The organism is Prolixibacter sp. SD074, assembly GCF_009617895.1.
Lineage (GTDB): Bacteria > Bacteroidota > Bacteroidia > Bacteroidales > Prolixibacteraceae > Prolixibacter.
This window is the reverse complement of the sequence record NZ_BLAW01000001.1, coordinates 2,594,872-2,652,542: the sequence shown is the minus strand read 5'-3', so window position 1 is coordinate 2,652,542 and position 57,671 is coordinate 2,594,872. Positions and strand designations below refer to the sequence as shown.

43 protein-coding genes and 2 rRNA genes (2 of these 45 only partly in view) are annotated in these 57,671 nt (G+C 46.1%); 30 read left to right on the top strand and 15 right to left on the bottom strand.

Annotation, left to right across the window (positions count from 1 at the left end):
* The 4 genes from GJU82_RS11450 to GJU82_RS11435 form a co-directional block, all read left to right on the top strand.
* A 23S ribosomal RNA gene (locus tag GJU82_RS11450) occupies positions 1–2,192 on the top strand; it begins 711 nt to the left of the window's first position.
* A gap of 185 nt (positions 2,193–2,377) precedes the next feature.
* Positions 2,378–2,488, top strand: a 5S ribosomal RNA gene (gene rrf, locus GJU82_RS11445).
* 244 nt (positions 2,489–2,732) lie between these two features.
* Positions 2,733–4,754 (top strand): putative porin, encoded by a 2,022-nt coding sequence (locus GJU82_RS11440; protein ID WP_153632260.1) that lies wholly within the window; start codon positions 2,733–2,735, stop codon positions 4,752–4,754.
* A 48-nt stretch (positions 4,755–4,802) separates the two neighbouring features.
* The gene (locus GJU82_RS11435; protein WP_153632259.1) at positions 4,803–6,245 is read left to right on the top strand and encodes a transporter substrate-binding domain-containing protein; all 1,443 of its coding nucleotides are present in this window, start codon (positions 4,803–4,805) and stop codon (positions 6,243–6,245) included.
* Here GJU82_RS11435 and GJU82_RS11430 read toward each other — a convergent pair.
* Genes GJU82_RS11430 through GJU82_RS11420 form a run of 3 tightly spaced genes read right to left on the bottom strand, consistent with a single transcriptional unit; the run spans position 6,232 to position 9,212 of the window.
* Positions 6,232–6,873 carry a CoA pyrophosphatase gene (locus tag GJU82_RS11430; protein ID WP_153632258.1) on the bottom strand — a complete coding sequence of 214 codons (642 nt, stop codon included), beginning with the start codon at positions 6,871–6,873 and terminating at the stop codon, positions 6,232–6,234. The genes GJU82_RS11435 and GJU82_RS11430 overlap by 14 nt on opposite strands.
* A 43-nt stretch (positions 6,874–6,916) precedes the next feature.
* Positions 6,917–8,182 (bottom strand): ABC transporter permease, encoded by a 1,266-nt coding sequence (locus GJU82_RS11425; RefSeq protein WP_228488679.1) that lies wholly within the window; start codon positions 8,180–8,182, stop codon positions 6,917–6,919.
* A gap of 43 nt (positions 8,183–8,225) precedes the next feature.
* The gene (locus GJU82_RS11420) at positions 8,226–9,212 is read right to left on the bottom strand and encodes a lysylphosphatidylglycerol synthase transmembrane domain-containing protein (RefSeq protein WP_153632257.1); all 987 of its coding nucleotides are present in this window, start codon (positions 9,210–9,212) and stop codon (positions 8,226–8,228) included.
* A 163-nt stretch (positions 9,213–9,375) separates the two neighbouring features.
* Here GJU82_RS11420 and rsmA point away from each other — a divergent pair, with 163 nt between their 5' ends.
* Positions 9,376–10,155 carry a 16S rRNA (adenine(1518)-N(6)/adenine(1519)-N(6))-dimethyltransferase RsmA gene (gene rsmA / locus GJU82_RS11415; protein WP_153632256.1) on the top strand — a complete coding sequence of 260 codons (780 nt, stop codon included), beginning with the start codon at positions 9,376–9,378 and terminating at the stop codon, positions 10,153–10,155.
* A 3-nt stretch (positions 10,156–10,158) separates the two neighbouring features.
* Here the strand turns inward: rsmA and GJU82_RS11410 are convergent, their stop codons facing one another.
* A complete protein-coding gene (locus GJU82_RS11410) occupies positions 10,159–11,409 on the bottom strand; it encodes an ABC transporter permease (protein WP_153632255.1) in 1,251 nt (416 codons plus the stop codon).
* A 155-nt stretch (positions 11,410–11,564) separates the two neighbouring features.
* Between GJU82_RS11410 and purH the strand changes: the two genes are divergently transcribed.
* From purH to GJU82_RS17510, 7 genes are read left to right on the top strand one after another with little or no spacing between them, the layout of a single operon-like run.
* Positions 11,565–13,088, top strand: a complete 1,524-nt coding sequence (gene purH, locus GJU82_RS11405; protein ID WP_153632254.1) for a bifunctional phosphoribosylaminoimidazolecarboxamide formyltransferase/IMP cyclohydrolase — start codon at positions 11,565–11,567, stop codon at positions 13,086–13,088.
* A 32-nt stretch (positions 13,089–13,120) separates the two neighbouring features.
* Positions 13,121–14,143, top strand: coding sequence for a rod shape-determining protein (locus GJU82_RS11400; RefSeq protein ID WP_153632253.1), 1,023 nt, complete (start codon positions 13,121–13,123; stop codon positions 14,141–14,143).
* A gap of 55 nt (positions 14,144–14,198) precedes the next feature.
* Positions 14,199–15,032 carry a rod shape-determining protein MreC gene (gene mreC / locus GJU82_RS11395; protein ID WP_153632252.1) on the top strand — a complete coding sequence of 278 codons (834 nt, stop codon included), beginning with the start codon at positions 14,199–14,201 and terminating at the stop codon, positions 15,030–15,032.
* Positions 15,022–15,528 carry a rod shape-determining protein MreD gene (mreD, locus tag GJU82_RS11390; protein WP_153632251.1) on the top strand — a complete coding sequence of 169 codons (507 nt, stop codon included), beginning with the start codon at positions 15,022–15,024 and terminating at the stop codon, positions 15,526–15,528. Before mreC ends, mreD begins: the two co-directional genes overlap by 11 nt.
* Before the next feature lie 21 nt (positions 15,529–15,549).
* Positions 15,550–17,493 (top strand): penicillin-binding protein 2, encoded by a 1,944-nt coding sequence (mrdA, locus tag GJU82_RS11385; RefSeq protein ID WP_228488678.1) that lies wholly within the window; start codon positions 15,550–15,552, stop codon positions 17,491–17,493.
* Positions 17,490–18,914, top strand: coding sequence for a rod shape-determining protein RodA (gene rodA / locus GJU82_RS11380; RefSeq protein WP_153632249.1), 1,425 nt, complete (start codon positions 17,490–17,492; stop codon positions 18,912–18,914). The genes mrdA and rodA overlap by 4 nt, the downstream gene beginning before the upstream one ends.
* A 52-nt stretch (positions 18,915–18,966) precedes the next feature.
* Entirely contained in the window at positions 18,967–19,401 is a 435-nt protein-coding gene (locus GJU82_RS17510) for a hypothetical protein (protein ID WP_228488677.1), read from the top strand.
* Positions 19,402–19,404: 3 nt separating this feature from the next.
* On the opposite strand, the gene GJU82_RS11370 is transcribed toward GJU82_RS17510, so the two are convergent.
* Positions 19,405–19,968 carry an ACP phosphodiesterase gene (locus GJU82_RS11370; protein ID WP_194831039.1) on the bottom strand — a complete coding sequence of 188 codons (564 nt, stop codon included), beginning with the start codon at positions 19,966–19,968 and terminating at the stop codon, positions 19,405–19,407.
* 210 nt (positions 19,969–20,178) lie between these two features.
* Here GJU82_RS11370 and GJU82_RS11365 point away from each other — a divergent pair, with 210 nt between their 5' ends.
* Both GJU82_RS11365 and GJU82_RS11360 read left to right on the top strand, forming a co-directional pair.
* Positions 20,179–21,528 carry a cyclic 2,3-diphosphoglycerate synthase gene (locus tag GJU82_RS11365; RefSeq protein ID WP_194831038.1) on the top strand — a complete coding sequence of 450 codons (1,350 nt, stop codon included), beginning with the start codon at positions 20,179–20,181 and terminating at the stop codon, positions 21,526–21,528.
* A 104-nt stretch (positions 21,529–21,632) separates the two neighbouring features.
* On the top strand, positions 21,633–22,535 hold the full coding sequence (locus GJU82_RS11360) for a carbohydrate kinase (protein WP_153632246.1): 903 nt from the start codon (positions 21,633–21,635) through the stop codon (positions 22,533–22,535).
* 144 nt (positions 22,536–22,679) lie between these two features.
* Here GJU82_RS11360 and GJU82_RS11355 read toward each other — a convergent pair whose 3' ends face one another.
* On the bottom strand, positions 22,680–23,693 hold the full coding sequence (locus tag GJU82_RS11355; protein ID WP_194831037.1) for a DMT family transporter: 1,014 nt from the start codon (positions 23,691–23,693) through the stop codon (positions 22,680–22,682).
* Positions 23,694–24,205: 512 nt separating this feature from the next.
* Between GJU82_RS11355 and GJU82_RS11350 the strand changes: the two genes are divergently transcribed.
* Positions 24,206–24,847, top strand: coding sequence for a hypothetical protein (locus tag GJU82_RS11350; protein WP_153632244.1), 642 nt, complete (start codon positions 24,206–24,208; stop codon positions 24,845–24,847).
* A 501-nt stretch (positions 24,848–25,348) separates the two neighbouring features.
* On the opposite strand, the gene GJU82_RS11345 is transcribed toward GJU82_RS11350, so the two are convergent.
* The 5 genes from GJU82_RS11345 to GJU82_RS11325 all read right to left on the bottom strand — a co-directional run bounded on the left by GJU82_RS11345 (position 25,349) and on the right by GJU82_RS11325 (position 29,002).
* Positions 25,349–25,726 carry a protein-export chaperone SecB gene (locus GJU82_RS11345; RefSeq protein ID WP_153632243.1) on the bottom strand — a complete coding sequence of 126 codons (378 nt, stop codon included), beginning with the start codon at positions 25,724–25,726 and terminating at the stop codon, positions 25,349–25,351.
* 1 nt (position 25,727) lies between these two features.
* Positions 25,728–25,961 carry a hypothetical protein gene (locus tag GJU82_RS11340; protein WP_153632242.1) on the bottom strand — a complete coding sequence of 78 codons (234 nt, stop codon included), beginning with the start codon at positions 25,959–25,961 and terminating at the stop codon, positions 25,728–25,730.
* 333 nt (positions 25,962–26,294) lie between these two features.
* Positions 26,295–26,519: a hypothetical protein gene (locus GJU82_RS17505; protein WP_228488676.1), complete on the bottom strand. Its 225-nt coding sequence runs from the start codon at positions 26,517–26,519 to the stop codon at positions 26,295–26,297.
* Between the two features lie 414 nt (positions 26,520–26,933).
* Positions 26,934–28,142 carry an IS91 family transposase gene (locus GJU82_RS11330; RefSeq protein WP_153630599.1) on the bottom strand — a complete coding sequence of 403 codons (1,209 nt, stop codon included), beginning with the start codon at positions 28,140–28,142 and terminating at the stop codon, positions 26,934–26,936.
* The gene (locus tag GJU82_RS11325; RefSeq protein ID WP_228488755.1) at positions 28,127–29,002 is read right to left on the bottom strand and encodes a site-specific integrase; all 876 of its coding nucleotides are present in this window, start codon (positions 29,000–29,002) and stop codon (positions 28,127–28,129) included. Before GJU82_RS11325 ends, GJU82_RS11330 begins: the two co-directional genes overlap by 16 nt.
* Positions 29,003–29,306: 304 nt before the next feature.
* Here GJU82_RS11325 and GJU82_RS11320 point away from each other — a divergent pair, with 304 nt between their 5' ends.
* Genes GJU82_RS11320 through GJU82_RS11310 form a run of 3 tightly spaced genes read left to right on the top strand, consistent with a single transcriptional unit; the run spans position 29,307 to position 34,371 of the window.
* Positions 29,307–31,148 (top strand): DNA topoisomerase IV subunit B, encoded by a 1,842-nt coding sequence (locus tag GJU82_RS11320; protein ID WP_153632241.1) that lies wholly within the window; start codon positions 29,307–29,309, stop codon positions 31,146–31,148.
* Positions 31,149–31,199: 51 nt separating this feature from the next.
* Entirely contained in the window at positions 31,200–33,836 is a 2,637-nt protein-coding gene (locus GJU82_RS11315) for a DNA gyrase/topoisomerase IV subunit A (protein WP_153632240.1), read from the top strand.
* A 25-nt stretch (positions 33,837–33,861) separates the two neighbouring features.
* The gene (locus GJU82_RS11310; RefSeq protein WP_228488675.1) at positions 33,862–34,371 is read left to right on the top strand and encodes a shikimate kinase; all 510 of its coding nucleotides are present in this window, start codon (positions 33,862–33,864) and stop codon (positions 34,369–34,371) included.
* Between the two features lie 46 nt (positions 34,372–34,417).
* On the opposite strand, the gene GJU82_RS11305 is transcribed toward GJU82_RS11310, so the two are convergent.
* Positions 34,418–35,692, bottom strand: a complete 1,275-nt coding sequence (locus GJU82_RS11305; protein WP_153632239.1) for a uracil-xanthine permease family protein — start codon at positions 35,690–35,692, stop codon at positions 34,418–34,420.
* A 45-nt stretch (positions 35,693–35,737) separates the two neighbouring features.
* Entirely contained in the window at positions 35,738–37,426 is a 1,689-nt protein-coding gene (recJ, locus tag GJU82_RS11300) for a single-stranded-DNA-specific exonuclease RecJ (protein WP_228488674.1), read from the bottom strand.
* Positions 37,427–37,795: 369 nt separating this feature from the next.
* Here recJ and lysS point away from each other — a divergent pair, with 369 nt between their 5' ends.
* From lysS to GJU82_RS11275, 5 genes are all read left to right on the top strand, one after another.
* Positions 37,796–39,517, top strand: coding sequence for a lysine--tRNA ligase (gene lysS / locus GJU82_RS11295; RefSeq protein WP_153632237.1), 1,722 nt, complete (start codon positions 37,796–37,798; stop codon positions 39,515–39,517).
* 11 nt (positions 39,518–39,528) lie between these two features.
* Positions 39,529–40,533 (top strand): NAD(P)H-dependent glycerol-3-phosphate dehydrogenase, encoded by a 1,005-nt coding sequence (locus tag GJU82_RS11290; RefSeq protein WP_153632236.1) that lies wholly within the window; start codon positions 39,529–39,531, stop codon positions 40,531–40,533.
* Positions 40,534–40,554: 21 nt separating this feature from the next.
* The gene (locus GJU82_RS11285; RefSeq protein ID WP_153632235.1) at positions 40,555–41,898 is read left to right on the top strand and encodes a glucose-6-phosphate isomerase; all 1,344 of its coding nucleotides are present in this window, start codon (positions 40,555–40,557) and stop codon (positions 41,896–41,898) included.
* Between the two features lie 177 nt (positions 41,899–42,075).
* Positions 42,076–43,467 (top strand): dihydrolipoyl dehydrogenase, encoded by a 1,392-nt coding sequence (gene lpdA / locus GJU82_RS11280; RefSeq protein WP_153632234.1) that lies wholly within the window; start codon positions 42,076–42,078, stop codon positions 43,465–43,467.
* A 629-nt stretch (positions 43,468–44,096) separates the two neighbouring features.
* Positions 44,097–45,482: an aminopeptidase C gene (locus tag GJU82_RS11275; protein ID WP_228488673.1), complete on the top strand. Its 1,386-nt coding sequence runs from the start codon at positions 44,097–44,099 to the stop codon at positions 45,480–45,482.
* Between the two features lie 259 nt (positions 45,483–45,741).
* On the opposite strand, the gene GJU82_RS11270 is transcribed toward GJU82_RS11275, so the two are convergent.
* On the bottom strand, positions 45,742–46,986 hold the full coding sequence (locus tag GJU82_RS11270) for a serpin family protein (RefSeq protein WP_153632233.1): 1,245 nt from the start codon (positions 46,984–46,986) through the stop codon (positions 45,742–45,744).
* A gap of 300 nt (positions 46,987–47,286) precedes the next feature.
* Between GJU82_RS11270 and GJU82_RS11265 the strand changes: the two genes are divergently transcribed.
* The 5 genes from GJU82_RS11265 to GJU82_RS11245 all read left to right on the top strand — a co-directional run bounded on the left by GJU82_RS11265 (position 47,287) and on the right by GJU82_RS11245 (position 55,032).
* Positions 47,287–47,850 (top strand): RNA polymerase sigma factor, encoded by a 564-nt coding sequence (locus GJU82_RS11265; protein WP_153632232.1) that lies wholly within the window; start codon positions 47,287–47,289, stop codon positions 47,848–47,850.
* Positions 47,844–49,325, top strand: a complete 1,482-nt coding sequence (locus tag GJU82_RS11260; RefSeq protein ID WP_153632231.1) for an outer membrane beta-barrel protein — start codon at positions 47,844–47,846, stop codon at positions 49,323–49,325. Before GJU82_RS11265 ends, GJU82_RS11260 begins: the two co-directional genes overlap by 7 nt.
* 77 nt (positions 49,326–49,402) lie before the next feature.
* A complete protein-coding gene (locus tag GJU82_RS11255; protein WP_228488672.1) occupies positions 49,403–50,428 on the top strand; it encodes a lytic transglycosylase domain-containing protein in 1,026 nt (341 codons plus the stop codon).
* Positions 50,429–50,437: 9 nt separating this feature from the next.
* Entirely contained in the window at positions 50,438–53,266 is a 2,829-nt protein-coding gene (uvrA, locus tag GJU82_RS11250) for an excinuclease ABC subunit UvrA (protein ID WP_153632230.1), read from the top strand.
* A 98-nt stretch (positions 53,267–53,364) separates the two neighbouring features.
* On the top strand, positions 53,365–55,032 hold the full coding sequence (locus GJU82_RS11245) for a nucleoside kinase (protein WP_153632229.1): 1,668 nt from the start codon (positions 53,365–53,367) through the stop codon (positions 55,030–55,032).
* Positions 55,033–55,084: 52 nt separating this feature from the next.
* On the opposite strand, the gene GJU82_RS11240 is transcribed toward GJU82_RS11245, so the two are convergent.
* Positions 55,085–56,386 (bottom strand): MATE family efflux transporter, encoded by a 1,302-nt coding sequence (locus tag GJU82_RS11240; RefSeq protein ID WP_153632228.1) that lies wholly within the window; start codon positions 56,384–56,386, stop codon positions 55,085–55,087.
* Between the two features lie 149 nt (positions 56,387–56,535).
* Here GJU82_RS11240 and GJU82_RS11235 point away from each other — a divergent pair, with 149 nt between their 5' ends.
* Both GJU82_RS11235 and mqnE read left to right on the top strand, forming a co-directional pair.
* A complete protein-coding gene (locus tag GJU82_RS11235) occupies positions 56,536–57,135 on the top strand; it encodes a superoxide dismutase (RefSeq protein ID WP_153632227.1) in 600 nt (199 codons plus the stop codon).
* A 477-nt stretch (positions 57,136–57,612) separates the two neighbouring features.
* Positions 57,613–57,671, top strand: partial view of an aminofutalosine synthase MqnE gene (mqnE, locus tag GJU82_RS11230; protein WP_153632226.1) — the 5' end (the start) only. It continues 1,072 nt past the right edge of the window; the window shows 59 of its 1,131 coding nt (coding positions 1–59); the start codon lies at positions 57,613–57,615; its stop codon lies beyond the right edge, outside the window.

The following is a 57,671-nucleotide window of genomic DNA, read 5'->3' as shown; positions in this document are numbered from 1 at the left end:
AACCATGTGATCTACCCATGGCCAGGTTGAAGTCCCGGTAACACGGGATGGAGGACCGAACCAGGAGACGTTGAAAAGTCTTTGGATGAGTTGTGGGTAGGGGTGAAAGGCCAATCAAACTTGGAAATAGCTCGTACTCCCCGAAATGCATTTAGGTGCAGCCTTGGTTACGAGTCTTGCAGAGGTAGAGCTACTGATTGGATGCGAGGGCTTCACCGCCTATCAACTCCAGACAAACTCCGAATGCTGCAAGATGCTTACCAGGAGTGAGGGCGCGGGTGCTAAGGTCCGTGTCCGAGAGGGAAAGAACCCGGACCATCAGCTAAGGTCCCCAAGTGTATGTTAAGTTGGTTTAACGAAGTCTGATTGCATAGACAGCTAGGATGTTGGCTTGGAAGCAGCCATTCATTAAAAGAGTGCGTAACAGCTCACTAGTCGAGCGGTCGGGCGTGGATAATAATCGGGCATAAAACATACCACCGAAGCTATGGATTGTAAATTTATTTACAGTGGTAGGGGAGCATTCCGGTCAGCGCCGAAGGTGTACTGCGAGGTATGCTGGAGCGACCGGAAAAGCAAATGTAGGCATAAGTAACGATAAGGCAGGTGGGAAACCTGCCCGCCGATAGACTAAGGTTTCCTGATCAACGCTAATCGGATCAGGGTTAGTCGGGGCCTAAGGCAAAGCCGAACGGCGAAGCCGATGGACCATCGGTTAATATTCCGATACTTCTCTTGACTGCGATGGGGCGACGAAGTGATGAAAGGCCCGCGTACTGACGGAATAGTACGTTAAAAGGCGTAAGTAATGAGACTCACAGGCAAATCCGTGAGTTGAGCTGAAACCTGACAGTACCGGGAGCCTTCGGGCAACCGGACAGTGGCCCTAAGGGCTTCCGAGAAAACCCTCTAAGCACCAGGTCAAGAGGACCCGTACCGCAAACCGACACAGGTAGTCAAGGAGAGAATCCTGAGGCGCTCGAGTGATTCGTGGCTAAGGAACTAGGCAAAATGGCCCCGTAACTTCGGGAGAAGGGGCGCTGGCGCAAGTCAGCCGCAGTGAAAAGGCCCAGGCGACTGTTTATCAAAAACACAGGGCTATGCCAAATCGCAAGATGAAGTATATGGCCTGACACCTGCCCGGTGCCGGAAGGTTAAGAGGGGATGTCATCGCGGCGTATGCCGGGAGAAGCATTGAATCGAAGCCCCGGTAAACGGCGGCCGTAACTATAACGGTCCTAAGGTAGCGAAATTCCTTGTCGGGTAAGTTCCGACCTGCACGAATGGTGCAACGATCTGGGCACTGTCTCAGCCACGAGCTCGGTGAAATTGTAGTAGCGGTGAAGATGCCGCTTACCCGCAACGGGACGGAAAGACCCCGTGAACCTTTACTGCAACTTCACATTGGTTCCGGGTAAGTGATGTGTAGGATAGGACGGAGGCATTGAAGCGGGTTCGCCAGGATTCGTGGAGCCATCCTTGAAATACGTCCCTTTGCTTGCCTGGGGCCTAATCCCTACGTACGTCGGGAGACAGTGTGTGGTGGGTAGTTTGACTGGGGTGGTCGCCTCCAAAAGAGTAACGGAGGCTTCTAAAGGTGCGCTCATGGCGATTGGTAACCGCCAGCAGAGCATAATGGTATAAGCGCGCTTGACTGTGAGACCCACAAGTCGATCAGGTAGGAAACTAGGGCATAGTGATCCGGTGGTTCCGTATGGAAGGGCCATCGCTCAAAGGATAAAAGGTACTCCGGGGATAACAGGCTGATCGCTCCCAAGAGCTCATATCGACGGAGCGGTTTGGCACCTCGATGTCGGCTCGTCACATCCTGGGGCTGGAGAAGGTCCCAAGGGTTGGGCTGTTCGCCCATTAAAGTGGCACGCGAGCTGGGTTCAGAACGTCGTGAGACAGTTCGGTCCCTATCTGTTGTGGGCGTAGGAGACTTGAGAGGGCCTGACGTTAGTACGAGAGGACCGCGTTGGACAGACCACTGGTTTACCAGTTGTTCCGCCAGGGGCACCGCTGGGTAGCTATGTCTGGAAGAGATAAGCGCTGAAAGCATCTAAGCGCGAAGCCCGCCTCAAGATGAGGTCTCCTTAGAGGGCCGTTGGAGACGACGACGTAGATAGGCCGCAGGTGTAAAGACGGTGACGTCAAAGCCGAGCGGTACTAATAGCCCGAAACTTTCCATGCCGGTTTTAGAAATTGGTGTTTTTGTTGTAATGAAGTGTTTTCTTCCAGGGTTCATGTCAGTAAAATAAGTGAGGAGTAAAAAGGCAAAAGTGAGGAGTAAGCATAACTATTTCACACATAAAAGCTAACACTTACCACTGTTTTACAAAACGATATTGTATAGCTGAAAAGCAAGCTGAAAAGTTTAGGTGGCTATAGCGACGGGGCCCCACCTCTTCCCATACCGAACAGAGAAGTTAAGCCCGCCAGCGCCGATGGTACTGCAGAGATGTGGGAGAGTAGGCCGCCGCTTATTTTAAACGTAAAGCCCGGTTCCTTGATTGGAGCCGGGCTTTTATTTTTGTCTGATAAAGGCACCAGATAGTAGACATAAAATGCCTGTTAGTTACTAAGATGCTGGTTTAACGATAGTTTAATAAAACAGCAAGAACTTATATTAACTGGGATTACAGGATGTTTTATGCTTGGCAGACCATATAACATATGATAAAATGGTCACGAAGTAACGTCACGACGCCGAAATAGCTATCTTTGCGCAGATGAATTTTCAGAAGCAAATAGGATTCTTATTGTTCCTGCTGCTCATGGCCGGTACAGCGAAAGCTCAGCGCGGGATGCCCGAAAACGTAGGGAAAGAACGTCTGTCTGCTGCCAGTAAACAGAAAAAGGATTCCATTGTATCGATTATTCATGTTTATAATTTGGTAGACGGCTTATCCCGCCCCCAGCAGGTACAGCTTGATACAGCATTGGCCGATTTCCAGGAGTACAACCCCACCTACGAGAATAACATTTCAGTACAGAATCTGGGTAACCTCGGAACAGCTTATCAAAGCAATCAATTCTTTAATCGTATTAATTATTCTGATTTCATTTTTTTGAATAATCATGGAGCCTACGGCGTTTGGCCGAAAACCAACGAATATTATAATACCACTACTCCGTATACGCTATTGCAGTATGGACAATGGTTTAGCAACCGCCCCAACGGGGAAACCTGGTTGGATGTCTTGCACACGCAGAATGTCACGCCTGAATTCAACTTTGGCATTCACTATGGTTCGATTGGATCGCAAGGAAAATATTTGAACGCCGAGGCTAAGAATAATAATCTTAGTATGTTTCTCAGTTATAATGGCCCTAAATACGACTTGTGGTTCACGATAGGACATAACTCTTTCAAAAACCAGGAGAGCGGTGGATTACTTCGTCCCACCGATATTGCCAATCCTGATTTGAAGCCTGAAAATATGCCGGTGTGGCTTGATGGGGCTAACAGTAAAATGCAGAATCTTTATGCCAGCCTGTCACACCAGTTCAAGGTCGGGAGCTGGAAGGAAGTGAAAGAAGGTGATGAGATGTTCCAAAAATTCATCCCTCGTGTAGCTTTTATGCATACCATCGATTTTGCCGACAGTAAGCGAACGTTCACGGAAACCGATCCCAACCCGTTTTTTGTATTTCGTAATCCGGTCGACACGGTTTATTTCTACGGAAGTGACCATCAGCCGTTGATTAATTCGAAGCAAGGTTCAACCTCTGCATATGCAACTAACGATATTGCCGGAGAAACTCGTGTTACCAATACTTTCCGTGTGAAAGTGCTGGAATCGGCCGGCCGGAAATATTCATTCGGGGAACAAGCTTTCATCGGTAACGACTTGATTAAAGTTTATTACCCCAGAAAAGGGGCTGACAACACCGTGGGTTTAACCCAATCGCATAACCTCACGAATACTTATATCGGTGGTGCGTTATACCGTACCGAAGGAACGTTCTGGAGTTGGAACGCTTTTGGAAAATATTACATCCAAGGATATAAATTCGGTGATTTTGAGATCACCGGTTATGTCGAAAAGCCCATTCGCACCAAGCGTGATACATCGGTGGTCCATATTTACGGAAGAATGCAAAATACGACGCCCGATTATTTCTTGCAGCATTACTTCTCGAATCATTATGAATGGGACAATAATTTCGACAGAACCTACAACTTATCAGTGGGCGGATATTATGACAATCCGCATTGGCGGCTGACCACTGGTGCTGACTATCGTATCGTTAATAATTACGTTTATTTTAACGAAAACGCAGTTCCCGGGCAGGCAAGCTCGGAGTTCTCGGTCATGCAGGCTTATCTGGCCAAGGAATTTGTGGCAGGAGGATTGCATTTTTATAACAAGCTTGTTTATCAATGGACTACTACTGATAAATATCTTCATCTCCCGGAGATGATGTTCCGGAACCGTACATATTATCAAACGCTGGTTTTGCAGGTTCTGCACGTTCAAATCGGGTTTGATTTTCATTATGAAACCAGCTATTATGCTGATAATTACAATCCGGCTACTGGTAGGTTTTATATTCAGAATACCGAAAAAATCGGTAACTACCCATGGCTCGATGCCTTTATCAACCTTAAACTGAAACGTACCCGGTTCTATCTAAAATATTCGAACCTGGGTGAAATGTTTATGAATGGGGGCTATTTCAGAACCCCGACTTATCCTGAACAGATTGCAACTATGTCCTTTGGCGTTGCCTGGTCGTTCTACAACTAGACTTCCCGCTATTTGGCACGTTTGCAATTATTCCCTTACATTTAGCTTATGAGAATCAGAAGATACATATTTCTTCTCTTTGTTGTTTTCTCTCTGTTGGTCATTTCATGTGAACAGGCTACGGCCCCTACACGTGTAGATGATGATCATATCCCGCAAAAAACAAATGAACTGGACAGGGTCCTGCGAGATGGGAAACTGAAAGCAGTTGTAGATTACAATTCAACAAATTATTTCGTGTACCGTGGTCGTCCGATGGGTTTTCAGTACGAATTGCTGAAAGCTCTGGCTAAGAATATGGGCGTGACTTTGGAGATTAATGTGCGAAATAACCTGGAAGAGACATTTAACGATCTGAATGCCGGTCGTGTGGATCTCGTTGCCAAAAATTTGACGATTACAAAAGAACGGAATCAAATCGTTTCGTTCACTTATCCCCTGGGACAAACGCGTCAGGTGTTGGTTCAGCGCAAACCCAAGGACTGGAGACGGATGACTGAAGAGCAGATCGGCCAACATTTGATCAGAAATCAATTGGACCTTGCCGGGAAAACGGTTTATGTACAGCAAAATACCGCGTATGCTGAGCGGATGCGCAGTCTTTCAGATGAAATTGGTGCTGAAATCAATTTAAAAGAGGACTCTGTGTACGGCGTAGAACAATTAGTTGCCATGGTGGCTAAAGGAAAAATCGATTATACGGTTTGTGACGAAAACGTTGGAAAAGTAAACGAAGGCTACTATCCTAATCTCGACGTGAAGACACCGGTCAGTTTTCCACAGTATCTCGCTTGGGCGGTTCGTAAGAATGCTCCGTCGCTGAAAAAATACATTGATATATGGATAAAGAATTTCCGGAAAACCGATGATTACCAGAAATTGTACAATAAGTATTTCCGCAACCCTCGCACGGCATCTATCGTGCAGAGTAATTATTACTCACTTAACGGGAACGAGCTTTCCCGGTACGATTCCATCATTAAGGTTGACAGCCGGAAAATTCATTGGGACTGGCGTTTGGTAGCGTCAATCATTTACCAGGAATCACGCTTCGACCCGCATGCCGAATCATGGGCCGGTGCTGTTGGCTTGATGCAGTTGATGCCTGAAACAGCCGAGTGGTTCAATGTAGATGACAGGATGGATCCGAAACAGAATATCTACGGAGGAACACAAATGCTTTCGTGGCTCGACCATTATTTTTCCGATGATATTCCTGATAAGACCGAACGGTTGAAATTTGTACTGGCTTCCTACAATGTTGGATTGGGGCACGTGCTCGATGCCCGTCGTTTGGCACGGAAATATGGGAAGGACTCGAATATTTGGGACGGCAATGTCGACTATTTCCTGTTGCATAAATCGGTAGCCAAATATTACAAAGACCCGCTTGTTAAATGGGGATATTGCCGGGGAGAAGAACCGTATAACTACGTAAAAGAGGTTTGGGAACGGTACCTGCATTACCGGAACCTGGTTAAGGCATCCTGACAGGCATCTGTTTAAGCACCTCCCGGAATTCGGAGAAAATCATAGCGGTAGCGCCCCAAATGATGTTTCCGTTAAAACGGAAACAGGGAACTTCCCTGGAGCCACTCCGGGTTTCAATTTGGGTTGTTTGAATGGCGTCGGGAGCCAGCAGTTTCTTTACGGGAACCAGTATCAAATCATCTACTTCGGGTCGATTGATCCTGAAATTCGGTTTCGAATCGCTCCAGCCAACTACCGGCGAAATAAAGAAATTGCTGACCGGCACATACAACGGACTTAGTCGTCCCAGAATATCAATATCAGATGGCATCACTCCAACTTCCTCCTGCGATTCCCGGAGGGCTGTGGCAATCAAATCGGGATCCTGATCTTCTTGTTTCCCTCCGGGGAAGGAGATCTGACCGGCATGATTTTTCATGGTTTCCGGTCGCCGGATGAAGCAGGTGTAAAGATGTCCGTTATCGGGGAATAACGTCAGCAAAACGCCACTTTGGTTAACAGACAAATCACTGGTGACAGGCTTTAACTTTCGCCCGGACGGAAGCAGCAACCGATGTGCTTTTTCTCCCGGAAGGGAATGCGAAAGCGCAAAACGTAGATAAGATTGTATGTAAATAAAGTCTGTCATAATACGCCGCTGAATTTACGAACTTCCTGCCGGAAGTTGCTTTTCAATCGAAACGAATGGCTTTATCGGGAGTAATTCGGGAAATGTACCACGAGGGGATGACCAGCATCGACATGGTAATGACCAGTGTTCCGATATTCAGTAAAACAAAATGAAGCAGCTTTAAGTTGATGGGGACCGTGTTAACATAGTAGGACGTTGGGTCGAGCTTGATGATACCAAACTGTGCCTGCAGAAAACAAATCAGCAAGCCAATAATGTTTCCCCATAGCATTCCTTTCCCGATAAGGAAAGTTGAGAGGTAAAGAAATACTTTCCGAACACTCATATTCTCGGTTCCCAAAGCTTTCATAACACCAATCATATTGGTCCGTTCCAGAATGAGGATCAGCAGGCCGGACACCATATTAAAACCGGCGACAATTAAAATCAATCCCAAAATCACCCAAACGTTCATGTCAAGAAGGTTCAACCAGTCGAAAATCTGGGGATATTTTAATTTGATACTTACCGTGCGTAAAACCGGCAGATTTTTCTGATCCTCGTATCTCAACGTCAGGTTGCGGACTTCCTGTGTCATCCGGTCAATTTGATCGAAATTCTTCAGCGAAACTTCAAAACCACTTACCTCGTCACCCGTCCAGTTGTTTAAACGTTGAATGTGTTTAATATCAGCCAGGATAAACAGCCGGTCAAACTCTTCGAGGCTGGTTTTGTAAATGCCCGTAATTTTGAAACGCCGCATTCGTGGAGCACTCGAAACGTCGTTCAGAAAATACATGAATAGCGGATCGCCCAGCTTGAGTTTTAGTAAGTCGGCAAGCTGTTCTGAAATAATAACATTGTCGGTACGAACCGAATCGTTAACATGAAATATTTTTCCTTTCACCATGTTCTGGCGGAAGAAACCCCAGTCAAAATCGGGACCGACTCCTTTCAGCACCACGCCCTGAATTTCATTTTTTGTTTTGATGATACCCGGTTTGGTGGCAAACATTTGTATATGCCTTACATCGGGCATGCCCCGTAACGAGTCGAGCCAGAGCTGCTGTTTGGGAACGGGCTTGGTTTCATATGACGAATTGGAATCGAAGTTTACGACTTGAATATCCGAACCAAAACCGATGACCTTACGGCGAATTTGGGATTTGAAACCAGTGACAATAGCAACGGAAAGAATCATCAAAATTAGTCCCAATGCTATACCAATAATCGCAAATGAGACAATGGCCCGCGAAAATCGTTTTTTCCCTTCGCGGGCCGAAAAAATCCGTCGTGCTATAAAAAGTTCTGTGTTGATTCTGGACACGGGGCAATGATTTTGCGTAAAGGTAGCGAAAAATTCTCCGGTGCTACGCGCGGTGGCGGTTAATGAACGGCAATGCCCAAAGGGAAATCAGGCCAATAACCAGTATCATGGAGGTTTGGGCCGCATGTACCAGAAAGGCAAAAATAACCCCGTTGCTTTTCGCCACTCCGTAAAGGGCTAACCCTTCGATGGTCATTACGTGCCAGGCGCCAATCCCACCCTGAACAGGGGCAACCATACCATAACTTCCTAACACAAATACAGTCATTCCCGCCAGGATTGGAAGATCGCGGGTAAATTCAAAACTTTGGAACGAAACATAGCTCATCAAAAAATACATCAACCAGATAAAAATAGAATGGAAAATAAACGTTCCTTTTTTATCCATGCTTTTGAATGAGCGGAATCCTTCACCAAAACTGCTGAGGACATCGTTGAATTTCTTCGCTGCCGGAAGGTGCCCGTATTTCTTCCGGAAGATGACGACGGCCGCAATTCCAAAAATAACTGCTCCAATCAATATCGGCGACGTTAACACCGAAACAATTTTATCTTCCACTTCCGGATTGTTGCGGAGGAAAAGCAGCATTTTATCGAACTGGGTAATAAATACAAACAACGTGAGCAGCAAAAGCATGATAACATCCACGAACCTTTCGAGGACCACTGTTCCCAGTAATTTCGGCATGGAAATCTTTTCATATTTCGACAGCGCACCACAACGTGAAACCTCTCCCAGACGCGGAAGGGCCAGGTTCATCAGGTAACCAGTCATCACCGAGAAAAAGGTATTCAGGAAACCTGGTTTTTTCCCCAGCGGTTTAATTAAAATGACCCAACGCAGGGTTCGGCTGATGTGGCTCAAAAGCCCCAGGAACAGCGAAAGCCATATCCAGTTATAATTTACGTTATTTTTCAGCACCGATTTGATGCGGTCGATATCCTGGCCACGATATATCAGCCAGAAAAGAAACAAGCCTAATGCCAGAAAAATAAGTGCCTTGGCTATATCGAATAATTTTTTTTTCAACGCGAATCGGGTTTTATGAAGGGCAAATTACTCCGGTAATCTACCATCTACTTCGGGCGAAAGCCACTGAATTTTTGTACTTTTGGACTTCTTTTTAAGTTGAGCAAATTTAGTTTTTTTCGGGAAACAGAACGCATTCAGCCTAAGTCTTGATAAAACGAATATGACAGTAAGGGCAAAGAAGAACCTGGGACAGCATTTCCTTACGGACAAAAATATTGCCCATAAGATCGTGAGCAGCCTGCAGAATAAGGATATTAAACAAGTGCTGGAGGTAGGGCCGGGCATGGGCGTATTAACGCAGTTTTTGCTGGAAGATAAAGGCTTGCAGACTTTTGTGGTAGAGATTGATCGCGAGTCGGTTGCCTACCTTCATGAGCATTATCCGGAACTCGGTGACCGTGTGATTTCAGGCGATTTTCTGAAAATGAATTTAATGGAATATCTTCATGGGCCTTTTTCCCTTATTGGAAATTTCCCGTATAATATTTCATCCCAGATTTTTTTCAGGGTACTGGAATACCGTAACCAGGTTCCTGAGGTGGTGGGGATGTTACAAAAAGAGGTGGCCGAACGGATTACAGCCGGACCAGGAAGTAAAACCTACGGAATATTAAGTGTATTGCTTCAGGCCTGGTACGATATCGAGTATCTTTTTACGGTGCATGAAAATGTATTTTCACCGCCGCCAAAAGTAAAATCGGCTGTTATCCGGTTAACCCGGAATAAAGTCGAATCGCTCGGGTGTGATGAGAAGTTGCTGTTCACTATCGTGAAGCAGTCATTTAATCAGCGACGGAAAATGCTGCGAAACAGTTTGAAGGGACTGGTCCCGGAAATTGATAAGGTGGATAAAAGCTGGTTGTCGAGGCGGCCCGAACAACTCTCTGTTCAGGAATTCGTTGCCTTGGCCCGTGAAATAGAAAAGGTACTTCACGCTTAATAATTAAACGGTATTGATGGCTTCCACCGGGTCGAGACTGGAAGCTTTTCTTGCTGGCAGCATACCTGCTACCACTCCGATGGTTGCCGAAATAAATATCCCGGTGAAGATGTTCCCCAGGGTCAGCGAGAGATTAAAGGTGGACATTTGGCTGACGAGCACCGACCCGACATAGACGAGCAGAAGGCCGATTGCCCCTCCCATGACAGAAAGAACCACCGATTCAAACAAGAACTCCAGCATGATGAAATAATTCTTCGCACCCAGTGATTTTTGAATGCCAATGATTTTGGTGCGCTCTCTCACCGAAACAAACATGATGTTGGCAATGCCGAAACCTCCTACCAGGATAGCGAATCCGCCAATGATCCAGCCAGCAAGGTTGAATACCTTGAAGAAATTATCGAGCTGCCCGGAAATCAGGCTGACTTCATTCAAGGCAAAATCATTCTCTTCGCCGGGTTTGAGCCGCCGTATGGAACGCATCACTCCCTCCAGATTGTCGCGAAGCCATTGCGCTGAAACACCTTCCCTCCCTTTTACAACAATGCTTTGTCCCATGTCGCGATGAATATCGACCATGCGCGCCGCAAATTTGATCGGAAGCAGTACCCGTTTATCCATGCTGGTGCCAAACATGTCTTCTCCCATCTTGGTAAAAACCCCGATGATGAAAATTTTGTACCCCTGTATTTTGATGGTTTTCCCAATCGGGTTTTCATTGGGGAAAAGTTGTGATGCTACATCGGCTCCAAGCATTCCAAGGTTTCGGGACGAATTCATTTCAATTTCGGAGAATGCCCTTCCCCGGGCAACGTTCAGCGACCATATGTTAATTAAGCCCGGCGAGGTTCCCATGATTTGCACATTCCCGGCACTGTTTCTACCTACTTGTACGGTGCGCTGGAAACTGACATTAAATGACGCGTCCCGGGAGAGCTGCGAGCGCCGCAAAATATCTTCTGCTTCCTGAAGTTTTGGAACCGGACGGTTCAGATATTTCCACCACGGATATTCCGTTTCCCCTTCGGGCGGAGCCCACGGCCATTTCTGAATATAAATTACGTTGCTACCCAATGACTCCATACTGGCACGAATAGATCGTTCCAGCGAATCAATTACGGTGAAAACCGAAATGATACAGAAGATACCTATCGTAATGCCTAAAAGCGAAAGAAATGTTCGCAATTTGTTTACGGTCAATGCATTGTGGGCAAAACGGAAACTTTCGAGTATGAGTTTGAGTAAAAGCATAGCGTTCAATGGTTGTATAAAGGTAGGAATAATTTGAAAAGGGAATTTTTCTTGCTTTTTTTATGTTTATTGGAAATATTATAAATCAATTTATAAAAGGTCTGAAAACTTACGGCTTTTTATTAACTTTGCGGGTAAAAGTTAAATAATTATAAATGAGTGGCTTAAAGAAGGTGAAATCAGCGTTGGTTTCTGTTTATCACAAAGATAAACTGGATATTATTGTTAAAAAATTGAATGAGCTGGGGGTTACTTTATACTCAACGGGTGGTACACAAAAGTTTATCAGCGAACTAAATGTTCCGGTAACGGCAGTAGAAGACTTAACGACATATCCTTCTATTTTAGGAGGAAGAGTTAAGACACTTCACCCGAAAGTATTTGGTGGAATCCTGGCACGTAGGGAGAATGACGGAGATAAGAGACAGTTGGAACAGTATGAAATTCCGGAAATTGATTTGGTAATTGTCGACCTTTACCCTTTTGAGGAAACGGTTGCCACAGAAGCTTCGGAAGCCGATATTATTGAGAAGATTGACATTGGTGGGATTGCATTGATTAGGGGGGCTGCCAAGAATTTTAACGATGTGTTGATCGTTTCCCACCGCGGTCAGTACGAAGAGTTGCAGGCTTTACTTGACGAAAAAGGAGGAGAAACTTCTCTGGATGACCGGAAAGCTTTCGCAGCGCAGGCCTTCGCTACTTCTTCGCATTACGATACAGCTATTTATAATTATTTTGCCGGCGAATGGCCTGAAAAATTACGGGTCAGCCAGAATGAGTCGAAGTCGTTGCGCTACGGCGAAAACCCACATCAGAAAGGTGTATTCTTTGGCAAATTAAATGAAATGTTCGAGCAACTTCACGGCAAGGAGATTTCGTACAATAATTTGCTGGATATCGATGCGGCCATCAGTTTGATTGACGAATATGACGCCACGACTTTTGCGATACTGAAACACAACAACGCCTGTGGATGTGCCAGTCGCGAAAACCTGGTAACTGCATGGAAAGATGCATTGGCCGGCGATCCGGTATCTGCTTTTGGTGGAATTTTGATTACCAACCGGGAAGTAGACGCCGTAACAGCTGCTGAAGCTAACAAGATTTTCTTCGAGGTGATTATTGCCCCGGCTTATTCTGCGGAAGCACTTGAAATTCTGGAGCGTAAGAAAAACCGTATTATCCTGATTCGGAAAGAAGGTAAGACACCTGATGTTCAGTTCAGGAGTGTGCTGAATGGAGTGATTGTTCAGGAAAAAGACAGGAAGCAGGAAGTTGCTGATGAGCTGAAGCCGGTAACGAAAAAAGTACCTACGGCAGGGCAGGTGGAAGATTTATTGTTTGCCAATCGCTTGGTTAAACAATCAAAATCAAATACGATCGTTCTAGCTAAAGGGAAACAACTGCTGGCTAGTGGTGTTGGCGAAACTTCCCGTGTGGATGCGCTGAAGCATGCCATCGAAAAAGCAAAATCATTTGGTTTTGATTTGAAAGGCGCTGTTATGGCATCTGATGCGTTCTTTCCGTTTGCCGACTCGGTTGAAATTGCGCACAACGAGGGGATCGATTGTGTGATTCAGCCGGGAGGATCCATCCGGGATAAGGACTCCATCAAATTTTGTGATGCGCATGATATGGCGATGGTTGTAACCGGATTCCGGCATTTTAAGCATTGAGTTAGTAAAACAATAAATGAACTAAGACACGTATGGGCCTATTCTCTTTTCTTACCCAGGAAATTGCCATCGACCTTGGTACGGCCAATACCATCATTATTCATAATGATAAGATTGTTGTTGATGAACCATCGATTGTGACCATCGATATGAAGACAGAAAAAATGGTTGCAATTGGGGAGAAGGCAAGGCAGATGCAAGGGAAAACGCATGCTAACCTGAAAACCATCCGTCCGTTGCGCGATGGGGTCATTGCAGATTTTAACGCGGCCGAGCAGATGATCAGGGGGATGATCAAGATGATTCATCCGAAAAGCCGTTTGTTTTCGCCAGCATTAAAAATGGTAGTTTGTATTCCGTCCGGTTCAACCGAAGTTGAGATCAGGGCGGTACGCGACTCGTCGGAACATGCCGGCGGCCGTGAAGTTTACATGATTTACGAACCAATGGCAGCGGCCATCGGTATCGGCCTTGATGTAGAAGCACCCGAGGGAAATATGATTGTCGATATCGGTGGTGGTACTACCGAAATTGCTGTTATCTCGCTTGGCGGAATTGTGACCAACAAGTCCATCCGTATTGCGGGTGACGACCTGACCGGCGACATTATGGAGTACATGCGCCACCAGCATAACATTAAAATCGGTGAGCGTACGGCTGAGGAGATTAAAATCAATGTCGGTGCAGCGTTGTCCGAGTTGGAGGATCCGCCATCTGATTTTATTATCCAGGGACCGAACCAGATGACCGCATTGCCGATTGAAGTCCCGGTATCATACCAGGAAATAGCACATTGCCTGGAAAAATCGATTTCGAAGATTGAAACGGCTGTTTTGAGTGCGTTAGAGCAAACTCCGCCTGAGTTGTATGCCGATATCGTGAATCGCGGTATTTGGCTGGCCGGTGGAGGAGCCTTGTTGCGCGGACTCGATAAGCGCTTGTCCGATAAACTGAATATTCCGTTCCATATTGCTGAAGACCCGTTGCGGGCTGTTGCCAGAGGAACAGGAATTGCACTGAAGAATGTGGACAAATTCTCATTCCTTCTTCGTTAACATGAAATAAAATTAATGCAGACCAGGGAGGAGTATATTCCTCCCTTTTTTGCCTATGAGGAATTTACTACGTTTTCTGGCTAAGTATCATGCCGTATTTTTATTTGTATTTCTTGAGGCGTTGTCCATCACAATGATAGTGAAGTACAATAATTATCAGCATGTCAAATTTTTGAACTCAAGTAACCGGGTAACCGGAAGTATATACAACGGTTATTGGGGCGTTGCGCAGTATTTTTCCTTGAAACAGATTAATAACGAACTAGCAGAAGAGAATGCCAGGTTGCGCTCGGAACTGATGCGTGAAGAACTATCGAAAATTGGAAACGATGCTCCGGAACACGATTCCCTGTACCGCCAGAATTTCTTCTTCATCACCGCCAAGGTGATTAATAATTCGGTAAACAGGGCCCACAATTATATCCTACTGAATAAAGGCTCGCGACATGGAATTAAACCCGATATGGGGGTTGTGTCAAGTGATGGCGTTGTAGGCGTGGTCACTAATGTGTCGAAGAATTACTGCACCGTCATTTCTATCCTGAATAACCGGTTGAAGATTAGTGCCAAGATTAAGCGTAACAATTATTTTGGTTCGTTTACCTGGGATGGTGGTGATTACCGGAAAGCTGAACTTGACGAAATTCCTTTTCATGTGGATGTGGCTAAAGGCGATACAATTGTGACCAGCGGTTATTCAGCCATCTTCCCGGAAGGATTGATGCTGGGAACCGTTTCCGATTATTCACTCCAGGGAGGAGGTAATTTCTACAAAATTACGGTGGACCTGTCGGTGGATTTCAAAAACCTGGTGTATGTGGATGTCATTCAGAACAAAACACGTGACGAAATATTGAAGCTCGAATCAACGGACGAAAATGATCAATGATATTCTGAAATATGGCATTATGTACGTGGTGCTGGTCCTGGTCCAGGTCCTGCTCATCAATAACGTGCAATTAGGGGGAATGTACTCTCCGTTTATCTACATCCTTTTCATTTTACTGTTGCCATTCGACACTCCCCGTTACCTGTTGCTGATTTTAGGTTTTTTACTTGGACTGACAATTGATATTTTCTCCAACACCCCGGGAATTCATGCCTCGGCTACGGTGTTTGCAGCCTTTTTACGTCCGGGTGTCTTAATGTTGGTTTCTTCCAGGGATAACCATGAACCGGGAAGTGCTCCGCGAATCAGTACCTATGGTTTCGAGTGGTTCCTGAAATATGCAGTTATACTGATTTTGGCGCATAACCTTTTTCTCTTTTTCGCAGAAGCATTTACCCTGCACGGATTATTTCATACGTTGCTTAAAGCAATCATTAACTCCTTTTTATCGATAATTTTAATAGTTTTGAGCCAGTATCTGGTATTCCGGAAATAACGCGGTTCGAAATTTAACGTGGTGGATTCCAACGCAAAACGCACATACCTTATTGCAGCCATATTTTTGGTGGTAGCTGTTACGTACATCATACGCCTGTTTACACTGCAGGTGGTCGATACTTCGTATAAGCTTTCAGCGACCAATAACGTGGTGCGCCGTATCGTGAATTACCCGGCCCGCGGATTGATTTACGATCGCAAGGGGACCTTGATGGTTTATAATCAGGCGGCCTACGATGTGTTGGTTACACCCCGTGAACTTCAACCGTTCGATACCCTGAACTTCTGCAACATTACAGGGGTGACGAAGGCGGACCTGAAGGAACAACTGCAAAAAGCGAAAGAATACTCTTATTTCAAACCTTCCGTTATCATTAAGCAGTTATCTGCTCAGCGGTATGCCATTTTGCAGGAGCAGATGTATAAATTCTCCGGATTTTTCGTCCAGACGCGTACCCTTCGGGAATACCCGCAAAAAATTGCATCGCATGTGCTGGGATATGTAGGGGAGGTCAACCAGCAGATGATGGAAAAAGACTCGTATTACGAAACGGGTGATTATGCCGGTATCACCGGGATTGAAAAATCGTACGAAAAGGAATTGCGTGGGGAGAAAGGGGTCAACTACCTGATGGTGGATGTGCATAACCGCATAAAAGGTTCTTTTCAGAACGGACGTTATGATACAACTGCCGTTATCGGCGAAAATGTGGTGACCTCGCTCGATGCGGAATTACAGCGGTATGGCGAAGAACTGATGCAAGGTAAGGCCGGAAGTATTGTCGCCATTGAGCCTTCGACAGGTGAGGTGCTGACACTGGTGAGTTCACCTACTTACGATCCGAATTTGCTGGTTGGCCGCGACAGGGGCGAACATTACCTGGCTTTGGCCCGTGATACGGTAAATCCACTATTTAACCGGGCACTCATGGCGCAGTATCCGCCGGGATCGACCTTTAAAATGGTGAATGCCCTCATTGGGTTACAGGAAGGCGTTTTGACGCCGTACACTCGTTACGCATGTCATTACGGGTATACGGTTGGGCATTATCATATGGGATGCCATCATGATACAGCCTTTACGTTAACCGGCTCCATTGCTGAGTCATGTAATGCCTACTACGCGCAGGAATTTAGGAGCATTATGGAAAATCATAAATATCCCGATGTTCGTCAGGCTTACGATAGCTGGCGGAAATATGTGATGAGTTTTGGCTTTGGACGCACCTTGGGGACTGATTTCCCGAATGAGTTGAAAGGGTTTGTTCCTTCTTCCGGTTTTTATGAGAAGTACGTGTTTAAGGGCTCTCGTTGGCGGGCATTGCCGATTATTTCTCTTGCCATTGGTCAGGGCGAATTGGGAATAACACCCTTGCAGCTTGCTAATTACGCAACAACGTTGGCTAACAGAGGGTATTATTACATTCCACATATTGTAAAGAAGATCCAGAACGGGAATATTCCCAAGCGGTTTACCGAAAAGCATTATACGGATATCGATACGGTGCAATTCCCGAAAATTATTGAGGGAATGGAAGAAGTGATGGAACCGGGTGGTACGGCTGCCATGTCGCATATTCCAGGAATTTTGGTTTGTGGGAAAACCGGCACGGCCCAAAACCCACATGGGGCCGATCACTCCGTTTTCATGGCATTTGCCCCGGCTGATCATCCAACGATTGCCATTTCTGTTTATGTCGAAAATGGAGTTTGGGGAGCCCGGTATGCCGCGCCTATCGCCAGCCTGATGATAGAAAAGTACCTGACAGATTCGATTTCTTCCGGAAGGAAATGGCTGGAAAAACGGATGTTGGAGGCGAATTTGCTGGAGCCCGAAAAGAAGGCACCTCCTAAAAAGGAAACAATAATTAAAAGTACTACAACCATTAAACGGGATACAACGCCAAAAGAAAATGGAACGATAAGAAGAAGCACACTGATTAGAAAGGATACAATACATTGATTCGCAGGAATAACATATGGTATAATCTTGACTGGATCACAGTCTTTCTTTATATAATCCTGGTGTTTCTGGGGTGGCTGAATATTTATGCTGCCGTTTACAACGAAGATCACCAGAGTATTCTGGATATGACACAGCGTTATGGTAAGCAGCTTTTATGGATCTTAATGGCTTCGGTTATTGCCATAATAGTATTGATTATCGACAGTAAGTTCTATGTTGCATTTGCCTATGTGTTTTATGGTGTGGTTATTCTTTTGCTAATTGCAGTCCTGTTTTTTGGCCGGGAAGTCAATGGTGCGCGTGCCTGGTTCGAGATTGGTGGCTTTGCCCTGCAACCTGCCGAGCTGGGAAAGTTTGCTACAAACCTCGCTGTGGCTAAATATATTAGTCAGTACAATTTTAAGATGCACCGGTTTAAATCCCTTGCCGTTTTAGGGATGTTAATTGGTGTTCCTGCTTTATTGATTATTGCGCAGAACGATACCGGCTCTGCATTGGTTTACGCCGTGTTTATCCTGGTTTTTTATCGTGAGGGATTGTCCGGCATGTTTTTGTTCTGGGGATTTGCCGCCTCGCTCCTGTTTGTATTGACATTGATTTGGAACGAAGTTCGCCTGGTTGGCTTTCTCATATTTACATCGGTATTAGCTTATGGAATTGTCCGGCAACGGATGAAAGAAGTGGTAAAGATGATTGGCATCTTTGCAGCCCTTTTGGGTGTCGTTTATCTAATTAATTATACGGTACATTTGGGCTTGTCAACGGCAATGATTTTATATATCACAACCGGAATTTCGATCTTTATTTTTATTATTTACGGTATCCGGAAGCGGATTCGCCCGGTTTTTTGGGTCGTGTTGTTTTTTGTCAGTTCGTTGGCCCTGAGCCGCTCGGTTTTTTTTGCATATGAGAACGTACTGGTTGCACACCAACGCGACCGGATTGATGAGGTGTTGGGAATTCACTCGGATCCACTTGGAGTAGGCTATAACGTGAATCAATCGAAAATTGCCATTGGTTCCGGCGGTATTACAGGAAAAGGCTTTCTGAAAGGGACCCAGACGAAATTCAACTTTGTGCCGGAACAGAGTACCGACTTTATCTTTTGTACAGTTGGTGAAGAGTGGGGGTTTTTGGGAACTTCTACCGTGGTTATTCTATTCATGATTTTGTTGATACGCCTGCTAATCATGGCGGAACGACAACGATCCCGTTTTAGTCGTGTATATGGTTACGGCGTAGCTGGAATTCTGTTTTTCCACTTTGCCATCAATGTCGGTATGACTATCGGATTGGTGCCGGTTATTGGCATACCCCTTCCGTTCTTTAGCTACGGTGGGTCATCGCTGTGGTCGTTCACATTCCTGTTGTTTATCTTTTTGCGTCTCGATGCCAGTCGCATGGAAATACTTAGATAATAGCACGATAGCGCCAAATTTTATTTTGGGGTTATTTTTAATTTTTCAGGGTATGATAAAATATCGTTCTTATTCTTTGTCCAATTTTCGATCGGTCCCGCAAATCGATCGACTTTCTGAAGAACAAATGTTTACCATCGAAGTGGTTGGTAGGGTTTTGCCTTTCAAGGCCAGCAGCTATGTCATTGACGAACTGATTGACTGGGGGCCACTTCGGGCATATCAGCAGGTGAGCGGTGCCTGCCGTACCGTTCGTGTACCGAGTGTGTCGAGTGGGCCAGGTAAAATACGCATTGTAGGCGTGTCGGAAATTAATGGTGAGAAAGTGTTCGTGTTGAACTTTATTCAGGGGCGAAACCCTGACTGGACTAACCGGCCATTTTTTGCCAGGTACGATCCGGATGCCATTTGGATAAGCGATTTAAAACCGGCTTTCGGAGAGGAAGCGTTTTTCTTCGAAGAGGAGTTGGTTTCGATGAGTGATTAGTAATTAGCCCCGCTTTAGCCGGGGCATTTTTATTTCTACGCCGGCCACTTCGATGGCGAACTGAATGATTTCGGGAAAGAAGCGGGCAAACGCTTCATCAAACTGCGCATATTCTTCCTTCAATGTTTTCATCGCAAAAGGCGTTTCCTCTGGTAGCGAAGTGCGACGGCTTAAAATGCTCAGCGATTCTTCAATCCCATCAAGTCGGGCGTAGGATTCCAATCGTTTATGCTGAATGAGGAACGGTGCAAACAGTTTTGCCCTTGCCGGCAGTATGCGGTAATTGGATAGAAGGATACCATGAAAACGGCGGGTGGCATCTTGCAACGGCTGAGCTGAATAACGTTGCCAATTAGCGGCCAGAAAGTGGTCAAAGAAAATATCGGTAACCACGCCGGCATATTTCCGGTAACCCGGACGAAGTATTTGATTACAGGCACGGACTGCTTCGTTATGGTCGGTAAACTCATCGATTTTGCGATGCAGTAAAATGCCCCGCTCCACCTCGGTCGGAAAATCACGGTGCTGCTTTCCCTTTACGTAATCGCCAATGAAGTTTCCGATCATTAATTCCTCTGATTCCCCAGATAAGTATATGTGCGCAAGATAGTTCATCCAATCCCTCCTAATCAGCACGCAAAGTGCCATTTATTCATGTAATATCCAAATCGGACGTTTGCATCCGCTGATCAGATGAGAAAATTCATGTTCTGGGCGTATTGTTTTGGTTAACTTAATAGAATCGTTTAAACCTCTCACATCTAAATCATTTCAACTATGGCACGTCGTAATGTTCTTATCATCGGGGCTGCTGGCCGCGATTTTCACAACTTTAACACCTTTTTCAGGGACAATCCCGATTACCGGGTTGTTGCATTTACCGCTGCACAAATTCCCGACATCGACGGGAGAAAGTATCCGCCGGAACTGGCCGGAGCCAATCTTTATCCGGATGGCATCCCGGTATACGAGCAAAACGATTTGGCGCAACTGATCCGGGAACTGGAAGTGCAGGACTGTTTTTTCTCTTACAGTGATGTAGCATACAAAAAAGTGATGAGTTTAGCTTCCGTTGTGCAGGCTGCCGGGGCCAATTTCATGTTGCTGGGCCCGGGCGAAACGATGCTGCGAAGCACCAAACCGCTCATCTCGGTGACCGCTACGCGTACCGGGTGTGGAAAAAGCCAGACTTCCCGGAAGGTGATTGAACTGCTGGCCCAAATGGGATTGAAAGTGGTGGCCATCCGGCATCCTATGCCTTATGGCGACCTGAATGCGCAAAAAGTGCAGCGATTTGCGGCGATTGCCGACCTGAAAAAGCACAAATGTACCATCGAGGAGATGGAAGAATATGAACCGCACATTGTTCGCGGGAACGTTATTTATGCCGGTGTGGACTACGAAGCCATCCTCCGCGCTGCAGAGAACGATCCGAACGGTTGCGACGTCATCCTTTGGGATGGTGGTAACAATGATATGTCGTTTTACCAATCCGATCTGTCGATTGTTGTGGCAGACCCGCACCGTGCCGGGGCCGAGGGCGCTTATTATCCGAGCGAAGTGAATGTACGCCTGGCCGATGTGGTTGTCATTAACAAAATCGATACGTCGGGGCCCGGGCAAATTCAGGAGGTACGGAACAACATTGCCCGCATCAACCCGAAAGCGGTGATTGTGGAGGCTGCTTCCCCCGTACGGGTGGACGATCCCGACTTGATTCGCGGCAAGCGGATTCTGGCGGTGGAAGATGGTCCGACACTTACGCATGGTGAGATGAAAATCGGGGCGGCGATTGTGGCTGCTCAGAAGTTGGGAGCTACTGAGATTGTCGATCCGCGTCCATGGTTGACCGGGCGACTGGAAGAGACTTTCCGCATTTATCCGGACATTGGCACCTTATTGCCGGCCATGGGCTACGGCGATGAGCAGGTGAAAGACCTGGAGAAAACCATCAACAAGGTGGATTGCGATACCGTGATTGTGGGAACGCCAATCGACCTGCGCCGCGTGGTGAATATTAAAAAACCTTCGACCCGGGTATATTACGATTTGGAAGAAATAGGGGAGCCCAAACTGGCGGGTATACTGGATGAATTCGTTCAAAAACATCTTCCCGGAAGGGTATAAGAACAGGAAAGCGGCTCCGTCCGCTTTTTTTTATTTTATATAAACATTACCTTCACGTGAAACTTGATGGCAACACACGGTTGCTCCAAAATTTTACTTCGTACATGACATATAATATCATCGCATTTGGGGAGTTGTTATGGGATTTGTTGCCTGAAGGCAAGGCGTTGGGAGGCGCTCCGGCGAACTTCATTTTTCGGGTGAACCACTTTGGAAATAATGGAAAACTAATTACCCGGCTGGGAAACGACAAGCTGGGGAAAGAGGCGATGGAACGCGTGATAGAAATTGGCTTGCCCACCGGATATGTGCAGGTCGACGAGCATGTTCCTACCGGGACAGTGGATGTGTTCCTGGATAAACGGGGAATTCCCGATTTTACCATCAATACCGGCGTAGCGTTCGATGAAATTGCATTTACCCCCGATATGAAGAAGCTTGCTTCCGAGGCACACTGCATTTATTACGGAACGTTGGTCCAGCGGGGGGAGAAATCCCGGGAATCGCTTTTTAAACTGATTGACGCGGCACCCAAAGCGTTGAAATTTTGCGATATCAATTTACGAAAAGACTGTTATACCCCCGAAATCCTGCACGAATCACTTCAGCGGGCCGATGTGGTGAAGATCAACGATGAAGAGATTATGGAGCTCGGGAAAATTTTTACGCTCATTGGGACCGACCCGCGCAGCTATGGCGAGGATTTGATGATGCGCTTCGACCTGGGTATCCTGTTGGTGACCATGGGCCCAAAAGGCGCTTTGTGTATCACGCAGGATGGTGAGTTTTTCTACGATTCGGGGTACGAAGTGAAGGTGAAAGATACGGTGGGCTCGGGAGATGCCTTTTCAGCCGGATTTCTCCACATTTTACTGAAAACCGGAGATGTGCACCATGCGCTGAACTTCGGTAACGCATTGGGCGCGTTGGCGGCCACAACGTCCGGCGCTACGGTTCCCATCAGCGAGTCGGAAGTGATGGCTTTTATGCGAAAGTATTACGTCTAAGTAGATGAAATGAATTATACAGTTGATATGTTCTTCTGTGGCTGTATGAATGTGCGGATTGAAAAATAGCTGACTTACAAATTTTCCTGCAAGCTGAATTTCACCCCTCCCCCCGAAGCCTCGGGGCTCTCCTAAAGGGGCGGCTTAAAGTCCCCTCCACGGTTCCGAAGTTTCGGAATAGGGGTTAGTCAAATTTGAATTCACATTCTGATAGTTGTCCAAATGTTTCCCGGAATTATTTTTCCGGGCTTTTTTATTCCGGTACTGTTCCGGCAGCTTGGCTACGGCTATTAAGATAACGCCGGCAACCGAGAGCACCCCGCCAAATATCTGGTATCCCTGCGGCAGTTGCCCGAAGTAAATCAACACGCCTCCCATCACAAACAAGCCTTTCAGTGCCTGGATAATGGACGAACGCGACGCTTCGATGTGCTCGAAACTCTTGTAGACGAGCAGCACCGCCAGGAAAGGCCCGAAGAAAGCGCCCAGTCCGGTATTGAGCATTGCCCTTCCGGGAACATTGAGTGAGTTGCCGGAAACAAGTATCCAGCCAATGGCAAACAGGAAGAGCCAGAAGGTGCGGTTGAAATTGAGCAGCTCGGGCGGAAAATCCTTTACTTTTACTTTCACCAGGATGGTAGTGGCTGCCGCAAAAAGGGCGTTCAGCACCACAAGTCCCGTACCCGGAATAAAGAAATCGGCGAGTTTGGCCGAGCCGGAATAGCTGGTGATGAAAGCTCCCACCAAAACAACCACAATGCCCACGGTTTCGAGGCGGGTAAATCGTTCTTTTAACAGCACAACCCCCATCAAGGTTACAAACAGCGGAAACAGGTTGCCCATGAAACTCGTCACCGCCGGATTTTCGATGACTTTGATGGAAGCGAAAAACAGGGTGGTGGTCGCTATCTCCATCGCGCCCAGCGTGGGCAATACCCACCGCGACTTTTTCGGAAGGGCCCGTAATACCGACAACTTGCCGCGAAAGAGCACAACCGCCAGGTTCAGGCTGAAAGCAACCAGGAACCAGTAAAACCAGAACTGCGACATGCTCATGTCGTTCATGGCTGCTTTACTGAAGATGTACACGTTGCTGAACGAAATGGTGGCCAGCACCGTGTAAATGTACCCGCGCGGGCGGTTAGCCTGTGTTGTCATACGGTTGGTATCTGGGTGCAAAGATAGACTAATGTAAATTTTAAATGATGGATGTTGAATTAAAAAAAGACGAAGAGACATTAGATGTTAGACTCCAGGCATCAGACGGTGATAGTGGGAGATGACGTAAGGCGCAGACTGTGGCAAAGGCGAAGAAATAGACGGCACTTTTCTGTCCGAATATCTATCATCTGTTGTCTATCAGTCTTCTTTCAAAAAGTTATCAACTGTTTAATATTATGTGTAGTTGGGATGAACATTCGATTTTTTATGGTGAACGTGCAAAAATCTGTGGTGAATGACACATTGTACGAAACCGTACACCGAAGTAAACAAAGTTATCAACAGGTAGCGAGCCGCCTGTCTTAGGATTTTTTCTGCAAAAGGCCTAATTTTAGGTTAGTTCGTACGACAGTAGCTTTGAGTAGGTGAGGTAGCTCATTGTCGGTTGACAGAAGACCAGAGAAAACAAACCATTAAAGATAACCAGGAAACGTTAAAAAATTAAGTCTATGAACACGAACCAAAACAAGCACCTGCGGATGTACCTCAATACGCAGACTGCGTTGGACAACAACACCAACAAGTGGAACACGCTGCCCATTATGGTAGCCACGAAAAACCAATACGATGAACTGATTCAGCGTATCATTGGTCAAAACGAGAAGACGAACCCGGCCAGCAAAGGCATCACCGAGAGCAAGGACCTGGTTCGTTACGGCCTCACCGAGAAGGCGGTTTCGTTGTCGGGAACCATGCAGGCTTTTGCCGCGGTAAATAACGATCTGGAACTGGCCGAAAAAGTAACGCTGCACAAATCAGACCTGACTCGTTGCCGGGAAACCGACCTGGAGGCCCTGGTGGTCCCGGTGATTACCGAAGCCCGCAATCGTATCGAGGCGCTTACCGATTACCAGGTTACCGAAGATATGCTGGTGGAGATAGAAACCAGTCTCGACAACTTCAAGGCGCTGATTGGGCAGCCGCGCACCATCCGGAACAAGGCGTTTGCGGCCAAAACGGTACTGGCCGATTTGTTCGACAAGGCGGATGATCTGCTGAACAACCAGCTCGATAAACTGATGCTGCGTTATCGTGCAACTAATAGCGATTTTTACGAAGAATATACCCGGGCACGGGTGATTGTTGATTAATTTGCTTTTAATGGTTTGGATGAAAGCTCCGGCGCCCTTTGTCCTGTTTCCGGCAAAGACGTGTCGGAGTTTTTTTAGTCAGAATGCGGTGCAGAGAACAACCGGGCTCGTTCGAACTAGTCGGCAGGCGATGCAAACTACTCCGCGGGGCGTTCAAACTACTCGCCGTGCGGTTCAAACTACTCCGTGTGGCGTTCAAACTACTCCGGCTGTGGTTCGAAGAACCCGGCTTGCCGTTCAAACAGCTCCAAAGGTCATGCAAAGCACTCGCGTCCCCGTTCGAAGGACTCCGCGACTGACGCAATGGCAGTCACGACTGCTGCAATGACAGTGGGGCGGGTTGCAGTGGACTTGGATGGGCGTACAATGGACTTCAAAACGGAGCTTGACGGGATTATATGATAAAGCAGTGAAAAGAGGAATGTTTTGGAGCGTTTTGTATGAGAGTAGAGGAATAATGATAGGTTGGATTAATTTTAAAACGCAAAGAACTAAATTATTCTAGTCCTTCTCTGCCAGATTAACGAAGTTGATTGATGGAAGCATAATGGGATCGAAACCAGATTGTAAAGTTAGATTTGAGATGTAGGCTCTTAGAAATGGAAAAGCAATTGCAGGTGCGTTGATTTTAGGGAAATTTGAGACTTTAAAATCTTCGGTTACTTCCTCCTCCGCTGTGAAAATAAATATAGCTTCAATATTTAAGTCAAAACGTTTGTCTTTAATATCCACATTAAAACTAACACCAAAGCTTTTTTTGTTGTCTTCGGGAAAGAAATTTGCAGTTTTCAGGCCGAACGAATTATTTTCTCTACTCCCATCTTGGAGAATAGAAAGATTCAAATCTTGAACTTTCCAACTCTCTAATTGTATTTTCATTCTATGCAGCTAAAGGAGTTGTATCGTCTTCTTGATTTGTATCTAAAGTGGGATTATCAAATAAGACAACTGGGTAAGACATTTTTTCAATCACCGTAAATGATTGATTATCTAAATCCCAATCATCTATAGATTTAAATCCATACTTATGGATAGACAATTCGTACAACTCTTCTGGTGTAATATTCTCAAAGAAATTGTCAATTCTTGATTTTATGTCACTAGATAATTTCATTTTCAATTTCCCCCATTGTAAGAATCGTATTACTTTTAATATTCTTATTCGGTTCAAAAACCGTACAAATTGTACAATTGGGTGTTCTTAATTCTATTTTTTTAATCCTTTCGCGTGCAAATTTAATGTAAAAATTTCCTTTCACAATGTCAATAGGTAAAATACCTTCACCTCTGGCAAGATTAATAAGTAATCCATCATAGAATTTAAGTCTTCGCCCTGTTTTTTTTATCGCTTTTTCAAAGCGATGGGTTAAATAATCAAGGATCTCAACTCCGTCTTCTATTGTTAAATCAAGAAAATTTTCATCAATAACTTCAATTTCAGATTTAATTACGCAAAAGTTATTGTACTTATTCTTTTTTCAATTTTATCCCAAGCATGAGCTATGGCCCACTTTTTTGCCTGTTCATCTGGTTTAGAACTTATTCCTTTTATAAAAAAATAAACTCCATTCCCAAGCCATTCATCATCACCAATAGAGAGTTCAAAATTAGATTTGATAATCAATTTTGCCGATCGATGACTTGTTCCATGATGACCCGTAAAATGATGCATTGTTCAAAAATACTTTCAAACAAACATAAAAAAAATCGAGCGATAGCCAGTAACATTTTAGGAATTAAGGCACAGTTGGGCCCTGAAAAAAGGCAGTAGGTTTGCATACTTACTGCCTTTTTTTAGGGTAACAGCGCTCAAAATGCACGCCCAATTGTGTTTTAATTCGTGTTGGGCTTAACCGTTGCTGTTCAAAGCTATACACTATGGGGATTGAATGGTTTTTCTGCATCCTTTCCGTTGTTTTTCTGCCGCCGGTTTTGCTATTTTACCTGTTTTGGGGCCGGGACCCGGATATTGGGCACGTTTTTCGTTTCCACACCGGACATACTTTTCCCGTTCAGCCAAAAACCAAAAGTTTTAGCCGGTAAACCGGTTGTGCAATTTTTCAAAGAACGATTTGCAGGGTAGGCACTATCCGGGTTCCCACGGAACATCTTTCACCAAACCGGCAAAACGCAACCTCCCTTTTTTACATACCGGGCAGTTAGGCTGCCGGAAGTTTTGGATACATTCCAGGATTTCAGTCCACACCGTATCCTGTTTTTCCCAAACCTGGCCGCCATCTTCCAGTGCCTCTTCTTTCCGGTTTTCGACCTCTTGTGCCAGCAGTTGTTTTGCCGCCAGGATGTTTTGTTTACGGTAACGGCTCGATAAAATTCCATAGTACCGCACTTTAAAAAAGCCCTTTGGCAAAATGTGCAACAAAAACCGGCGGATAAACTCATCCACATCCAGTTTCATTTCCCTGAACCTGCCTGTACGGTAATCTTTCCACGAAAATCGCACTTTGCCATTCTTCACTTCCAAAATCCGCCGGTCGGTAATGGCAATACGAAACACGTAACGCGAAAGGTATTCCAGTATTTTTTCAGGATTGCCCATGGGTGCCTGCACATTCACCACCCAGTCCTTTTTGTATAAAGGCGTGAGGAAGCGGTTAAACTGCACAGGCCCTTTTATGCCTGCCAGTTTGCCGTGAAAATCGAGTTCCCCTTTTTCTTTGGCTTGTTTTAGCAAATACAGAAACTTTCCCCTGAACTTTTTTGCCAATATCTTGCCTGCGATGAAAAAGTTGTTTTTGGCCGGTACATGCACCCAGTGTTCGCGGTCGAAGCCCAGGCCCCCTGCGGGCATGATGCAATGCAGGTGTGGGTGTTCCTTCATGTTCTGCCCCCAGGTATGGAGTACGGTAACCAGGCCAATATCAGCACCCAGGTGCTTTACATCGCGCGTAAGTTCAAGCATAGTTTGTGAAACGGCTTTAAATAATAAACCATACATCGCCTTCTTATTTTGCAGGCATAGCGGGTTTAACTCATGCGGAAGGGTGAACACCAAATGATAATACCCCACCGGGAGAAGTTCTTTCATCCGTTTGTCCAGCCATTCCAGTTTTTCTTTTTGCTGGCACACAGGGCAGTGGCGGTTGCGGCAGGAGTTATAAGATTTCTCTGTATAGCTGCAATGGTCGCATTTCTCGAAATGGCTTCCAAGGCCCCCGGTGCGGCACGCCGACAGCAGGTGGATTAAGCTCTGCTGCCCTTTTGTTACCTTGTTTTGGCTGATGTAGTTTCCCCCGTATTCACGCAGTAAACTTCCTACAGTTATTTGTTCCTGCATAGCCCCTCCAGTCCTTCCAGCGTGTCCAGCGGGTTTACCACCTGGCTTGTGTTGAGTTGCTGCACGTGGAGGTATTTGAGCGTGTTGCTTAAATCGGAATGCCCCATCAGGCGCTGTATGGCCAGAATGTTGGTGCCCTGTTCGAGGTGGTGCGTGGCAAAACAATGCCGGAAAGTGTGTGGCGTGTAAGGCTTTTTAACCTGTGGCGTGCGGTGCCGTGCATTAATACAAATAGTCCGTACTGCTGTAATGCCCAGGTGGGTACCTTTTCCTCCCGCGCCTTCAAAAAGGTAATGCTGCGGCTTGTACTTTTTGTAATAATCCCTTAAAACAGAAAGTAAAACCGGCGATAGCGGCACTTTACGTTGTTTCAGCCCTTTGCCTTCCTGGATGTTTACCTGCATCCGTCGGCTGTCAATGTCGGTAAGTTTGATGTTTACACTCTCTGATACCCTGGCCCCGGTGGAATAAATGAGCATGATGATAGCGCGGTGCTTGAAGTTGTCAATAGCCCCGAGTACATCGCTCACTTCGTCTTTTGATAAAACCAGCGGGAGTGTTTTGGCAACCTTTGGCGTTGGAAGGTATTCTTTTGCCCACTCCTTATGGTAAATATTTGTAAAGAGGAACCGAAGGGCGTAGTAGCCCATTTTTACACTGCCCGGTTTGTGGTTCCCATCGGTGAGCATACTTTGAAAATAGGCCCTGAGTTCTTCTACTCCCGTGTGTTCCGGGTCTTTTTTGCAAAAGTTACTGTAATCGGCAATGTGCCACCAGTAACTTTTACGGGTCCTTTCACTTAGATTCCGTAAAACCGCTTCCTGTTCAAATCTTTTTTTAAATTTGTCATAATAATTAATTTTAAATGATTAAATGCCTCAAAGATACTGGTTTTCGGTGGCCTGTAAAACCACCGAACGCCAGTGAGGTTAAGTTCAACAATATATAAACTAAATGTCCGTTTTTTATCACATGATCCACATAATTCAAAAATCCGAACAGGATCCTATAAAAGAGAACTTGATTATATTGAGGGGCAATTGCATGGTAATATTCAAAGGATTGATCTGGATCGTTTATTAACCGCTGATTGTTTATTTCAAGGGAATCGGTGTTTCTTTATCGCTCCTGAATTTCGTTATATTTGTGCAAAATCGATCGAAAATGACACCAACTTATTCTGAAGATTCCATTCGTACACTTGATTGGAAAGAGCACATCCGGAAACGACCAGGGATGTACATCGGGAAGCTGGGCGACGGCTCTTCTCCCGATGACGGAATTTATGTGCTTTTGAAGGAAGTCATCGATAACTCCATCGATGAGTTCATGATGGGTTTTGGAAAGAAAATCGACGTGGAAGTGAGCGACGAACTCGTGTCGGTAAGGGATTATGGACGGGGAATTCCGCTGGGGAAACTGGTGGAGGTTGCATCGCGCATGAACACAGGTGCCAAGTACGACTCCAAAGTTTTCAAAAAATCGGTCGGATTGAACGGAGTCGGCATCAAGGCTGTCAATGCACTATCTTCAAATTTCATCATCAGCGCCTTCAGGGAAGGAAAAGGGAAACGCGTTGAATTCCGCCAGGGAGTACTGATTAAAGAGGTTGATATTGAAAAAACCGACGAATCCAACGGTACGCTGATTACTTTTGTACCCGACGGGGCCATTTTCCACGAATTCCATTTCATTGCGGATTTCGTGGCGAGCATGCTCAAAAACTACGTTTTTCTTAACGCCGGACTGACCATCAATTTCAACGGAGAGAAATACCTTTCCAAAAACGGATTGCTCGACCTGCTGGAAGAAAACCTCGACCAGCCGCCGCTATATCCCATCATCCATTTGAAAGATGAAGATATCGAGCTGGCCATCACACATGGAAACCAGTACGGCGAAGATTATTATTCGTTTGTCAACGGACAACACACTACACAGGGCGGAACGCACCTGGCTGCTTTCCGGGAAACCGTAGTGAAGACGATACGCGACTTTTACAAAAAGGATTTCGATTCCTCGGATATTCGCGCCTCCATTGTAGCAGCCATCAGCATCAAAGTGGAAGAGCCGGTTTTTGAGTCGCAGACCAAGACCAAGCTGGGTTCGAAAGACATTGGCCCCAATGGCCCTTCGGTCCGGAATTTCATCATGAATTTCGTTCAGAAGGAACTGGACAATTACTTGCACAAGAATTCCGAAACATCGGAAGTGTTGTTGCGCCGCATACAGGAATCGGAACGGGAGCGGAAAGCCATTTCGGGCGTCAAAAAGCTGGCCAGGCAAAGGGCCAGGAAAGCCAGCCTGCACAACAAAAAGCTGCGCGACTGCCGTATTCATTATAACTCCAACGACGATCGGAAGAACGATACCAGCATCTTCATCACCGAGGGTGATTCGGCCAGTGGTTCCATCACAAAATCGCGCGATGTAAATACACAGGCGGTATTCAGCTTACGCGGAAAGCCGCTTAACTCATTCGGGTTAACCAAAAAAGTGGTTTATGAGAACGAGGAGTTCAATTTGCTGCAGGCCGCGCTAAACATCGAAGAAGGAGTTGACGAACTGCGCTACAACAAGGTTATCATCGCAACCGATGCCGATGTGGACGGAATGCACATCCGGTTGTTGCTAATTACCTTCTTCCTGCAGTTCTTTCCCGAATTGATTAAGAAAGGCCATCTGTATATTCTGCAAACGCCGCTTTTCCGGGTACGGAATAAAAAAGTAACTTACTATTGTTACTCGGAGCAGGAGAGAGAAACCGCCATCAAAAAATTAAAGAATACAGCGGAAATCACCCGCTTCAAAGGTTTAGGTGAGATTTCGCCGGATGAATTTAAAAACTTCATCGGTGAGGATATCCGCCTCGAACCGGTGATACTAAACAAACATGAATCGATTTCCGACATGCTTACATTCTACATGGGGAAAAATACACCCGAGCGGCAGGAGTTCATTATCGATAACCTGTATATTGAAAAAGACGAGGTGGAAGTAGTTTAACTCAGAAGCAGAACGGAAATTTACGTCAACCCTAAACGATTTAGACCATAGATGAGTATAGAGGAAGATAAGTTGCCCACTGGTGAGCCGGAAGATGACAGCGCAAACGAATCCAAAAAAGATTTGCATCAGGTAAAGTATTTGTCGGGAATGTACGAAAACTGGTTTCTCGACTATGCTTCCTATGTGATTTTAGAGCGGGCCGTGCCTTATGTCGACGACGGACTGAAACCTGTACAGCGACGTATTTTGCATGCCATGCGGCAAATGGATGACGGCCGTTACAACAAGGTGGCCAACATTATCGGGCAAACTATGATGTACCACCCACACGGGGACGCCTCCATTGGTGATGCCCTGGTGCAGCTCGGGCAAAAAGATTTACTGATTGACACCCAGGGAAACTGGGGAAATACACTGACCGGTGATGGGGCCGCTGCTCCGCGTTACATCGAGGCACGTTTGTCGAAATTTGCGCTGGAAGTACTTTTTAATCCCAAAACCACCAACTGGCAATTATCGTACGACGGCAGAAACCGTGAGCCTGTCACCCTTCCGGTGAAATTCCCGCTGTTGCTGGCACAGGGCGTGGAAGGAATTGCCGTGGGGCTCGCATCCAAAATACTTCCTCACAACTTCCTCGAATTAATTGACGCGGCCATTGCTTACCTGCGCGGAAAAGAGTTCGAACTCTATCCCGATTTCCCTTCGGGTGGCTACATGGATGCATCGCGTTACAACGACGGGTTACGCGGAGGAGCCGTACGGATAAGGGCAAAAATTGAAAAACAGGACAGCCGGACACTGGCCATCACTGAAATTCCTTACGGGAAAACGACCTCATCGGTTATTGAGTCCATTATCAAGGCCAACGATAAGGGCAAGATCAAAATCAAAAAGATTGACGACAACACTTCCGATCGGGTTGAAATCCTGGTTCATCTGGCCGCCGGTGTCAGCTCCGACAAAACGATTGATGCGCTGTATGCCTTTACCGATTGTGAGATTTCGATCTCACCCAATGCCTGCATCATTCATAATGATAAGCCGCAATTCCTGACGGTAACAGACATCTTGCAGCGGTCAGCCAACTCAACGGTTTCGTTACTGAAACAGGAGCTGGAAATCAAAAAGGGTGAGCTGGAAGAGCAATGGCACTTTGCCTCGTTGGAAAAGATCTTCATTGAAGAGCGGATTTATAAGGATAAAGAGTTTGAAGAAGCTTCGTCGATGGATGTGGCCGTTAAGCATATCGACAAAAGGCTGGAGCCATGGAAGCCTAAGCTAAGAAGAGACATTACCCGCGACGACATCCTCAAGCTGATGGAAATCCGGATGGCCCGTATTCTGAAATTCAATTCCGATAAGGCCAACAATAATTTGCTTTCCATCGAAGAGGAAATCGCCAGGGTGCTTCACAACATCGAGAACATCATCGATTATACCATCGATTGGTTTAAGCGGCTAAAAACGAAGTACGGAAAAGGACGGGAACGCCGGACCGAAATCCGCAGTTTCGAAAATATTGAAGCTACAAAAGTGGTTGTCGCCAACGAAAAACTGTACATCGACCGCGAGGAAGGTTTTATGGGAACCGGACTGAAGAAAGCGGAATATGTATGCGATTGTTCCGACATCGATGACATCATTATTTTCAGGCGCGATGGTTCCTATTACATCACGAAAGTGCCGGAAAAAGCGTTCATCGGGAAAGACATTCTTCACCTGGCCGTCTTCAAGAAAAACGACAAACGAACGGTTTATAACCTGGTTTATCGTGACGGACGGGCCGGCAACACCTATATGAAACGGTTCTTTGTTACCGGCGTAACGCGCGACAAAGAATACAACATGACCAAAGGCACGGCAGGGACGAGGATTCTGTACTTCAGCGCCAACCCGAACGGTGAAGCGGAAGTATTGAAAGTGATGCTGAAACCCCGGCCTCGTCTGAAAAAGCTAACGCTTGAAATTGACATGGGGGAACTGGCCGTCAAAGGGCGGAGCGCCATGGGAAACCTGGTCACCAAGCACGATATTCATAAGGTTAGCCTGAAGGAAAAAGGGACCTCAACATTGGGCGGACGAAAAATCTGGTTCGATCCGGATGTGCTTCGGCTGAATGCTGACGGAAGAGGGAAATACCTCGGAGAATTCAGTGGCGAGGACAAAATTCTGGTTATTACCAAAGATGGTTGTTTCCAGCTTTATTCATATGATTTAACCAACCACTTCGAGAACAATATTCTCTCCATCGAAAAATTCCACAATGGGAAAGTAGCTTCGGTTGTCTATTGGGATGCCGATCAAAATTTCTACTATGTGAAACGGTTCGAAATAGACAATGGTGCGAACAAAAACTGCCGTTTCATTGGCGATAATCCGAAAAATAAGTTGGTCAGCATCACCTGGGTTACTTACCCGAGACTGGAACTGAAATTTGGCGGCGAAAGTCAGGAACGGGATGACGAAATTATCGAAGTAGCTGAATTCATTGGCGTAAAATCGTTCAAGGCCAAGGGAAAACGTCTGACCAATTTCACGATAAAGAATATTAAGGAGCTCGAACCGGTCATCAAAGATGAAGATGAACACGAACAGGAAGAAGAGGATGATGTTCCATTGGAAATCAACCGCCCGGATGACGACGGGGACGACGAAAACCAGATAGAAATATCATTCGACTAATAATACGGAAAACCAGAATTTGCCTGTGAAAATTTACCTAATCGGATATATGGGATGCGGAAAATCGACGCTGGGCCGGAAGTTGGCCCGGCGTTTGAATCTCTGCTTCATCGATTTGGATAAATACATCGAAGAACGAAATTTCCGTACCATCCCAGCTATTTTTTCCGAAGAAGGTGAAGAGGGTTTCCGTGAGCGGGAAAAGAAAGCGCTGGAAGAGATTGCCGATTTTGAAAACCTGGTGGTGGCCACCGGTGGCGGCGCCCCCTGCTTTTTTGGGAACATGGATTTAATGAACCGGACCGGCGTCACGCTCTACATTGCCCCTCCGGTAGAGATATTGGTCGAACGGTTACTGAAATCGAAAAACGAACGTCCGTTGATCAAGGGAAAGTCCCGGGAAGAGCTCATCTGCTTCATTGATGAAAATCTGCAAAAAAGAGCCCCGTTTTACGAAAAAGCATCGGTAATAATTCGGGACAAACACAACCTGGAGGCAGACGATATTTTGCCACATTTGGGAAAACACGAATAAAATTCACTGCTTCCCATTCCTTATTTGTTTGCCTTTCAGCGAAAGCTTATATAACAATATCATCTTCTTTCGTTTCGTAAACACGTAATGAATGGCCGGGTAAAATCAAATTCAATACAACCCCTACTACCGATGCCAGTCCAATTCCTGCCAGCGAAAAGCTGCCCCATTGCAACGTAGCACCACCAACGCCGAGCGTAAGCACTACGGAAACGATTACCTGGTTACGGGTGATATTCATGTTGGTCTTTGAGTCGATTAATGTCTTAATACCAACCGAGGCAATCATTCCGAACAGCAACAGCATGATGCCACCAAGCACAGGTTCCGGAATGGTTTTCAGGAACCCGGAAATCTTTCCAACCAATGAAAAAACAATGGCGGTAACGGCCGCAATACGAAGAACTTTCGGATCGCCAACCTTTGTTAATGAAATCGCACCGGTCACCTCCGAATAGGTCGTATTAGGCGGTCCGCCCATAATCCCGGCGAAGAAAGTCGCAACTCCGTCACCAAGCAAGGTACGGTGCAAACCGGGCTCCTCGATAAAATTCTTTTCTACTACACCACCAATGGCATACATGTCCCCCACGTGCTCAATAATGGGAGCTACGGCAACAGGTATCATAAACAGGATAGCGCCCCAGCTAAATTCAGGACGGGTAAATTCCGGCAGAGAGAACCAATCCGCCGCCAGAATCGCGGAGTAATCAACAAGGCCAAGCAATACGGAGAGAATATAACCCACCGCCATTCCAATAAAAATCGGAACCAACTTCATCATGCCTTTTCCAAACGTAACCACTACGATAGCCGTGGCAAGGACCACAGCGGCTACCAACCAGCGTAGGCCGATTCCGGTCGTTTGCAGAATCTCAGCACTTGGCGATTGTACCATATTAATAGCCACCGGAGCAAGAGAAAGCCCGATAACAATGATAACCGGGCCAACAACGACTGAAGGAAACAAACGCTCGATGAAGCGAATGCCCCGTAGTTTTATCAGCGCGGACATACCGGCGTAAACCAATCCGACAGCCATCAGCCCTCCAAGTGTCCCGGGCATGCCGTACATCTCGGAAGAGGCGATAATCGGTGCAATAAATGCAAAGCTACTACCCAGAAAAACCGGAACAATTCCACGTGTAATTAAATGAAAAACCAGGGTTCCCACCCCTGCTGTAAAAAGTGCCACTGCCGGCTCGATTCCCACCAAAAGTGGGACCAGCACGGTGGCGCCAAAAGCAACAAAAAGAAACTGAACCCCAAGCACAGTCCTTTTCCACCCAGTCAGCTGCTGGTTTAAGTTGTTTGAAGCCATTATTAAGGTGTTTGTGTGTTTAGTATCTAAGATTAAGCGTTGTCATTAGTTTTCCGACAATCGGGATCGGATATCCCGCACATTCAACTGCATATATACCTTTCCCCTGTATTCATTCTCGGTAACCGAATAGCAAATATCGAACGGCAGCGCCTGCTTGATCATCTCGTAATGATGTGCCTGTGAAAAGGCGATTCCCGAGAAAACGGAGGATGACCGGTTGGCCTCAATCAAATCGAGCTTGATGTGTTCGCTTCCTTTTCCTACCAGCCTGCTTGTTCCGTAGTCCATCACATCCTCCGTTAGAAAAACCGGCATCATGTTATGGGGACCAAAAGGTTCAAACTGATTCAGTACCCGGAGAAATTTCGGATTCAAATCCGAAAGCCCCACCTTCGCATCGATATCGATGGTCGGTACCAGTTTTACTTTTTTGACCGATTCCGTCACAATCTCCTCAAAGCGACGTCTGAACTCCGGCACATTTTCAATCTTCATCGACATGCCTGCCGCGTACATATGGCCTCCGTAAGATTCCAGCAAGTCGGCACAAGCCCCAACAGCTTCGTAGAGGTCAAATTCTCCAACAGATCGGGCCGAACCGGTAGCCATTCCGTTCGACTCGGTCAGTATCACCGTCGGACGATAATAGTGCTCAGTCAGTCTCGAGGCAACAATCCCCACCACGCCTTTGTGCCAGTCGCGGTTGTACAGAACAGTGGAATTCATGTTCTCCCATCCGTCGTTTTGCTGAATCATTTTCAGGGCTTCCTGGGTAATATTTTGGTCGAGCGTTTTACGTATTTCGTTGTAGGAGTTGATTTCCGAACCCAATGCTTCGGCTTCTTCTTCATCCTGTGCCATCAAGATGGCCACCGACTTCTTTCCGTGTTCAATCCGGCCCGAAGCATTCAGGCGGGGCCCAATCCGGAAGACAATGTCGTTCACCCGAATTTCGCCCTGCATGCCGGCATACTTAATAAGAGTCTTCAAGCCGATGGAAGGATTGGAATTCAGTTTCCGCAGGCCGTAGTATGCCAGCACCCGGTTCTCTCCGGTGAGCGGAACAATGTCGGACGCAATACTAACAACAACCAGGTCGAGCAACTCGTAAATCACATCCTCCGGAATGCCTTGGTCACGACAAAAGGCCTGTATAAATTTAAATCCAACGCCACAACCTGAAAGTTCTTTGTAAGGGTAGTTACAGCCGGGCTGTTTGGGGTCGAGGACGGCCACCGCATCGGGAATCTCATCACCGGGATTATGGTGGTCACAAATGATAAATTCAACTCCCATCTCCTTGGCCTGGGCAATTTTATCAACCGCTTTAATACCACAATCGAGCACAACGACGAGCGAATAACCATTCTTTGCCGCATACTCAATTCCCTGTTTCGAGATTCCATACCCTTCCATATACCTATCGGGAATGTAGTAATCGACATTCGTCAGTTTGTTTTGGAGGAAGGAATACATCAGGGCGACTGAAGTGGTTCCGTCCACATCGTAATCACCGTATACCAATACTTTCTCACCGTTTTGAATGGCCTCAACAAGACGCTTTACCGCCTTGTCCATGTCTTTCATCAAAAAGGGGTCGTGTAAATCGGATAACCGGGGGCGGAAAAAAGAACGGGCATCCTGATAGGTTTTGATGCCTCGCTGGACCAGTAGGTTAGCAATCGCCATGTCAACATTCAAGGCTGCCGATAAGTGCTTCACCTCATTCATGTCGGCTGGCTGTTTTAAATTCCAGATTTTTTGCATACCCTATAGTCTCCTAACTCGCTTTTCTGCTTTATTTATAAATTTTCCAAATTATAAATTTTCCAAAGATACAAAATGCAGACAGGGAGCAAAAACAAAAATCTAACATTCATCAAGTTTTGTTAACAAAACATTAAGAAGAAAATAAAGTCATTAACACCGTATGGTTATTTCCCCTTCGCCCTGATCATTGCCTCTTTTTTCAGGCTACTTAAAAATATAATCCTTTGGTTATAAAATGCTTTGTCGACCGGGGCATCCAACCACAAATAAGATTTCTTTGTTATCTTTGCAGATAATTTTCTCAAACGTAGAACTGGAGAACGTTTAAAAATGAGTAACATAGAGCTGAGTGAACAGGAAATTATCCGCCGTAATTCGCTGAATCGGTTGCGGGAACTGGGCATTAATCCCTATCCTGCCGAAATGTACAATGTCAACGCTACCGCGAAGGAGATAAAGGAGCAGTTCGATTCAGAAAAAGAGAATTTTCAGGACGTAACTTTTGCCGGTCGCATCATGAGCCGGCGCATCATGGGCAAAGCCTCGTTTGCCGGATTACAGGACAGCACCGGACGTATCCAGATATATGTCAACCGCGACGAGCTTTGTCCGGATGAAGACAAAACCCTCTACAACGAAGTATTCAAGAAATTACTTGATATTGGCGACATCATTGGCGTGAAAGGCTTTGTGTTTATCACCCAAATGGGCGAAATATCCATTCATGTGAAAGAGCTCACCGTTTTGAGCAAATCCATTCGCCCGTTACCGGTAGTGAAAGAAAAAGACGGTAAAGTGTTCGATGCTTTTACCGATCCCGAACAACGTTACCGTCAACGGTATGTCGACCTGATTGTTAACCCGCAGGTGAAGGACGTTTTCGTGAACCGTACGAAAATCATCAACACCATGCGCGAGCTGTTTAATGAGCAAGGCTACCTCGAAGTAGAAACGCCCATTTTGCAACCCATTCCGGGAGGAGCAGCTGCCCGTCCGTTCGTCACACACCACAATGCGCTGAACATGCCACTCTATCTGCGTATTGCCAACGAGCTCTACCTAAAAAGATTGATCGTCGGCGGTTTCGACGGTGTGTACGAGTTCTCCAAGGATTTCCGTAACGAGGGAATGGACCGTACGCACAATCCTGAATTCACAGTGATGGAAATCTATGTAGCCTACAAGGACTACCACTGGATGATGGACTTCACGGAGGAGATGATTGAGCGTGTAGCCATAGCTCTTCATGGCACCACCAAAGTGCAGTTGGGCGACAAGGAAATTGATTTCAAACGCCCGTTCAAACGGGTTCCTATGTACGATGCCATCAAGGAACACACCGGCATCGACATTTCCGGCATGGATGAAGAACAGCTTCGCGGTGTTTGTAAGAACCTCGATATCGAGGTTGCCCCGACCATGGGAAAAGGCAAACTCATCGACGAGATTTTCGGCGAAAAATGCGAGGGCAATTACGTCCAGCCGACTTTCATCATCGATTATCCGAAAGAGATGTCGCCGTTGTGTAAAAAGCACCGCGACAATCCTGATTTGACTGAGCGTTTTGAGTTAATGGTTAACGGAAAAGAGCTCTGCAACGCTTATTCTGAGCTAAACGATCCCATCGACCAGTTGGAACGTTTCCAGGAACAACTTCATCTGTCGGAAAAAGGAGATGATGAAGCTATGTACATCGATATGGACTTCGTGCGTTCGCTGGAATATGCTATGCCTCCCACATCAGGAATGGGTATCGGTATCGACCGTCTCACCATGTTGATGACCAACAATCTCTCTATTCAGGATGTCCTCCTCTTCCCGCAAATGAAACCGGAGAAGAAATCGGAAGGTGACACCGACGGGAAATTCGAAGAGTTAGGCATTCCGAATGATTGGGCAGGTGTCATTCGGAAGATGGGCATCACCAAAGTAGAGCAACTTAAAGAGATTAAACCCGGCAAGTTATTCAATGACCTCTGCGGGTACAACAAGAAAAACAAACTGGGTTTGACCAATCCCTCGGCGGATGAGGTCAAGCAGTGGGTAAACTAGACTTTCACTGAATGTCTGAAATAAGCGAGAAATTAAGAATTGCCATCATCGGAAGCGGAAGCTGGGCCACAGCTCTTGCCAAGATATTTATGAATAATGTTCCGGAACTCAACTGGTATTTCCGCAAGGCAGAAACCATCGATTTGTTCCGGAAATTCCACCACAATCCCAATTACCTGCAGTCGATTGAGTTTGATGTCAAACGGGTTCATTTCTATTCCGACATCAACGAAATTGCCGGGCAATCGGATATTCTGGTCTTTGCTATTCCTTCGGCCTTTCTGAAGGATGCCTTAAAAGATCTGACGGTCGATATCACGAACAAGTTTGTGGTATCTGCCATCAAAGGGATTGTTCCCGATGATAACCTGGTGGTGGGACAATTTTTCCATGAGTACTACAACATGCCCTACGAGCAGTTCGGCGTTATTGCCGGCCCGTGCCACGCTGAAGAGGTAGCACGGGAATTGTTGTCGTACCTCACCATTGCCAGTCCGGATGTAAAAAGGGCGCGGCAGTTCGCGTTCCTTCTCGAAAGTCCTTATATCCGGACGCATATTTCCGACGATATCTGGGGAACCGAATACTCTTCCGTTCTCAAGAATATCATGGCCATTGCAGCAGGTATTTCGCACGGTTTACGCTATGGCGACAACTTCCAGGCTGTCCTGATGTCGAATGCCATCCAGGAGATCAAACGGTTTGTGGATACGGTACATCCCATTACCCGCGATATCAAATCGAGTGCATACCTCGGTGACCTGCTGGTAACCGGCTATTCGCAATACTCCCGTAACCGGACCTTTGGTGCCATGGTTGGCAAAGGTTACACGGTACGTACCGCCATGCTCGAAATGCACATGATTGCAGAAGGTTACTTCGCCACCAAGTGTATTCGCGAAATAAATAGCCGGTACAACGTGAACATGCCCATCACCGACGCTGTTTACAATATACTGTACGATAATATATCGCCCGCTATTGAGCTGAGAATCTTAACAGAACATCTTCGATAATCATATTTTAATCTCACTGTCATGAACAATATTAAGCTGGATATGGAGAAAGCCTTTTCTTTTGTTTCCCACGAAGAAGTTTTCGCCTGGAAGGAAACCATGGAAAAGAACAACGTATCTCTCCACGAAAAGACTGGAAAAGGAAACGATTTTCTGGGTTGGGCCAACCTGCCAACTGCCATCACCGAAGAACACCTGAGTGATGTGGAAGAAACAGCAGCCCGTCTCAGAAGTAAGAAACTTGACATTTTTGTGGTCATCGGAATCGGTGGTTCGTACCTGGGCGCTAAAGCTGTGGTTGATGCACTGTCCGATTCGTTTGCTCACCTCAAAGGAGGCGGTGCCCCACATATTCTCTTTGCCGGACAGAACATCGGTGAAGACTACCTGTACGAACTACGCGAGCTGCTGAAAGGCAAAGAATACGCCATGACAGTTATTTCCAAATCGGGAACCACCACCGAACCGGCATTGGCATTCCGCCTGCTTCGTCAGGATATTGAAGATAAATACGGTGTGGAAGAAGCCCGTCAGCGTATTGTAGCCATTACCGACGAGAGTAAAGGTGCGCTGCGTACGCTCGCTGATGCGGAAGGTTACAAAACCTACGTTATTCCGGATGATGTCGGTGGACGTTACTCCGTTCTGACCCCGGTGGGGCTGGTACCGATTGCCGTTGCCGGGTTCGATGTTCGTGCGCTTGTACAAGGTGCCCGCGACATGGAGAAAGCCAGCGATGTGAACGTACCGTTCGAGAACAACCTGGCTGCGCAGTACGCCGCTGTTCGTAACAGCCTGTACAAAGCAGGTAAGAAAATCGAAATCCTGGTGAATTTCACCCCGAAACTGCACTACTTCTCCGAATGGTGGAAACAGTTGTATGGCGAGAGTGAAGGAAAAGAAGGCAAAGGAATTTACCCGGCCAGCGTTGACTTTACCTCCGACCTGCACTCTATGGGACAGTACATCCAGGAAGGTGAGCGCATCCTGTTCGAAACCGTTATCTCGATCGCCAATCCCGATAACGAAGTTCGTATCCCGGAAGACAAGGACAACCTCGATAAACTGAATTACCTGGCTGGCAAACGTGCCGATGAAGTGAATAAGATGGCTGAACTGGGAACCGCCCTGGCCCACATGGACGGCGGCGTTCCGAACATCCGTGTGGAAGTTCCGAAACTCGACGAATACAACATCGGCCAGTTGATTTATTTCTTTGAGATAGCCTGCGGAATGAGCGGTTACGCCCTCGGGGTGAATCCGTTCGATCAGCCCGGGGTAGAGGCGTACAAAAAGAACATGTTTGCCCTGCTCGAGAAACCCGGCTTTGAAGAGGAAACCAGGAAGATCAAATCACGCCTGTAATTAGAATAACAGGCTTGCCATAACACAAAAGCTGCTCTCACCGGGCAGCTTTTGTGTTTGAAACGAATATTATCCTATCTTTACCCTGCTCGATTGCTTACAGCTTCCCCGAACATAACGAACCTTTCTTTGTTGGAAGAAGTGAAAAATTTTTTCCGGAAAACGATTGATAAAAAAATGAATTACGATCTTTTAGTGATAGGAAGTGGTCCGGGCGGATATGTTGCCGCTATCAGGGCCTCGCAGCTCGGTTTAAAAGTAGCTGTAGTTGAAAAGGAAAACCTGGGTGGAATTTGCCTGAACTGGGGATGTATTCCTACCAAATCGTTGCTGAAAAGCGCACAGGTTTTCGAGTATACCAAACATGCAGCCGATTATGGTGTAACTATTGATGGCGATATCAAACCTGACTTTACCGGCATGGTAAAACGCAGTCGCGATGTTGCCGGAGGTATGAGCAACGGTGTTCAGTATCTTTTCAAGAAGAACAAAATTGAAAAGATTGAAGGTTTTGGAACGCTGGTTGCCAAAAACACCATTGAAGTAACCGACAGCAAAGGGAAAAAAGAAAAGTATACAGCCGGGCACATCCTACTGGCAACGGGCGCTCACTCAAAACAGTTGCCTAACCTGCCGCAGGATGGTAAAAAAATCATTGGTTACCGCCAGGCGCTTTCTCTCGAAAAACAACCCGAAAGCATGGTGGTTGTGGGCTCAGGAGCTATCGGTAGCGAGTTTGCCTATTTCTATTCCGCTATCGGGACCAAGGTAACGTTGGTCGAATTCATGCCAACGCTGGTTCCCAACGAAGATGCTGACGTAGCTGCCCAGCTTGGGCGCTCGTTCAAGAAAATGGGTATGAAAGTAATGGTGAATTCTTCGGTTGAGAAAGTTGATACTTCAGGTAAGAAGTGCAAAGTAACCGTGAAGACCAAGAAAGGCGAAGAGCAGATTGAAGCGGATATTGTGCTTTCAGCAGTTGGTATCGAGCCGAACCTCGAAGGCATTGGCCTCGAAGAGATGAAAATTGCTACCGAAAAAGGTAAAATCAAAGTCGACGATTATTACCGTACGAACGTAGAAGGCGTTTATGCCATCGGTGATATCGTTCACGGACCGGCATTGGCACACGTGGCTTCCGCCGAAGGTATCATCTGTGTTGAGAAGATTGCCGGTGAAAATCCGCAGCCGCTCGATTACGGAAATATTCCGGCCAACACGTACACCTCGCCTGAAATTGCTTCGGTAGGTATGACCGAAAAGGCGGCCAAAGAGGCCGGCTACGAGCTGAAAGTCGGTAAATTCCCGTTCACCGCATCCGGTAAGGCCAAATCGGCCGGTGCTCCTGATGGCTTTGTGAAACTGGTTTTCGATGCCAGGTATGGAGAATTGCTCGGAGCTCATATGATTGGTGCCAATGTAACGGAGATAATTGCCGAACTGGTGGTTGCCCGTAAGCTGGAAATTACCGGTCACGAGCTCATTAAGTCGGTACACCCGCACCCAACCATGAGCGAAGCTGTTATGGAAGCTGCAGCCGCCGCTTTCGACGAGGTGATTCACCTGTAAAAAGAGATTTTTTCTATCGGGATACGAACCCTCCGGTTACTGCCATACCGGAGGGTTTTTTTATGCTTTTGCCTGAGTCGGGCTCACATTCCTGTTCGATGCAGACAAAGCACTTTCTGAAAATTAGGCACTTCATCAGAAAAAGATGAAGTACTTCCCGGAACTGAGGGACTAAATTCGAATCTGGGGAAGTACCTGCCGAAATTCAGTGTTAAAAATTCAGAACCGGATGAGGCACTTCCCGAGACGAATGGGCTAAATCTGAATCTGATTTAGTACTTCCCGAAACAGAGGGACTAAATTTGAATCTGGTGAAGTACCTGCCGAGACTCAGATGCTAAATTCGGAAGCGGATGAGGCACCTCCCGAAACTCAGGCGCTAAATCTGGATCTGATTTAATACTTCCCGAAACGGAGGGGCTAAATTCGAATCTGATTTAGTACCTGCCGTAATTGAGGCACTTCATTTCAATGAGAATGGTACTTCTGTAAAAAGGGGGTTACTCAAAATCCGGGCATTTGGGCGTTGGAAGCCGCCACTTTCTGCTAAAAACTGACGAAAGTTTCCCGGCAGGTTTTTTCATATCGCTATATTTACCCTTCAACTTTAAATAAAACGATAATTGAATATGATGAAGAAACTAACACTGCTGGCTCTCGTGGGACTGTGGACTGCTAATGCCGTTTGGGCGCAATCGGGTGCGCTGACAGCAGGCCAACTAAAGGAAATCAGACAATCGTACAAGGAAGATTCGTACACCAAAGCGATGGAGAACGCGCTTTCGAATAACGACATTAATAAGCTGGCGCTGAACCGTGACAATGTAGGAAAGGTAGACCAGCATTTTAAATACAAAGTTGATGTTTCGGGAATTACTGACCAAAAGGGCTCGGGGCGTTGCTGGATGTTTACATCGCTGAATATTTTGCGACCGGTGGGCATGAGGCATTTCAACGTCGATAAATTTGAGTTCTCGGAGAACTACCTCTATTTCTACGATATTTTCGAAAAGGCCAATCTGTTTCTGAACAATGTGGTTGCCAGCGCCGATCTTCCGTTTACCAGCCGAAAAGTGAACTGGTATTTCAAATCGCCAGTGGATGATGGTGGTGTTTGGAACTCGTTTGTCAACCTGGTGAACAAATACGGTATAGTGCCGAAGAGTGTCATGCCCGAAACCCATTCGAGTGAGAATACGCGAAAAATGGTGAAGTTCATTGTGACCAAGTTGCGGGAAGATGGGATAGAACTGCGCCAGATGGTAGCCGGCAAAAAGTCGAAGGCCAACATTGAGGGCCGCCGCGTAGAAATGCTGAAAGACGTTTACCGGATGTTGGCCCTGAACCTGGGAAATCCGCCGGAACAGTTCCGTTGGAGATACAAAGATAAAGGCGGGAACCTGTCGGAATACAAAACCTACACACCGCAGCAGTTCCGCGATGAGGTATTGGGTGATATTAAACTGTCGGATTACGTGATGCTGATGAACGACCCGGCCCGGCCGTATTACAAGCACTACGAAATAGCGAATTACCGCAATACCGAGGAAGGCATTAACTGGAACTACGTGAACCTTCCGAATGATGTCATCAAGCAGTTTGCCATCGAGTCGGTTAAAAACAACGAGCCGATGTACGCTTCCTGCGATGTAGGCGCCTTCTATGTGAAAGGTTCGGGCGTGTTGTCTACCGAGAATTATGATTACGGAGCGGTTTACGGCGTAAAATTCGGCATGGACAAGAAGCAGCGCATCCTGACTGGAGAAAGTGGTTCTTCACACGGAATGGCGCTGATTGCCGTCGATGTGAACGACCAGGGAAAACCCACGAAGTGGCAGTTCGAAAACAGCTGGGGACCGGATTCTGATTATCACGGTTACCTGACCTTTACCGACAACTGGTTCAATCAATACATGTTCCGGTTTGTGATTAACAAAAAGTACCTCGATGCCAAAACGTTGAAAGTTTGGGGTGAAAAAGCGGAAATGCTTCCTCCGTGGGATCCGATGTTCTGATAAGAAATGAAGAAAACTCGTTGTGTGAATCTGGCTCGTCAAGATTTTTCAGGCCCCTCACCCCGGCCCTAAAGGGCGAGTCCTGAAAAATCAAGCTTTCCCTTTAGGGTAAAAAAGCTGGATTTTTCGAGTGCAGGACATTTCACACAACGAATCAAAAAAAGTAAAGGGACGACCAACGGGGCCGTCCCTTTTTTGGTGTTCAAAAAACACAGCGGTATGAATAGAAAATATTGATGTTTGTTTGGTTTCTGTCCTCCTAACTTTCTATTGTCGGGTTGGCCATTTGTCCCATAAACAGGATGGCGCCGGTATCTTCTTCCGTAATGAAAAACAAGAATGGGTGGTCTGCATGAAAAAGTACCAGTGTATTACCCGGTCCGACAGACGTTACCCCTATTGCAACGGATGTCGCACCTGCAGCTTCCGTTCCCTCTTCATTTACTTCGATAAAAGTCTTATGTTTTACTTTGCTGATGTATAATCCGCCTTTGGAATTGATATTGGTAAAATCGGCTTCCGATTTTGAAAAGGCTTTCGGCATTCCCAGTGAAGCTAACACATCGTTCAGGTTGGTTTCCCATGAAAATGTGAACTTGGGCAACCAAGCATCCAGCTCAACCGGTTGGCTCATTCCCTTCAGATAAGTCTGCCATGAATCGTTATCCAACGATTGCAGAATTTCTGTGGTCGGCACTCCCTCGTTTGGCAGTATCACAAGCATTCTGAATTTTTCCCTTCCGTAAGGAAAAGCCGCCATCCGGAAATTGTTGGTCGCCAGGTACGACAGTTTCTGGTTTTTCCGCATCATCGGAACGTTGACCGTGTTGCCATCCGAAAGAGTAAATGGTTTACTTTGGGTTGCATCTGAATCGAACTTTTCGGCCCAGCTTCCTTTAAAATAAATCGCGTTGAGCAGGTACATCACATCATTTGGATCAATGGATGTAACCATTTTCTGAATCTTGTCATGGGTTTTCCGGCCCACCCAATCGTTGATGCGATTTACTGCATTATTATCGAAGGGAAGCCGGGTAACTTCGGCATCGTAATAATCATTGTTGGTTTCGGTAAATTTATCGAGCACTTGAAAACTTTCCCGAATCCAGATGGAATTGGCAATATCGAGATCGACGCTGGTATCGCAGTTTCGCAAAGCGGGAATGAGTTTCTGATAGGCAGAATTGATGTCATCGGTCGTAAATCCGTTGGACGATAATACCTGTTCCATCTCGGATCGGGTGTCGCTGTTTGCTCCGTTGAGGGCCATGCTCAGGGCACTCGAAATACTTAGCGGCGATATCATCAGGTTGGCGCCCGCTTCGCTGTTTTCCACCAGCGAACCAAACAAATTAAATCCGAACCGATTGTCGGAGTCTACTATTTCCGTTGATTTCTCATCGAGTTTGATGTCGGTCCCGGGCGAATCATTATGCTGGCCCGAAGAACATCCGGTCATTGTACCCGGCAGCAAAATCAGGGTAACTAGCTTTGTCAACTTCATGGTTTGATATTTTAAAAATAGACGCAGACATTACGTAATTGGTTGCGTACATGAAAATTCGGACGATGACGCAACCATTTGTCATGAGGTTCGCGTCTATTCATTGAGTTTAGAAAAGTACCGGTCAATCTAAATGAAATGAGAATGGATGTATACCCCCAAATACAGAGAGGTTATCAATATTTTTTAACCAAAACAGTTTGCGCATTGCGTTCTTATATTGCAGGAATTTATTTAGGTTGCAGATTAATTTAATTCGGGCCTGATTTTTGATTGAGATTCTGAACTAAAACATTCTGCGTGACCGACCTGGATGATATTATAAAAAAATGCTCAGCTGGCGACCGAAAATCGCAGTCCTTGTTATATCAGCGCTTCGCAGGCAAGATGTACGGGGTTTGTCTGCGGTATTCGAAAGATGCCACAGAAGCTGAAGATAATCTCCAGGAAGGTTTTATCCGGGTATTTACCAAAATAGATCAATTTGGATTCAGGGGCTCATTCGAGGGGTGGATGAGACGAATCATGGTAAATACGTCACTTGAAAAATTCCGCAAGCAAAATAATCTGTATCCGGTAGAAAATATTACCGTGTATGAAGGGAAACAACTGGGTGAAGATTTATTGGCTCAGATTACGGCCGATGAATTGCTCCAGGTGGTACAGGAACTGCCGGCGCATTACCGCATGGTGTTTAACCTGTATGCCATTGAAGGATATTCCCATAAGGAAATTGGGGACAAGATGGGAATTTCAGAGGGGACCTCCAAATCGAACCTTTCGAGGGCGAGGGTGATATTGCAGAAGAAAGTATATGAGAAATTTGGTATCGAAAAGAGCAAAGTCAATAGTACAATATGTTAGCTGAAAAACACGATATAGACCAACTTTTCCAGGACAGGCTGGAGGATTATGAAGTGAATCCTCCCATATATCTTTGGAAAAATATCGAAGATGGGCTCAATAATCGGAAAAGGGCGCACCGGCTGGCTTTAATAAAAGGGTTGTCGATTGCTGCTGCGGTAGTACTCGCATTTGTCGCCGGATGGATGTTTACACAGCCACATCAGGAGCAAGTGACAAAAGAAGTGGTTGTTGTGCCGCAAAACGATTCAGGCATCCGGCAAGAACAGATCAATTCTGATGTTAATGCCTCCATATCCCGGGCAAACGCAAATCACGTACCCGTGAAAATGAATGCCCGCGTGGCATCGGTGCAACCAGTCAAACTGAGTAACCGGGCTGGTATTGGTAATGATAATACGGTACAGGTTAACCAGTCGGCTGTTTTTGCGGTAGCCGAAAGAAGGAAGGACGAAACATTGTCGATGTTAAGCGCCCGTTTGCCATCGATAAATACAGCTAATAACCCGGGTTTATCGGGGAAAAATGAAAACTGGATCCGGTTTCTCTCAAAATGTTTAGGGTTAAATAACAATGATGCCCCGCATTTGACGATTTCGGAGCAGGAACTGAGAGACCGGAGAATGATTGCCTCGAATATTCAGGAATATGCGAAGAAGGATAAAACGGTCAAACGCTGGAAGCTGGCAGCGGAAGCGTCGCCACTCTTCTCCGGAGTTTCTTCATCTGGCGACCATAACGATTATATGTATGCAGCCAATGCTTTATCAAATAGTTCCCCGGCACCGTCTACTACCACTGAGCCAACGCTTTCGGGAGGAGTGATGTTCGGATATAAACTCAACAAGCGATTATCGGTTAAATCGGGTATTGTCTACTCGAAAATCAGGCATAACACCAATCATGTTTCGGTTTTTGGTGGAAATAATTCAACATATGCCATTGCTGGAACTGATTATGGGGTTAATTCTAAATCGACAACTTATGCTGCTAATACTGAAGTTGGTCTGGTGAAATTTGGGAGGCCGCCCGGGTCGATAAAAGACGGAGCGTACTTAGCCGTCAATATGTCTAATAGTGAGCTCTCCAGTACTACGGCTTACGCCAGTAATGCCGATTTGAAGCAGAACCTGGAATATATCGCAATTCCGGTTTTGGTGGCCTATCACCTTATCGACAGGAAGGTGAATGTTGATTTAACGGGAGGAATGAGTACCAACATCTTGGTTGGCAACAATGCTTCGCTGTATGAAGGGGGAGTAAAAACCCAGGGGGGGGAAACCAGTCAGTTGCGTGATTTGGTATATGCCGGAACGGTTGGCCTTGGTTTGGGATACGATTTAAGTAAGCGGGTAACAGTAACGCTGGAACCCCGGGTGAAATATTACCTCAATTCCATTAGCACCAGCAATCATATCAATTATCGTCCCTATCAACTCGGAATTTACACGGGTGTAACCTACGCATTTAATTAAATTTCTATCCGCTCCCGAAGTTTGAATCGGTTACCAAAAAGGTTATCTTTGAGGTTCGAATTTAAAACCCTGGAAAATTGAAGGAGAGGAATTTATCACGCGAGAGAGGGAGCCTGAACAGTATTTTCATATTTTTATCGGTAATTGCCATTGGAGTCATCATCGGCGGGTTGTTTTTCAACAGCACCAGTGATGATAATACAAAATCGCCTTATTCACTGGATCATAATACAGGGAAAGTTTTTTTCAGCCCACCTGAATTACCCGATACACTTAACTTTGCCGGCGAGCCGGTTCCATTGCATAATTTTGATGTAAAGGAAGCGCTCGATCGGGAAATGTTGGTAAATACTTATTTCCACTCGCAGACCTTTCTCTTTATTAAGAAGGCGCCACGCTATTTTCACGTAATTGAACCCATCCTCAAGGAACAGGGTGTTCCCGGGGATTTTAAGTACCTGGCTTTAGCCGAAAGTAGTTTTTTTGACCGTGCGGTAAGTCCGGCGGGGGCGGTGGGCATCTGGCAGTTTATGAAACCTACCGCTCGTGATTATGGCCTGGAAGTAACCAACGAAGTGGATGAACGCTATAATTTGGTGAAAGCCACGCAGGCAGCATGCAAATACCTGAAACATAATTATGAGAAATATGGTAGCTGGACCTTGGTAGCAGCTGCCTACAATGCCGGACGAAATGGAGTTGCCCGGCAGATAGCGCGACAGAAGGGCCACAATTACTATGATTTGTTATTAGGTGAGGAAACGGGACGGTATGTTTATCGCATACTGGCGCTGAAGTTAATTCTCAGCGATCCGGAAAAATATGGATTTAATGTTCCGGAAGATGAAATTTACCCCGTCATCCCGACCTATAATGTGACAATTGAGGGGACGGTAGATGATTTTGCCGACTTTGCCCGGGAGCACGGTGTGAATTATAAAATATTGAAATATTTCAATCCCTGGTTGAGGGAAACAACTTTGTCCAATCCGTCAGGAAAAACCTACGTCATCAGGTTACCCGAAAAAGGATACCGTACATTTCGCCATGACGGGGAAGTGAAAAAGGCAGAACGGGATTCCATCTCCGATCAGGACGAATAAGTAGATTGAATGAGCAACGAAGATAAAATTGTTGTGAGAGGCGCACGTGTGCACAACCTCCGCAACATTGATGTTGAGATACCACGCAACAAATTGACGGTGATTTCCGGCCTTAGCGGAAGCGGCAAATCGTCACTGGCATTCGATACCATTTACGCAGAAGGGCAACGACGCTACATCGAGACTTTTTCGGCGTATGCACGTTCGTTCCTGGGGAACATGGAGCGCCCCGATGTGGATGAGATCACAGGACTGAGCCCGGTGATTTCGATCGAGCAAAAAACGACGAACAAAAATCCCCGCTCAACGGTAGGAACGGTTACAGAGATATATGATTTTCTGCGACTGCTTTATGCCCGGGCTGGTATTGCCTATTCTTACAATACTGGCGAGAAGATGGTTAAGTACACCGACGAGCAGATTATTAATCTGATTTTGGAACGCTTCGATGGTAAACCGACCATCATTCTGGCTCCGGTGGTAAAAGGACGTAAAGGGCACTACCGTGAATTGTTCGAGCAAATTCGCCGAAAGGGATTTTTGTATGCCCGTATCGATGGCGAGATACGTGAATTGTCGCACGGGTTAAAAGTCGATAGGTACAAGAATCACAACATCGAAATTGTGATTGATAAGCTGGTGGTGGATTTGGCTGACAGGAAGCGTCTGCGCGGTTCGGTTGAAACAGCAATGAAACACGGGGGCGGAATCATCATGATTCAGGAAAAGGGGAGTGGTGAAGCGAGATATTACTCCCGCCACCTGATGTGCCCCACGACCGGAATTTCATACAATGAACCGGCCCCGCACAGTTTTTCGTTTAACTCACCGCAAGGAGCTTGTCCGAAGTGTAACGGACTGGGAGAAGTAACCGAAATCGACATTGACAAGATTATTCCCGATCCATCGGTGAGTATTGCCAAAGGCGGAATTGCTCCGTTGGGTCCCTATAAAAACTCGCTGATATTTTGGCAAATCGAAGCGCTGGCCGGGAAATACGAAGTGACGTTGAAAACGCCGTTGAGAAATTATCCGGAAGAGGCCATTGATGCCATTCTTTTTGGCACAAGTGAAAGAATTCAGCTAAAGAATACGCCACTGGGCAGCTCGGTCAATTACATGATGAGCTACGAAGGAGTGGTGAAATATATTGTTAGCCAGAAGAGTGATAATCCGTCGAAGAAGGCGCAAAAATGGGCCGATCAGTTTCACAAAACCAATGTTTGTCCGGTTTGTAACGGGCAACGATTGAATAAGGAGGCACTCCATTTTAAGATTGATGACAGAAATATTGCTGAACTGGCGCAGATGGACATTGGCGAACTTTCGGTATTTCTTGAGAACATCGATTCGCGGTTAACCGAACGGCAACGGCTGATTGGGGCAGAGGTATTGAAAGAAATTCGTGATCGGTTGCGCTTCCTGCTCAATGTTGGGTTGGAATACCTGTCACTCGATCGATCGGCCCGGAGCCTTTCCGGAGGAGAATCGCAGCGTATCCGTTTGGCAACGCAAATTGGCTCGCAGCTTGTCAATGTCCTGTATATACTCGATGAACCGAGCATCGGTTTGCATCACCGCGACAATTTGCGCCTGATTAATTCGTTGCAGCAACTCCGGGATACCGGAAATTCGGTGGTGGTAGTGGAACACGATCGGGATATGATTATGGAAGCTGACTATTTAGTGGATATGGGACCGTTTGCCGGTCGCCATGGTGGTGAAGTGGTGGCTGCAGGTGATCCGCACGAATTATTAAAATTGAATACGCTGACTTCTGCTTACCTGAACGGAATTAAAAAAATTGCCATTCCGGAAAAGAGAAGGGAAGGGAACGGTGATGTGCTTTGCATTAAAGGAGCAAGTGGCAACAACCTGAAAAAAATAGATGTTGAATTCCCGTTAGGAAAATTTATTTGCGTAACCGGTGTGTCGGGAAGTGGGAAATCGACGCTTGTCAACGAAACGTTGCAGCCGATCCTGAGCCAGCATTTCTATAAGTCAGTGAAAGACCCGTTGCCCTATGATAAAATAGAAGGAATGGAACATATCGATAAGGTGGTACAGGTCGACCAGTCACCCTTGGGACGTACGCCGCGTTCCAATCCGGCAACTTATACGGGGGTGTTTTCCGAGATCCGCAACCTCTTTGCCATGTTACCCGAATCGAAAGTTCGCGGGTACAAGCCCGGCCGGTTTTCGTTTAACGTGAAAGGCGGTCGTTGTGAAGAGTGCCAGGGAGCCGGGATGAAAGTTATCGAGATGAACTTCCTGCCCGATGTATATGTGCATTGCGATAAATGTAATGGCCGACGGTACAACCGCGAAACGCTGGAGGTGCGTCATAAAGGGAAATCCATCAGCGATGTGCTCGATATGACCATTAATCAGGGAGTTGAATTTTTCGAAAATATCCCGTCGATTTTAGTCAAACTGAAAAGTTTACAGGAAGTTGGACTTGGTTACATCACGTTAGGACAGTCATCAACAACTTTGTCGGGAGGTGAATCGCAGCGCGTGAAACTGGCTTCCGAACTTAGTAAGCGCGACACCGGCAAAACGGTTTACATTCTCGATGAACCCACTACCGGTCTTCATTTCGAAGACATCAGGGTATTGCTCGATGTACTAAATAAGTTAGTTGACAGGGGAAATACGGTAATTGTTATCGAGCACAACATGGACGTTATCAAGGTAGCCGATCACATCATCGACATTGGCCCCGAGGGAGGACGGACCGGCGGAAAGGTGGTTTGCGCAGGTACCCCGGAACAAGTGGTTAAACATCGAAATTCGTATACTGCACGCTTCCTGAAGGAAGCGTTGAACAGAAAATAAACGCAGGCGCTTCGCCTGAAAAAGAGCATTGACCATTTTGCATCAATTGAACAAAATGTGTTAACTTGATGCACGCATTCATCTGAAAACAGCCTTTTATGGTACGAGATATAAAATTACAATGTGAGAACAGCGGCAAAATCTGCACATATCCGCTGGGAACTACGCTGGGCGAAATAGCCGGCGATATGGGAGTATCGCTACCATCTCCTATTCTGGGAGCTTATGTGAACCATCGCGTGAAACCGCTCGATTTTGAGCTGGTGAAGCCCAAGAAGATTGAGTTTTTCGATTATAGCAATACCGATGGACAACGGATGTATCTTCGTTCGCTTTCGTTTGTGTTGTACGTGGCGATGCGGAATATCTGGCCCGAGGCACGATTGAAAATCGACCATGCTATTTCGAAAGGTTACTACTGTGAAATAGAGAATCTCGGACGGCCACTTATCGACCAGGATGTATGGACACTTCGCGAAGAAATGCGGGAGTTGATAGACAAAGATTTACCTATATACCGAAAAAGGGTACTAACAGAAGAGGCTGTTGAAATCTTTGGACAGGAAGGTTTGTATCGCAAAGCGGAACTTTTTAAAGAGTATGGCCGTATTTATGCGCCTATATTGTGTTTGGCCGAAAGGCGTGATTTTTTCTATGGTCACGTTTTGCCTTCCACGGGTTATCTGAAACATTTCGGTTTGGAAAAATATTACGACGGTCTTCTTTTGCGTGTACCTGATCCTGATTCACCCAATGAACTGGAGCCGGTCATTCGCCAGGAAAAACTTTTTGAAATTTTCCGGGAACACAAGGAATGGGCTGGTATTCTTCAAATAGAGGATATTGCGGGTTTGAATGAGCAGGTCCGGCAACAACGGGCCGGCGAAATCATTAAGATATCGGAAGCGCTTCACGAAAAGAAAATTGTGGAAATTGCGAACATGATTTATGCGCGACGCGGTAAGGTTAACCTGGTGCTGATTGCTGGACCTTCGAGTTCGGGTAAAACAACATTCAGCAAGCGGCTGGGAATTCAACTGGCTGTTGTGGGAATGCGCCCAATCTCCATTTCATTGGATGATTTCTTTGTGGATCGGGCACATACGCCACGTGACGAATCGGGTGAATATGACTTTGAAGCATTGGAAGCCATCGATATCGAATACTTCAATGAGTTTCTGACCAAGTTGATGAATGGTGAAGCAGTTGAGCGTCCGGTGTTTGATTTTCACAGCGGAGAGCGGGTGTTTAAAGGCGAAATGATGAAACTCGAGAAAAATAATATTCTCATTATTGAAGGTATTCATGGCCTGAATCCTGACTTGATTCCGGGAATTGATAGCGAACGGACCTTCAGGATCTTCATCTCGGCGCTGACGCAGATTTCCATTGACGAGCACACATATATTCCTACGGCTGATAACCGTTTGTTGAGGCGAATTATCCGCGATAGCAAATATCGCGGGTACGATGCGTGTACAACCATCCAACGATGGCCGAGCGTTCGGAGAGGAGAGGATTTACATATTTTCCCTTGCCAGGAAAATGCGGATGTCATGTTCAATTCAGCCCTGATTTATGAATTAGGTGTTTTGAAACGGCCTGCAGAACATCTGCTCGAGCTGGTCCCTGAAAATGCACCGGAATATGCTGAAGCTGTCCGCTTGCTGGTATTCATTTCTTACTTTTATCCGATTTCGTCGCAGGAAATACCGCCTACTTCGGTATTGCGCGAATTTTTAGGCGGGAGTAGTTTCAATTATTGAAAAACAGGAATTTGAAATAGAGGAGAAGCTCGCCGGGTGGCGGGCTTTTTTTTTATGCCATCCGGCTGAAAATCGCTCTCTGGGCAAGGAAGGTTTGAAATAGTCCGCGGCCAAAAAGAAATAAAATCATAGCCAGCCAAAGTGCGTTGTTTCCCAGTTGGTGTTGAAAAATAATGAAAACAGGAATAAAGAGTAAGAAAGTGGCAGCCAGCATGCTGTTGCGCATTCCTTTTGAAGCTGTAGCCCCAATGTAGATTCCGTCCCAGATGAAAGCTGCAAACCCGCTAATGGGAACCAGCGCTGTCCACCAGATAAATGGTCGGGCCGCTTCCCTGAGCGAGGCCTGGTCAGTCAACAGGGCAATAATCTGATTCCCGGCAAGAAAATAGATAAGTGAAAATAGGATGCCGAGTGAGATTCCCCAAAGAAAGAGTAACCGACTAACTTTCTTTAGTTTGGATTTACTTCCGGCTCCAAAGTATTTCCCGGCCAGGGCTTCACCGGCATAAGCAAAGCCATCCATAAAGAACGAGAAGAACATGAAGAACTGAAGCAACAGCGAATTGACAGCCAGGACCGTATTATTCATTGCGGCCGATTTTGAGGTGAAAAACGTGAACACACCGATAATGCAAAGCGTCCGGATGAAGATGTCGCGGTTAACCCGCATAAAAATTCGTAACGCTTTCACTTCAAGTACCTGCTTTCGCGAAAGATAGGAAAAGGGAGAACCGAATTTTTTATGGATGAACCATAGGGAAAGAAGGAGTCCCATGTATTGCGACAAAACTGTTCCCATGGCCACACCGGCCGATTTCATTCCCAAGACGAAAACGAAAAATACGCTGAAGATGATATTGGCTATATTAATAATAATGGCAACAATCATGGGAATACGGGCGTTTTGCATCCCGATGAACCAGCCTGTAAGACTGTAAAGTCCGATAGTGGCCGGTGCGGCCCAAATACGAATAAAGAAGTACTGGCTGGCCAGCTGCTTAACCTCCTCACTCCCGCCCAGAATACGGAAACTAATCCATTCAATTGGAATTTGAAGTATGATGAGTAAAACACCAAAAAATAGCGCCAAAACAAAGGAGCGGCCTAATATCAGTTCGCTTTCGTTTCGATCTTTCCTTCCAGTTGCCTGAGCGGTAAAGCCGCTGGTTCCCATTCTCAGGAAAGCAAACATCCAGTAAAGAAAGTTGAAAATAACACCACCAAGCGATATTGCGCCAATATATACTGATGATCCTAAGTGCCCCATCAGCGCCATATCGACTAGTCCCAACAGCGGAACTGTAATATTACTGATGATGTTGGGGACAGCGAGGTCAAGAATTTTTCGGTTCAAGGTATGATTGGTTTATTGCTTAATTATTCATTTTCAGGCGACAAAAATAGATGCATAAAAAAGAACAAAAAAGGTTTATTTTTATTTGGAACAAATCCAAATAAAGATTACTTTTGGAAAACATTGAACTACTAAAAACCATTAGTGATATGAGTTTTATTCAACCAAAATTAAAATACGATTATACGGCTCTTGAGCCATACATTGACGCCCGTACCATGGAAATTCACTATACGAAGCACCATGCGGGTTACACCAATAACTTGAATAAGGCCATTGAAGGTACGGAATTGGACGGTAAAACCATTGAAGAAGTTTTATCGGTAGTATCAAAATTTCCGGCGGCTGTACGTAACAATGCAGGTGGCTTTTATAACCACAACCTGTATTGGGATGTAATGCAACCGGGTGGAAGTTCAGGGCCTAAAGGTGAACTGGAAGCTGCAATTAGTTCTACTTTCGGTTCGCTGGGCGCATTCAAGGATCTATTTTCAAAAGCCGCAGCTACTAGATTTGGTTCGGGCTGGGCATGGCTAATTAAAGATGGAAACGCATTAAAGGTGGAATCTACACCGAATCAGGACAATCCGCTCATGGATGTTTCAGATGTGAAAGGAACTCCCATTTTAGGTATAGATGTATGGGAACACGCTTATTATCTGAATTATCAGAACCGGCGTCCCGAGTACATCGAAGCTTTTTGGAAAGTTATCAACTGGGACGAGGTTGATAGACGTTTTAAAGGTTAATTGATTTTTTGGTTTGAGAAGCCGGAGGTGATGCTCCGGTTTTTTTTTGGTGTGCCGTGCATGGCAGCAGGCTTGGTGGTGTAAGTCCACTATGGGGGTTTGTAATCGCCAACCATTAGCCTAAGGCAAGGGCGCCCATCGCGAGGTGGAACCTGAAGGAAGCCGGAAGCAAACCTCTGCCCCAGGGGGATACGAACCGCACCGGGCATATCCTGTAGGATGAGTTTTCCAGACAAAATGTGTACCGACTGTCATGGGAGTGGGCTAATACCCGTAACGGATATTGGCACATATCGAATAGTTTCATTGTTACCAGGAGCATAACCAATGAACGTCTGTCAAAGGCGGGTTATCTTCCATCCTACTCGATTTTAGGACTGATGCAGCCTTCTTTCTATCGGGCTCTAAGGTATTTTTTTGTACTTTAGTCGCTCATTCCGGGAACTCCGGAAGTATAATTCAGAAAAAACTGAGAATATGCAAAACAGTGATGTTTTCTCTCTGCTGAAAGCCACAGGAACGGACAGCAGATTACT

Excerpts from the sequence above, each read along its gene's own strand:
- GJU82_RS11440 (WP_153632260.1), top strand. The coding sequence starts at position 2,733 with ATGAATTTTCAGAAGCAAATAGGATTCTTATTGTTCCTGCTGCTCATG.
- GJU82_RS11435 (WP_153632259.1), top strand. The coding sequence starts at position 4,803 with ATGAGAATCAGAAGATACATATTTCTTCTCTTTGTTGTTTTCTCTCTG.
- GJU82_RS11430 (WP_153632258.1), bottom strand. The coding sequence starts at position 6,873 with ATGACAGACTTTATTTACATACAATCTTATCTACGTTTTGCGCTTTCG.
- rsmA (WP_153632256.1), top strand. The coding sequence starts at position 9,376 with ATGACAGTAAGGGCAAAGAAGAACCTGGGACAGCATTTCCTTACGGAC.
- GJU82_RS11410 (WP_153632255.1), bottom strand. The coding sequence starts at position 11,409 with ATGCTTTTACTCAAACTCATACTCGAAAGTTTCCGTTTTGCCCACAAT.
- purH (WP_153632254.1), top strand. The coding sequence starts at position 11,565 with ATGAGTGGCTTAAAGAAGGTGAAATCAGCGTTGGTTTCTGTTTATCAC.
- GJU82_RS11400 (WP_153632253.1), top strand. The coding sequence starts at position 13,121 with ATGGGCCTATTCTCTTTTCTTACCCAGGAAATTGCCATCGACCTTGGT.
- mreC (WP_153632252.1), top strand. The coding sequence starts at position 14,199 with ATGAGGAATTTACTACGTTTTCTGGCTAAGTATCATGCCGTATTTTTA.
- mreD (WP_153632251.1), top strand. The coding sequence starts at position 15,022 with ATGATCAATGATATTCTGAAATATGGCATTATGTACGTGGTGCTGGTC.
- GJU82_RS17510 (WP_228488677.1), top strand. The coding sequence starts at position 18,967 with ATGATAAAATATCGTTCTTATTCTTTGTCCAATTTTCGATCGGTCCCG.
- GJU82_RS11370 (WP_194831039.1), bottom strand. The coding sequence starts at position 19,968 with ATGATCGGAAACTTCATTGGCGATTACGTAAAGGGAAAGCAGCACCGT.
- GJU82_RS11365 (WP_194831038.1), top strand. The coding sequence starts at position 20,179 with ATGGCACGTCGTAATGTTCTTATCATCGGGGCTGCTGGCCGCGATTTT.
- GJU82_RS11360 (WP_153632246.1), top strand. The coding sequence starts at position 21,633 with ATGACATATAATATCATCGCATTTGGGGAGTTGTTATGGGATTTGTTG.
- GJU82_RS11355 (WP_194831037.1), bottom strand. The coding sequence starts at position 23,693 with ATGACAACACAGGCTAACCGCCCGCGCGGGTACATTTACACGGTGCTG.
- GJU82_RS11350 (WP_153632244.1), top strand. The coding sequence starts at position 24,206 with ATGAACACGAACCAAAACAAGCACCTGCGGATGTACCTCAATACGCAG.
- GJU82_RS11345 (WP_153632243.1), bottom strand. The coding sequence starts at position 25,726 with ATGAAAATACAATTAGAGAGTTGGAAAGTTCAAGATTTGAATCTTTCT.
- GJU82_RS11340 (WP_153632242.1), bottom strand. The coding sequence starts at position 25,961 with ATGAAATTATCTAGTGACATAAAATCAAGAATTGACAATTTCTTTGAG.
- GJU82_RS17505 (WP_228488676.1), bottom strand. The coding sequence starts at position 26,519 with ATGCATCATTTTACGGGTCATCATGGAACAAGTCATCGATCGGCAAAA.
- GJU82_RS11330 (WP_153630599.1), bottom strand. The coding sequence starts at position 28,142 with ATGCAGGAACAAATAACTGTAGGAAGTTTACTGCGTGAATACGGGGGA.
- GJU82_RS11320 (WP_153632241.1), top strand. The coding sequence starts at position 29,307 with ATGACACCAACTTATTCTGAAGATTCCATTCGTACACTTGATTGGAAA.
- GJU82_RS11315 (WP_153632240.1), top strand. The coding sequence starts at position 31,200 with ATGAGTATAGAGGAAGATAAGTTGCCCACTGGTGAGCCGGAAGATGAC.
- GJU82_RS11305 (WP_153632239.1), bottom strand. The coding sequence starts at position 35,692 with ATGGCTTCAAACAACTTAAACCAGCAGCTGACTGGGTGGAAAAGGACT.
- recJ (WP_228488674.1), bottom strand. The coding sequence starts at position 37,426 with ATGAATGAGGTGAAGCACTTATCGGCAGCCTTGAATGTTGACATGGCG.
- lysS (WP_153632237.1), top strand. The coding sequence starts at position 37,796 with ATGAGTAACATAGAGCTGAGTGAACAGGAAATTATCCGCCGTAATTCG.
- GJU82_RS11290 (WP_153632236.1), top strand. The coding sequence starts at position 39,529 with ATGTCTGAAATAAGCGAGAAATTAAGAATTGCCATCATCGGAAGCGGA.
- GJU82_RS11285 (WP_153632235.1), top strand. The coding sequence starts at position 40,555 with ATGAACAATATTAAGCTGGATATGGAGAAAGCCTTTTCTTTTGTTTCC.
- lpdA (WP_153632234.1), top strand. The coding sequence starts at position 42,076 with ATGAATTACGATCTTTTAGTGATAGGAAGTGGTCCGGGCGGATATGTT.
- GJU82_RS11275 (WP_228488673.1), top strand. The coding sequence starts at position 44,097 with ATGATGAAGAAACTAACACTGCTGGCTCTCGTGGGACTGTGGACTGCT.
- GJU82_RS11270 (WP_153632233.1), bottom strand. The coding sequence starts at position 46,986 with ATGAAGTTGACAAAGCTAGTTACCCTGATTTTGCTGCCGGGTACAATG.
- GJU82_RS11260 (WP_153632231.1), top strand. The coding sequence starts at position 47,844 with ATGTTAGCTGAAAAACACGATATAGACCAACTTTTCCAGGACAGGCTG.
- uvrA (WP_153632230.1), top strand. The coding sequence starts at position 50,438 with ATGAGCAACGAAGATAAAATTGTTGTGAGAGGCGCACGTGTGCACAAC.
- GJU82_RS11245 (WP_153632229.1), top strand. The coding sequence starts at position 53,365 with ATGGTACGAGATATAAAATTACAATGTGAGAACAGCGGCAAAATCTGC.
- GJU82_RS11235 (WP_153632227.1), top strand. The coding sequence starts at position 56,536 with ATGAGTTTTATTCAACCAAAATTAAAATACGATTATACGGCTCTTGAG.